This window comes from Bradyrhizobium sp. YR681, from assembly GCF_000282615.1.
GTDB lineage: Bacteria > Pseudomonadota > Alphaproteobacteria > Rhizobiales > Xanthobacteraceae > Bradyrhizobium.
This window is the reverse complement of sequence record NZ_AKIY01000019.1, coordinates 1-52,255: the sequence shown is the minus strand read 5'-3', so window position 1 is coordinate 52,255 and position 52,255 is coordinate 1. Positions and strand designations below refer to the sequence as shown.

General features: G+C 64.2%; 71 protein-coding genes and 1 tRNA gene (1 of these 72 cut by a window edge). 55 read left to right on the top strand and 17 right to left on the bottom strand.

Features of this window, described 5'->3' with window-relative positions; translation table 11 throughout:
* The 30 genes from PMI42_RS02990 to PMI42_RS02845 form a co-directional block, all read left to right on the top strand.
* A protein-coding gene (locus PMI42_RS02990) for a P27 family phage terminase small subunit (RefSeq protein WP_008130471.1) crosses the window boundary here: on the top strand, window positions 1–140 show its end. The gene continues 532 nt to the left of window position 1, outside the view; only the last 140 of its 672 coding nucleotides appear in the window; the start codon falls outside the window, past its left edge; it ends in the stop codon at window positions 138–140.
* 6 nt (window positions 141–146) lie between these two features.
* The gene (locus PMI42_RS02985; protein WP_008130470.1) at window positions 147–1,913 is read left to right on the top strand and encodes a terminase TerL endonuclease subunit; all 1,767 of its coding nucleotides are present in this window, start codon (window positions 147–149) and stop codon (window positions 1,911–1,913) included.
* Window positions 1,910–3,247 carry a phage portal protein gene (locus PMI42_RS02980; protein WP_008130468.1) on the top strand — a complete coding sequence of 446 codons (1,338 nt, stop codon included), beginning with the start codon at window positions 1,910–1,912 and terminating at the stop codon, window positions 3,245–3,247. Before PMI42_RS02985 ends, PMI42_RS02980 begins: the two co-directional genes overlap by 4 nt.
* Window positions 3,244–4,053: a head maturation protease, ClpP-related gene (locus PMI42_RS02975; RefSeq protein WP_008130467.1), complete on the top strand. Its 810-nt coding sequence runs from the start codon at window positions 3,244–3,246 to the stop codon at window positions 4,051–4,053. Before PMI42_RS02980 ends, PMI42_RS02975 begins: the two co-directional genes overlap by 4 nt.
* A 79-nt stretch (window positions 4,054–4,132) precedes the next feature.
* Window positions 4,133–5,380 carry a phage major capsid protein gene (locus PMI42_RS02970; protein WP_008130465.1) on the top strand — a complete coding sequence of 416 codons (1,248 nt, stop codon included), beginning with the start codon at window positions 4,133–4,135 and terminating at the stop codon, window positions 5,378–5,380.
* 91 nt (window positions 5,381–5,471) lie between these two features.
* A complete protein-coding gene (locus PMI42_RS02965; protein ID WP_008130464.1) occupies window positions 5,472–5,825 on the top strand; it encodes a hypothetical protein in 354 nt (117 codons plus the stop codon).
* Window positions 5,826–5,855: 30 nt separating this feature from the next.
* Window positions 5,856–6,575, top strand: a complete 720-nt coding sequence (locus PMI42_RS02960) for a head-tail connector protein (RefSeq protein WP_008130462.1) — start codon at window positions 5,856–5,858, stop codon at window positions 6,573–6,575.
* Between the two features lie 18 nt (window positions 6,576–6,593).
* Complete coding sequence (locus tag PMI42_RS02955) at window positions 6,594–6,962, top strand: hypothetical protein (RefSeq protein WP_008130460.1); 369 nt, start codon at window positions 6,594–6,596, stop codon at window positions 6,960–6,962.
* 14 nt (window positions 6,963–6,976) lie between these two features.
* On the top strand, window positions 6,977–8,458 hold the full coding sequence (locus tag PMI42_RS02950; RefSeq protein WP_008130458.1) for a hypothetical protein: 1,482 nt from the start codon (window positions 6,977–6,979) through the stop codon (window positions 8,456–8,458).
* A 9-nt stretch (window positions 8,459–8,467) separates the two neighbouring features.
* On the top strand, window positions 8,468–8,845 hold the full coding sequence (locus PMI42_RS02945; RefSeq protein WP_008130457.1) for a hypothetical protein: 378 nt from the start codon (window positions 8,468–8,470) through the stop codon (window positions 8,843–8,845).
* On the top strand, window positions 8,845–9,159 hold the full coding sequence (locus tag PMI42_RS02940) for a hypothetical protein (protein ID WP_008130454.1): 315 nt from the start codon (window positions 8,845–8,847) through the stop codon (window positions 9,157–9,159). The genes PMI42_RS02945 and PMI42_RS02940 overlap by 1 nt, the downstream gene beginning before the upstream one ends.
* On the top strand, window positions 9,156–9,614 hold the full coding sequence (locus PMI42_RS02935) for a hypothetical protein (protein ID WP_008130452.1): 459 nt from the start codon (window positions 9,156–9,158) through the stop codon (window positions 9,612–9,614). Before PMI42_RS02940 ends, PMI42_RS02935 begins: the two co-directional genes overlap by 4 nt.
* A 2-nt stretch (window positions 9,615–9,616) precedes the next feature.
* Window positions 9,617–10,078 carry a phage tail terminator-like protein gene (locus PMI42_RS02930; protein ID WP_008130450.1) on the top strand — a complete coding sequence of 154 codons (462 nt, stop codon included), beginning with the start codon at window positions 9,617–9,619 and terminating at the stop codon, window positions 10,076–10,078.
* A gap of 11 nt (window positions 10,079–10,089) precedes the next feature.
* Window positions 10,090–11,310 carry a phage tail tube protein gene (locus tag PMI42_RS02925; RefSeq protein WP_008130449.1) on the top strand — a complete coding sequence of 407 codons (1,221 nt, stop codon included), beginning with the start codon at window positions 10,090–10,092 and terminating at the stop codon, window positions 11,308–11,310.
* Window positions 11,311–11,351: 41 nt separating this feature from the next.
* Window positions 11,352–11,804 (top strand): hypothetical protein, encoded by a 453-nt coding sequence (locus tag PMI42_RS37770; protein ID WP_008130447.1) that lies wholly within the window; start codon window positions 11,352–11,354, stop codon window positions 11,802–11,804.
* On the top strand, window positions 11,801–12,166 hold the full coding sequence (locus tag PMI42_RS40735; RefSeq protein ID WP_502692632.1) for a phage tail assembly chaperone: 366 nt from the start codon (window positions 11,801–11,803) through the stop codon (window positions 12,164–12,166). The genes PMI42_RS37770 and PMI42_RS40735 overlap by 4 nt, the downstream gene beginning before the upstream one ends.
* Before the next feature lie 3 nt (window positions 12,167–12,169).
* On the top strand, window positions 12,170–14,380 hold the full coding sequence (locus tag PMI42_RS37380; protein ID WP_008130443.1) for a phage tail tape measure family protein: 2,211 nt from the start codon (window positions 12,170–12,172) through the stop codon (window positions 14,378–14,380).
* A complete protein-coding gene (locus PMI42_RS02905; protein ID WP_008130441.1) occupies window positions 14,380–14,739 on the top strand; it encodes a hypothetical protein in 360 nt (119 codons plus the stop codon). Before PMI42_RS37380 ends, PMI42_RS02905 begins: the two co-directional genes overlap by 1 nt.
* The gene (locus PMI42_RS02900) at window positions 14,736–15,239 is read left to right on the top strand and encodes a DUF1833 family protein (protein WP_008130440.1); all 504 of its coding nucleotides are present in this window, start codon (window positions 14,736–14,738) and stop codon (window positions 15,237–15,239) included. The genes PMI42_RS02905 and PMI42_RS02900 overlap by 4 nt, the downstream gene beginning before the upstream one ends.
* Window positions 15,236–15,649, top strand: coding sequence for an NlpC/P60 family protein (locus PMI42_RS02895; RefSeq protein WP_008130439.1), 414 nt, complete (start codon window positions 15,236–15,238; stop codon window positions 15,647–15,649). Before PMI42_RS02900 ends, PMI42_RS02895 begins: the two co-directional genes overlap by 4 nt.
* Window positions 15,640–19,395, top strand: coding sequence for a host specificity factor TipJ family phage tail protein (locus tag PMI42_RS02890; protein WP_008130438.1), 3,756 nt, complete (start codon window positions 15,640–15,642; stop codon window positions 19,393–19,395). The genes PMI42_RS02895 and PMI42_RS02890 overlap by 10 nt, the downstream gene beginning before the upstream one ends.
* Window positions 19,396–19,420: 25 nt before the next feature.
* Entirely contained in the window at window positions 19,421–20,902 is a 1,482-nt protein-coding gene (locus tag PMI42_RS37375) for a hypothetical protein (protein ID WP_008130437.1), read from the top strand.
* Between the two features lie 25 nt (window positions 20,903–20,927).
* Window positions 20,928–21,791: a hypothetical protein gene (locus tag PMI42_RS38400; protein ID WP_008130436.1), complete on the top strand. Its 864-nt coding sequence runs from the start codon at window positions 20,928–20,930 to the stop codon at window positions 21,789–21,791.
* A gap of 28 nt (window positions 21,792–21,819) precedes the next feature.
* Entirely contained in the window at window positions 21,820–22,383 is a 564-nt protein-coding gene (locus PMI42_RS02875) for a sterol desaturase family protein (RefSeq protein ID WP_008130435.1), read from the top strand.
* A gap of 9 nt (window positions 22,384–22,392) precedes the next feature.
* Complete coding sequence (locus PMI42_RS02870) at window positions 22,393–22,875, top strand: hypothetical protein (RefSeq protein WP_008130434.1); 483 nt, start codon at window positions 22,393–22,395, stop codon at window positions 22,873–22,875.
* 4 nt (window positions 22,876–22,879) lie between these two features.
* Window positions 22,880–23,374 carry a hypothetical protein gene (locus PMI42_RS02865; protein WP_008130433.1) on the top strand — a complete coding sequence of 165 codons (495 nt, stop codon included), beginning with the start codon at window positions 22,880–22,882 and terminating at the stop codon, window positions 23,372–23,374.
* Window positions 23,371–23,697: a hypothetical protein gene (locus tag PMI42_RS02860; protein WP_008130432.1), complete on the top strand. Its 327-nt coding sequence runs from the start codon at window positions 23,371–23,373 to the stop codon at window positions 23,695–23,697. The genes PMI42_RS02865 and PMI42_RS02860 overlap by 4 nt, the downstream gene beginning before the upstream one ends.
* Window positions 23,694–23,960 carry a hypothetical protein gene (locus PMI42_RS02855; protein WP_008130431.1) on the top strand — a complete coding sequence of 89 codons (267 nt, stop codon included), beginning with the start codon at window positions 23,694–23,696 and terminating at the stop codon, window positions 23,958–23,960. Before PMI42_RS02860 ends, PMI42_RS02855 begins: the two co-directional genes overlap by 4 nt.
* Window positions 23,961–24,002: 42 nt before the next feature.
* A complete protein-coding gene (locus PMI42_RS02850; protein WP_008130429.1) occupies window positions 24,003–24,287 on the top strand; it encodes an Acb2/Tad1 domain-containing protein in 285 nt (94 codons plus the stop codon).
* A 70-nt stretch (window positions 24,288–24,357) separates the two neighbouring features.
* Entirely contained in the window at window positions 24,358–24,999 is a 642-nt protein-coding gene (locus tag PMI42_RS02845; protein ID WP_157195702.1) for a hypothetical protein, read from the top strand.
* Between the two features lie 23 nt (window positions 25,000–25,022).
* Here PMI42_RS02845 and PMI42_RS02840 read toward each other — a convergent pair whose 3' ends face one another.
* The 3 genes from PMI42_RS02840 to PMI42_RS02830 are packed head-to-tail and all read right to left on the bottom strand — an operon-like array spanning window position 25,023 to window position 26,944.
* Complete coding sequence (locus tag PMI42_RS02840; protein WP_008130425.1) at window positions 25,023–25,304, bottom strand: hypothetical protein; 282 nt, start codon at window positions 25,302–25,304, stop codon at window positions 25,023–25,025.
* A 3-nt stretch (window positions 25,305–25,307) separates the two neighbouring features.
* A complete protein-coding gene (locus PMI42_RS02835; protein ID WP_008130423.1) occupies window positions 25,308–25,595 on the bottom strand; it encodes a hypothetical protein in 288 nt (95 codons plus the stop codon).
* On the bottom strand, window positions 25,592–26,944 hold the full coding sequence (locus PMI42_RS02830) for a site-specific integrase (protein WP_008130421.1): 1,353 nt from the start codon (window positions 26,942–26,944) through the stop codon (window positions 25,592–25,594). The genes PMI42_RS02835 and PMI42_RS02830 overlap by 4 nt, the downstream gene beginning before the upstream one ends.
* A 154-nt stretch (window positions 26,945–27,098) precedes the next feature.
* On the opposite strand from PMI42_RS02830, the gene PMI42_RS02825 reads away from it, so the two are divergent.
* Window positions 27,099–27,344: a hypothetical protein gene (locus tag PMI42_RS02825; protein ID WP_008130419.1), complete on the top strand. Its 246-nt coding sequence runs from the start codon at window positions 27,099–27,101 to the stop codon at window positions 27,342–27,344.
* 6 nt (window positions 27,345–27,350) lie between these two features.
* Window positions 27,351–27,512, top strand: a complete 162-nt coding sequence (locus PMI42_RS39930; RefSeq protein WP_008130416.1) for a hypothetical protein — start codon at window positions 27,351–27,353, stop codon at window positions 27,510–27,512.
* A gap of 133 nt (window positions 27,513–27,645) precedes the next feature.
* Here PMI42_RS39930 and PMI42_RS02820 read toward each other — a convergent pair whose 3' ends face one another.
* Together PMI42_RS02820 and PMI42_RS02815 are read right to left on the bottom strand one after the other, a co-directional pair.
* Entirely contained in the window at window positions 27,646–28,284 is a 639-nt protein-coding gene (locus PMI42_RS02820) for a glutathione S-transferase family protein (protein ID WP_008130414.1), read from the bottom strand.
* A 383-nt stretch (window positions 28,285–28,667) separates the two neighbouring features.
* Entirely contained in the window at window positions 28,668–29,120 is a 453-nt protein-coding gene (locus tag PMI42_RS02815) for a VOC family protein (RefSeq protein WP_008130408.1), read from the bottom strand.
* A gap of 264 nt (window positions 29,121–29,384) precedes the next feature.
* Between PMI42_RS02815 and PMI42_RS02810 the strand changes: the two genes are divergently transcribed.
* Complete coding sequence (locus PMI42_RS02810) at window positions 29,385–30,587, top strand: hypothetical protein (protein WP_157195700.1); 1,203 nt, start codon at window positions 29,385–29,387, stop codon at window positions 30,585–30,587.
* 605 nt (window positions 30,588–31,192) lie between these two features.
* Here the strand turns inward: PMI42_RS02810 and PMI42_RS40730 are convergent.
* Entirely contained in the window at window positions 31,193–31,528 is a 336-nt protein-coding gene (locus PMI42_RS40730; protein ID WP_008130405.1) for a helix-turn-helix domain-containing protein, read from the bottom strand.
* A 940-nt stretch (window positions 31,529–32,468) separates the two neighbouring features.
* Between PMI42_RS40730 and PMI42_RS40330 the strand changes: the two genes are divergently transcribed.
* Window positions 32,469–32,834 carry a hypothetical protein gene (locus tag PMI42_RS40330; protein WP_008130403.1) on the top strand — a complete coding sequence of 122 codons (366 nt, stop codon included), beginning with the start codon at window positions 32,469–32,471 and terminating at the stop codon, window positions 32,832–32,834.
* A 34-nt stretch (window positions 32,835–32,868) separates the two neighbouring features.
* Here the strand turns inward: PMI42_RS40330 and PMI42_RS02795 are convergent, their stop codons facing one another.
* A complete protein-coding gene (locus PMI42_RS02795) occupies window positions 32,869–33,564 on the bottom strand; it encodes a TetR/AcrR family transcriptional regulator (protein WP_202802800.1) in 696 nt (231 codons plus the stop codon).
* 18 nt (window positions 33,565–33,582) lie between these two features.
* Here PMI42_RS02795 and PMI42_RS02790 point away from each other — a divergent pair, with 18 nt between their 5' ends.
* Complete coding sequence (locus PMI42_RS02790; RefSeq protein WP_008130399.1) at window positions 33,583–34,467, top strand: SDR family oxidoreductase; 885 nt, start codon at window positions 33,583–33,585, stop codon at window positions 34,465–34,467.
* A 351-nt stretch (window positions 34,468–34,818) separates the two neighbouring features.
* On the opposite strand, the gene PMI42_RS02785 is transcribed toward PMI42_RS02790, so the two are convergent.
* A complete protein-coding gene (locus tag PMI42_RS02785; RefSeq protein WP_008130398.1) occupies window positions 34,819–35,004 on the bottom strand; it encodes a hypothetical protein in 186 nt (61 codons plus the stop codon).
* Window positions 35,005–35,127: 123 nt separating this feature from the next.
* On the opposite strand from PMI42_RS02785, the gene PMI42_RS02780 reads away from it, so the two are divergent.
* The 5 genes from PMI42_RS02780 (at window position 35,128) to PMI42_RS02760 (ending at window position 36,607) form a co-directional block, all read left to right on the top strand.
* On the top strand, window positions 35,128–35,343 hold the full coding sequence (locus PMI42_RS02780) for a hypothetical protein (protein WP_008130396.1): 216 nt from the start codon (window positions 35,128–35,130) through the stop codon (window positions 35,341–35,343).
* Between the two features lie 183 nt (window positions 35,344–35,526).
* Entirely contained in the window at window positions 35,527–35,763 is a 237-nt protein-coding gene (locus PMI42_RS02775) for a hypothetical protein (protein ID WP_008130395.1), read from the top strand.
* A gap of 95 nt (window positions 35,764–35,858) precedes the next feature.
* Window positions 35,859–36,059, top strand: a complete 201-nt coding sequence (locus tag PMI42_RS02770) for a hypothetical protein (RefSeq protein ID WP_008130393.1) — start codon at window positions 35,859–35,861, stop codon at window positions 36,057–36,059.
* Window positions 36,059–36,337: a hypothetical protein gene (locus PMI42_RS02765; protein ID WP_008130392.1), complete on the top strand. Its 279-nt coding sequence runs from the start codon at window positions 36,059–36,061 to the stop codon at window positions 36,335–36,337. The genes PMI42_RS02770 and PMI42_RS02765 overlap by 1 nt, the downstream gene beginning before the upstream one ends.
* Window positions 36,338–36,349: 12 nt before the next feature.
* Window positions 36,350–36,607 carry a hypothetical protein gene (locus PMI42_RS02760; protein ID WP_008130391.1) on the top strand — a complete coding sequence of 86 codons (258 nt, stop codon included), beginning with the start codon at window positions 36,350–36,352 and terminating at the stop codon, window positions 36,605–36,607.
* 26 nt (window positions 36,608–36,633) lie between these two features.
* Here the strand turns inward: PMI42_RS02760 and PMI42_RS02755 are convergent, their stop codons facing one another.
* The 3 genes from PMI42_RS02755 to PMI42_RS02750 all read right to left on the bottom strand — a co-directional run bounded on the left by PMI42_RS02755 (window position 36,634) and on the right by PMI42_RS02750 (window position 37,832).
* Window positions 36,634–37,128, bottom strand: a complete 495-nt coding sequence (locus PMI42_RS02755) for a hypothetical protein (protein ID WP_008130390.1) — start codon at window positions 37,126–37,128, stop codon at window positions 36,634–36,636.
* A gap of 142 nt (window positions 37,129–37,270) precedes the next feature.
* Complete coding sequence (locus PMI42_RS39925) at window positions 37,271–37,447, bottom strand: hypothetical protein (protein ID WP_008130389.1); 177 nt, start codon at window positions 37,445–37,447, stop codon at window positions 37,271–37,273.
* Between the two features lie 82 nt (window positions 37,448–37,529).
* Window positions 37,530–37,832: a hypothetical protein gene (locus PMI42_RS02750; RefSeq protein WP_008130385.1), complete on the bottom strand. Its 303-nt coding sequence runs from the start codon at window positions 37,830–37,832 to the stop codon at window positions 37,530–37,532.
* Between the two features lie 396 nt (window positions 37,833–38,228).
* Here PMI42_RS02750 and PMI42_RS02745 point away from each other — a divergent pair, with 396 nt between their 5' ends.
* From PMI42_RS02745 to PMI42_RS02740, 3 genes are all read left to right on the top strand, one after another.
* Entirely contained in the window at window positions 38,229–38,525 is a 297-nt protein-coding gene (locus tag PMI42_RS02745; protein ID WP_007591377.1) for an HU family DNA-binding protein, read from the top strand.
* A 533-nt stretch (window positions 38,526–39,058) separates the two neighbouring features.
* A complete protein-coding gene (locus PMI42_RS39920) occupies window positions 39,059–39,196 on the top strand; it encodes a hypothetical protein (RefSeq protein ID WP_008130370.1) in 138 nt (45 codons plus the stop codon).
* An 859-nt stretch (window positions 39,197–40,055) separates the two neighbouring features.
* A complete protein-coding gene (locus PMI42_RS02740; RefSeq protein ID WP_008130365.1) occupies window positions 40,056–40,253 on the top strand; it encodes a hypothetical protein in 198 nt (65 codons plus the stop codon).
* Here the strand turns inward: PMI42_RS02740 and PMI42_RS40615 are convergent.
* Window positions 40,250–40,375: a hypothetical protein gene (locus PMI42_RS40615; protein WP_008130363.1), complete on the bottom strand. Its 126-nt coding sequence runs from the start codon at window positions 40,373–40,375 to the stop codon at window positions 40,250–40,252. The two genes, PMI42_RS02740 and PMI42_RS40615, sit on opposite strands and share 4 nt — an antisense overlap.
* A gap of 352 nt (window positions 40,376–40,727) precedes the next feature.
* On the opposite strand from PMI42_RS40615, the gene PMI42_RS02735 reads away from it, so the two are divergent.
* The gene (locus tag PMI42_RS02735; protein WP_008130361.1) at window positions 40,728–41,015 is read left to right on the top strand and encodes a hypothetical protein; all 288 of its coding nucleotides are present in this window, start codon (window positions 40,728–40,730) and stop codon (window positions 41,013–41,015) included.
* 84 nt (window positions 41,016–41,099) lie between these two features.
* On the opposite strand, the gene PMI42_RS39915 is transcribed toward PMI42_RS02735, so the two are convergent.
* Entirely contained in the window at window positions 41,100–41,264 is a 165-nt protein-coding gene (locus PMI42_RS39915; RefSeq protein WP_008130359.1) for a hypothetical protein, read from the bottom strand.
* A gap of 298 nt (window positions 41,265–41,562) precedes the next feature.
* Between PMI42_RS39915 and PMI42_RS02730 the strand changes: the two genes are divergently transcribed.
* From PMI42_RS02730 to PMI42_RS02715, 4 genes are all read left to right on the top strand, one after another.
* Window positions 41,563–42,324: an SIR2 family NAD-dependent protein deacylase gene (locus tag PMI42_RS02730; protein WP_035964313.1), complete on the top strand. Its 762-nt coding sequence runs from the start codon at window positions 41,563–41,565 to the stop codon at window positions 42,322–42,324.
* 199 nt (window positions 42,325–42,523) lie between these two features.
* The gene (locus PMI42_RS02725; protein WP_035964311.1) at window positions 42,524–43,183 is read left to right on the top strand and encodes a cold-shock protein; all 660 of its coding nucleotides are present in this window, start codon (window positions 42,524–42,526) and stop codon (window positions 43,181–43,183) included.
* Window positions 43,184–43,362: 179 nt separating this feature from the next.
* Window positions 43,363–43,848 (top strand): DUF192 domain-containing protein, encoded by a 486-nt coding sequence (locus tag PMI42_RS02720; protein ID WP_008130354.1) that lies wholly within the window; start codon window positions 43,363–43,365, stop codon window positions 43,846–43,848.
* A 109-nt stretch (window positions 43,849–43,957) separates the two neighbouring features.
* Window positions 43,958–44,034: transfer RNA gene (locus PMI42_RS02715), tRNA-Pro, on the top strand.
* A 130-nt stretch (window positions 44,035–44,164) separates the two neighbouring features.
* Here the strand turns inward: PMI42_RS02715 and PMI42_RS02710 are convergent.
* Window positions 44,165–44,386 carry a hypothetical protein gene (locus tag PMI42_RS02710; RefSeq protein ID WP_008130352.1) on the bottom strand — a complete coding sequence of 74 codons (222 nt, stop codon included), beginning with the start codon at window positions 44,384–44,386 and terminating at the stop codon, window positions 44,165–44,167.
* A gap of 273 nt (window positions 44,387–44,659) precedes the next feature.
* Between PMI42_RS02710 and PMI42_RS40325 the strand changes: the two genes are divergently transcribed.
* Entirely contained in the window at window positions 44,660–45,052 is a 393-nt protein-coding gene (locus tag PMI42_RS40325) for a hypothetical protein (protein ID WP_008130351.1), read from the top strand.
* 327 nt (window positions 45,053–45,379) lie between these two features.
* Here the strand turns inward: PMI42_RS40325 and PMI42_RS40610 are convergent, their stop codons facing one another.
* Window positions 45,380–45,511, bottom strand: coding sequence for a hypothetical protein (locus PMI42_RS40610; protein WP_283805792.1), 132 nt, complete (start codon window positions 45,509–45,511; stop codon window positions 45,380–45,382).
* Between the two features lie 334 nt (window positions 45,512–45,845).
* On the opposite strand from PMI42_RS40610, the gene PMI42_RS02700 reads away from it, so the two are divergent.
* Entirely contained in the window at window positions 45,846–46,040 is a 195-nt protein-coding gene (locus tag PMI42_RS02700) for a hypothetical protein (protein WP_008130350.1), read from the top strand.
* Window positions 46,041–46,064: 24 nt separating this feature from the next.
* Here PMI42_RS02700 and PMI42_RS02695 read toward each other — a convergent pair whose 3' ends face one another.
* A complete protein-coding gene (locus PMI42_RS02695; protein WP_008130349.1) occupies window positions 46,065–47,237 on the bottom strand; it encodes an OpgC domain-containing protein in 1,173 nt (390 codons plus the stop codon).
* Between the two features lie 262 nt (window positions 47,238–47,499).
* Here PMI42_RS02695 and PMI42_RS02690 point away from each other — a divergent pair, with 262 nt between their 5' ends.
* The 3 genes from PMI42_RS02690 (at window position 47,500) to PMI42_RS02680 (ending at window position 49,168) form a co-directional block, all read left to right on the top strand.
* Window positions 47,500–47,805: an ETC complex I subunit gene (locus PMI42_RS02690; protein ID WP_008130348.1), complete on the top strand. Its 306-nt coding sequence runs from the start codon at window positions 47,500–47,502 to the stop codon at window positions 47,803–47,805.
* A 317-nt stretch (window positions 47,806–48,122) separates the two neighbouring features.
* Window positions 48,123–48,620, top strand: a complete 498-nt coding sequence (locus tag PMI42_RS02685) for an Lrp/AsnC family transcriptional regulator (RefSeq protein WP_008130347.1) — start codon at window positions 48,123–48,125, stop codon at window positions 48,618–48,620.
* 248 nt (window positions 48,621–48,868) lie between these two features.
* On the top strand, window positions 48,869–49,168 hold the full coding sequence (locus PMI42_RS02680; RefSeq protein WP_008130346.1) for a DUF3551 domain-containing protein: 300 nt from the start codon (window positions 48,869–48,871) through the stop codon (window positions 49,166–49,168).
* Between the two features lie 100 nt (window positions 49,169–49,268).
* Here the strand turns inward: PMI42_RS02680 and PMI42_RS02675 are convergent, their stop codons facing one another.
* The gene (locus PMI42_RS02675) at window positions 49,269–50,297 is read right to left on the bottom strand and encodes an AraC family transcriptional regulator (protein ID WP_008130345.1); all 1,029 of its coding nucleotides are present in this window, start codon (window positions 50,295–50,297) and stop codon (window positions 49,269–49,271) included.
* A gap of 109 nt (window positions 50,298–50,406) precedes the next feature.
* Here PMI42_RS02675 and PMI42_RS02670 point away from each other — a divergent pair, with 109 nt between their 5' ends.
* Window positions 50,407–51,579, top strand: coding sequence for an isovaleryl-CoA dehydrogenase (locus tag PMI42_RS02670; RefSeq protein ID WP_035964310.1), 1,173 nt, complete (start codon window positions 50,407–50,409; stop codon window positions 51,577–51,579).
* A gap of 24 nt (window positions 51,580–51,603) precedes the next feature.
* The coding region (locus tag PMI42_RS02665; RefSeq protein ID WP_008130343.1) for a carboxyl transferase domain-containing protein at window positions 51,604–52,255 on the top strand (652 nt) is incomplete at its 3' end.

Sequence of the window (52,255 nt, the reverse complement as noted above, 5' to 3'; positions counted from 1 at the left end):
CGCCGGCGGGTTCTGCGGAAGACGATGCCAGCGAGAGTGCGCCGGCCGCGGAGCCGATCCCGGCGCCGATCGTGGAAGGGTCTGCGATCGGCTCACTCTCGGCGTTCGACTCGGTCCCGCCAGGCACAAAGCCCAACTGACGATGCATGCAGGACTGGAAACCGCAGACGGAAGCGTCCGCGCTGGCGATCGCGGCGGTCGCGGGACCGCATCTCTATCCGGAGCCGGATTGGCTGACGCATGCGGTCGAGGAGCTGGGCTATTCGTGGGCTCGGATAGCATGGCAGCGCGCCGCCGCGGTGCCGGGCTCCTGGTTCGATGCGACCAAGGCGCAGGCCGTGGTCGACCGCTGGCCGACCTGGTTCAAGCTGACGGTCGGCCGCTTCGCAGGCCTGCCGTTCCGGCTGTCGCCGTGGCAGGAGATCATCGTCCGGCTGCTGATCGGCTGGAAAGCACCGACCGAGATCCTCGATCCGGAGACGCTGCGGCCGACGCAGGTCCATGTCCGGCTGTTCTGCGAGCTGCGGCTGTGGGTGCCGCGCAAGAACGGCAAGAGCGAGTTTCTGGCGGCCCTGGCGCTGCTGTTCTGGGCGATCGAGGGTCAGCGCCGCGGCGCTGGCTTCTGCTTTGCGCACGACGAGAGTCAGGCGCGCGAAGTGTTCGACAAGATGGGGGACATGATCGGCTACGCGCCGTCCGTCTTCCGCTCGCCGACCACGGGCGAGCCGATCAAGGTCTTTGCCAAGCAGCTCTGGAATGCGGAGCTGCGCTCGGCGTTCCGGCTGATGCCGGGCAAGGCCAAGGGCAAGCACGGGCGCGCGCCCTTCGTCACAGTCGGGGACGAGATGCACGAATGGGTGTCGACCGAGCTGGCCGACACGCTGCGCCAGGGCGAGGGCGCCTCGCTCCAGCCGATCCGGCTCTATGCCTCGACGGCGGGCCTCAAGTCGCAAAAGACCGGCTTCAAGCTGTGGGAGGAGTCGCAGAAGATCCTCGACGGCCGGATCGACGATCCGACCACGCTGGTCGTGATCTTCGCCGCGGCCGAGGATGCGGACTGGCGCGATCCGAAGGCGCACGCTGCGGCCAATCCGTCGCTCGGCCTGTCGCCGACCAAGGCGTTTCTGGAGCGCGAGATCTCGAAAGCCGTGACGCCGGCGACCGAAGCCGCGTTTCGGCGCTACCACCTGAACCAATGGGTCGAGGATTTCGCGCGCTGGATCTCGGTCCGGAAATGGGACGCGGCATCGGCCGACCCGAACGGTTGGAAAACCTATCTCGACACGCTGAAGGGTCGCGAGTGCATCCTCAGTTTCGACTCGACCAAGTCGTTCGACCTGGCGTCGCTGTGTTTGCGCTTTCCGCCGGTCGAGAAGGGCGAGCGGACCAAGTTCGTCTGGCGCTTCTGGCTGCCGACCGACACGATCGAGGCGCGCACCAAGGCCGAGCGGACGCCGTTCGATCAATGGGCAAATTCCGGCGCGATCACGCCTATTCCTGGCGGGGTTTTCGAGCTGGATTATGCGATCGATGCGGCGCTCAAGGCCTGCGCCGACTTCCGTGTCACCAAGATCGGCTGGGACGCATGGAACGCGCTCGAATTCTACAATCGGATGGTGAAGGCCGGCCAGCCGGAGGATCTGTTCGTCGAGATGCGTTTCGGCACCAAGTCGCTTGGACAGGGCACCAAGGAATTCGAGCGCAAGGTGTTCGGCGGCGAGATGGATCACGGCGGCCATCCCGTCGCGCGCTGGATGATCGGGCACTGCAACGTGCGCTTTGACGAAAACATGAACTACGTGCCGGCGAAAAAGCGGTCCGAGGACTCGATCGACGGCATCGTCGCCGCGGTCATGACCGAAGCGATCGCGATGGCGCCGGCGGCACCTGTGGCAGGGCTGGTTTTGCTATGAGCTGGATTTCCGACATTCTCGGCACCACTGCGCCGGCAATTCGCGTGCCCGACGATTTCGAGCCGCCGAAAAATGCGACGCAGATGGTGCCGCTGACCAGTCTCGTGCACGGGTCGCAAGCGTGGGCCGATATGTTCGGGCCGTCGATCGGCGGCGGGTTGCCGGCGCTGACGGAGTATTCCGCGGCGACGGTGACGGCGATCTATGCCTGCTGGTCGCTGATTGCCGGGGCGATCCAGACTCTGCCGGTCCACATGATGAACGTCGAAATCCCGACCGGCGAGCGGTCGCGCATCTTCGACGATCCGCTGCTGTGGGTGCTCAATGAGGAGATGTCGGAGCGCTGGCCTGCGCCGATCGGCTGGGAATATCTGGTCAAATCGATCATGGCCGAGGGTGACGGCATTGCGATCATCCGCCGTGACCGGATGTTCAAGCCGGTCGGGCTTGAGCCGGTGCATCCGATGCGCGTCGTCAACGGCATCGTGCCGGAGACCGGCCGCATGGTCTACCGGATCGCGCCGGAGTATCTCGCCAACGGCCAGGTCATCGGCCAGACGCGCGACTTCGACCAGGACGACATCATCCACATTCCCGGCTTTGGCTTCGACGGGCTGCGCGGCATGACGCCGCTGCGCTACTCGCTGCGCAATGCCGGCGGCGTCGCGATCGCTGCGCAGGAATATGCGGCGCGGTTTTTCACCAACGGTGCGCGGCCCGACTACGCGCTGTCGACGGACCAGCAGCTCGCCGAGCCCAGGATCAGGGAGTTGCAGGGCCTGATCGACGAGCGCCATCGCTCGGTCGAGAACGCGCATCGGCCGATGCTGCTGCACTCCGGCCTCAAGATGAGCAGCCTGCAAATCTCGGCAAGCGACATGCAACTGCTCGGCCAGCGGCAATTCCAGATCGAGGAGATCGCGCGGGCCTACGGCGTGCCGCCGTTCATGATCGGCCACAACGAAAAGACCACGTCCTGGGGCTCGGGCGTCGAGGCGATGTCGATCGGCTTCGTGCGTTACACGCTGCGGCCGTACCTCAACAAAATCGAGCGCGAGCTTGACCGCAAGCTGTTCCGGACGCGCTCGCGCGTCACGATGTTCGATACCTCCGACCTCGAGCAGGCCGACACCAAGACGCTTTACGAGTCGCTGCGGGTTGGCGTCGGTCGTGCCGGCGAGCCTCGCATTCTCACGCCGAACGAGGCGCGCGCAAAACTGCGGATGCCGCGCAAGCCCGATGCCGACTCCGACAAGCTTGGCGTCAATGCCGGCGCGGCAGCGCCTGCGGCCAAGGACTCGAGCCAACCCGAACCAAAGGACGCAGCAGCATGAAAGACCGTCGCCTGTTCAATCTGTTTGCGGCCAACGCCAAGCGCGGCAGCTTCCGCGCCGATGCCGCCAGCAACACGATCGAGCTCTATGACCTGATCGTGTCGAGTGAGATCGAGGCGGAATGGTTCGGCGGCGTCTCGCTCCAGGGTTTTGCCAAGACGCTGCGCGGCATGTCCGGAACGGTGCATCTGCGCATCAACTCGCCGGGCGGCGACGTGTTTGCCGGCGTCGGCATCGCGCAGATCATGCGTGAATATGACGGCGAGATCGTCGCCCATGTCGATGGCTATGCCGCCTCGGCGGCTTCGGTCGTGGCAATCGCCGCCGACAAGGTGGTGATGGCGCCGGCGTCAATGATGATGATTCACAAGGCCTGGACGTGGGGCATCGGCAATGCTGATGACCTGATCGCGACTGCCGAGCTGCTCGAAAAGATCGACGGGCAACTCGCCGACACCTATGCCGCGCGCGGCAGCAAGGATGCCAAGGCGTTCATGCAGCTGATGGCCGCAGAAACCTGGCTGACCCCGCAGGAGGCGATCGACTGCGGTCTCGCCGACGAGATGGCCAGCGACAAGGACAAGAGCGCCGCCAATGCGCGGGCGCGTTGGGACGTCTCTGCGTTCGAGCACGCGCCGGCGCAGATGGCGGCCGACCCGTCGCCCGACAAGATCCGTGCCGCGGTCGAGGCTGCGCTCGCCGAGCGCGACCGGCAGGATCGCGAGAAGGCTGCGACTATCGCGGCCGCCGAACATGAGCGGGGGCAGCGCCAGCGTCGCGCCCATCTGCTCGCAAGGACTGCATAAGCGCGCCGCGCCGAGCAGGACAAGCGCCGCGGCCATCCTGGCCGAGGCGGTCTCTAGCCATGCCAGAAGGGGTTTCAGAATGGCTTCACTTCAAGAGTTGAGAGCGCAGGGCGCGGCCATCGTGGTCGCGATGCAGGCGATGGCGGACAAACCCGCCGACAAATGGAATGCTGCCGTCGACACGCCCGAATGGGACAGGCTCGACGCGCAGCTGGTCGAGATCCAGGCCAATATCAAGCGCCAGGAGCGCGTGATTCAGGCCGCCGCCGACAATTTGCAGCGCGACCTGGTCGTCGACGCATCGCTTCGCGTCGGTCAAGACCAGAAGTCGGAGGCCTCGACCCTGTTCGCCAAATGGGTTCGCAGCCCGGAACAGTTGTCGGCGGAGGACTGGACCAAGATCCGCGCGACGATGTCGACCACGACCGGCAGTCAGGGCGGCTACACCGTCCAGACCGAAGTCCAGAAAACGGTTCTGGATGCGCTCAAGGCGTTCGGCGGCATGCGCGCCGTCGCGAACGTCATTCAGACGTCGCAGGGCAACCCGATCAGCTATCCGACCTCGGATGGCACCTCCGAGACCGGCGAAATCGTGGCACAGAACGCGTCGGCGACGGCCGCCGATCCGACGTTCGGCACGGTCCCGCTCAACGTCTACAAGTTCTCGTCGAAGATCATCGCGGTCCCGTTCGAGTTGTTGCAGGACAGCGAGGTCGACGTCGAGGCCTTCGTGATCAAGCGGGCGAGCACCCGTCTTGGCCGCATCACCAACACCAAGTTCACGGTGGGTGCGGGTGATGGTTCGAATGAGCCCAACGGCATCGTCACTGCGGCCACGACCGGCGTCACCGCCGCCAACGGCACCAGCCAGGTCACGGCGATCATCTACGACAGCCTGATCGACATGCAGCATTCGGTTGACCCCGCCTATCGCGAGAGCGGCGAGTGCAAGTGGATGATGCACGACTCCAGCGTCAAAGTGATCCGCAAGATCAAGGACGGCCAGTCGCGTCCGATCTTCGTGCCGGGCTGGGATTTCGCGGTCCCGACCGGCGGCAAGGCTGGCAAGATCCCGGATTCGCTGCTCGGCGATCCGATCCAGGTCAACCAGGACATGGCCGTGATGGCCGCAAGCGCCAAGTCGATCGCTTACGGCAAGCTCAATGAGTACACGATCCGCGACGTGATGGACGTGACCATGTTCCGCTTCACGGACTCTGTCTACACCAGCAAGGGGCAGGTCGGCTTCCTCGCCTGGCTGCGCTCCGGCGGCAATCTGATCGACATCGGCGGCGCGGTGAAGCTGTTCGTCAACGCGGCGTCCTGATCGCCTTCAGGCCGCTACGGGGGAGAAGGGCCGGGAGCGTTTCCCGGCCCTTTTTATGTAAGGCCCATTTTCCCCGAACGAGGTTGAGACCATGAAAGTCGTGATGCTTGCCTACCACACGCCCGCGGGCGGCGCCGAGCTGCGGCCCGGCGACATCCATGAATTCGACGACGACGAAGGCCGTCGCCAGATCAAGATCGGCGGCGCACGGCTGCCGACCAAAGAGGATGAGTCTCGGATCGAGGCGGCCGCGCGCGACAAGGCGAAAGCCGACTGGCGCGCCGAGCTCGATGCCAGCACCGTCGACGAGCTGAAGGCCGGCGCCGAGCGCAACGGCATCGATCTTAAGGGTGCGACCAAGAAAGCCGAGATCATCGCGACGATCGTTGCGGCGATCGACGCGCGCGAGGCCGAGGCGGCTGCCGCGCAGGCTGCTCAGAAGTAACAGCGACCGGCCGCCGTCGAGGATATCGTCATGTTTCGCAATAACGACATCAGCGACGGCGGCCGCCCGGTTCTGATCACGCCGCCGGACTACAACACGACGCCGATCGTCTCGCTGGCCGAATGCAAGAGCGCCCTCGGCATCAGCACCTCCAGCCAGGACGCGCTGATCACGATGGCTCTGGATGCGGCGATTTCCTCGCTCGATCCCGCTTCCGGCGGATGGCTTGGCCGCGCGCTCGGCGTGCAGACATGGGAGCTACAGCTGCGTAGCTTCGGCGATCGCCGCGCGACGGTGCGGCCGCATTACAACCCGCTGGCGATCCCGCTGCCTTATCCGCCGCTAGTCGCGATCGCGAGCGTCAAATATTTCGACGTCAATGGCGTCGACACCACGCTGACCGAGGGCATCGGCTTTCGTGTGCTCGGCGCCGGCGAGCCGCTCGGCCGCCAGGCCATCGCGCCGGTCTATAACGGCGTGTGGCCGGTCGCGCGCTGCGATGATGCCTCGGTCCGCATCCGCTATTCCTGCGGCTATGACGGGCAGAGCAACCGCGTGACGCCGTCGCAGCTGTCGACCGCGATCTGCCTGTCGGTGCGCGCCCTGATGCCGGTCCTGGCCCGCGACGGCATGCTCGCCGAGGACCGCGTCGACGGCATCGGCACGCGCAAATATCAGAACAATCCGGAATTCGCCCGGATCACCGAGGCGGCCGTGTCGAGCCTGCTCGTCAACCTCGCCAAATTCTAACCGAAGGGACATCCATCCATGAAAGCGATCCGCTTCGCGCTCGCGCTCGCCTGCGCGCTCCCTGCCGGCCAGGCGCTCGCGGCCTCGACCTGCAACGTCAAGGAGTACAACGCCGTTGGGTATTCCTGGGACCATATCGCGCTGCAAGTCGCACAGGAGCCCGCGCTGACCGATCAGTCGCCGGTCGACTTCACGTCGGGGGAAGCCAAGTCGGCGGCGTTCAATGCCTCGACGTCGCTGATCGAGATCATCTGCAACGCGCAGGCCGCTTACCTGATCGGAGCCAATCCGACCGCGACCGCGAATAATTCGTGGGTGCCGGCCGGCGTGTCCAAGTTCATCGGCGTGAAGCCCTCCGACAAAATCTCTTTCATCACCAAGCCCTGATGGTGCGATCTGCAATGGCCTTCCGGAAGGTTCTTTCGTATCTCGTCGTCGCGCTGGCTTTGCTGGCGCCCGTCAGCGGGGTTGGCGCATTCGGGTTGGGGCATCTCGGCGCCAGGGGCGGCATGGCGTCCCTCGGCGTTCCCGGCGCGGCTGTCGGTCCGCGGGTCCGTATCGTTCCCGATACCTCTGGCAGTTTCTACGTCATGGCCCGCAGCGCGCGCGGCACTGGATTTGCCTATCATTTCATCCGGAATTCGGGAGGCAATACTGCGACGGATCAGGGCGGGTCCTGGCCGAACTGGCGCTATGCCGGCTGTGCCGAGTTTGCGAGCGTCTTGAGCGATCCAAAGGGGACCGTGCTGCGCACGTTCTCCAACGACACCGGCGCTCAAGATTATGCCTTCGTGCTGCCGACCTCGGCAGCCAAGTTTTCGGGCTCGTATCACGGGGTTGGGTCCGGCGGCTCGCTGACATCTGAGACGCTGACCATCGACGGGCAGTCCTTTGACCCCACGTCGAGCGTTGCGACCGGCGGCCAGGTTGTTCTGACGCATAGCGTCTCGATCACGGATGGCACTAGCACCATCACCGTGACGGGGTTCACCGTAACGATCAGCGCTTCCGGGATTTTCTTCAATCCCGGAACCGTGTCGTCGTCGGCTGTGATCTCGATCGCCTTTATCGGCATGGGAATTGCGACCGGGACGTTCGACGAGGGGACGTTCACGCTCACAAGCGGCGACACGGAATATAAGGTTCCGGTTTCTGTCGGGGCCTCGGGCTATGGCCGGACGTTTCTGCAGAAGGCCAATATGGTCAGCCTGCGGAGGACGTCCGATGGTGCGACAGTTAGGTTTACGACCAATGCTCCAACGGTCGCCGGGTATCGCAGGACGAGCGTGGTGCGCGATGGCGGCCTTAATCGATCGAAATTCTATTTCGACTTCGGCAATTCGGGCGGTGCGCTCGGCTCGATCTCGGGCGTGGCGTGGTCACAGACTTACGAGGCAGGTTCGGCCGGTGCGACGACCTTCGCCTCGAACCTGATCACGAACGGCGCTTTTGCCGCTAACATCAGCGGTTGGACAGTCACCCACACAGGCACCAGCACGGCCTGGAATGCGGCTGGCGTGCTTCGACAGACCCGCGGTGCGGCAGGCACGGATGCGCGCGCCATTCAGGCTGTGACGACCGTTGTTGGCGCGCCCTATTTGCTCTCGGCGGAGGACACCTATACGCCAAATGTGGTCGGCACCTATCTGAATCCTGGGTCGTTGGGGTTGACCAGTAACGTCAATGGGTCGACCTCGACGCCAGCGCCGGCCTATGCGCCCGTGCCGTTCGACCAGAACGGGTATTCGGCGCATGTGGTGCTCCCGACCCTCACGACGTCTTACGCTATGCTGCTGATGAGCGCCGATACGGCATCCGGCAATGACACCACCAGCGACACCAGCGACTGGGACAACGTGTCCTTGTTTGCGCTCGCTCCGTAAGGCCGCAGCATGACTCCCGACGAAGCCCTCGAAAGCCTCCGCAGCCAGCTCGCCGAGCATGGCGCGACCGTCGCCGTGCGGCGCTATGCGGGCAAGGGGCCGTCGCGCGCGGTTACGGCCGAGGCGGACGCGCTGGCGCGGGTGGTCGGCTACCAGCCGAAGGACATCGCGGGCGCCATCCAGCAGGGCGACCGCAAGGTCATCCTGCTTAACGATCCGGCCGCGGCGGTCTCTGTCGGTAAGGTGGCCCTGGAGACGATGCTGCCGCTGACCAATCTCGACAGGATCGTGCTGCGCGGCGCCGAGGTCGAGATCATCGGCGTCGACGACGATACCCGCCGCGTCGCGGGTGTCCTGGTTGCGCTCGAGCTACAGGTCCGCGGCTGATGGGGCAGGTGTTTGACGAGGAGGATTATCGCCGTCGGCTCGAGGCATTGGAGACGTCCGACATTACGGTCGGCCAGGAGGCCGGGCTGATCTCGGAGGGTGTTGCCACCTACGGCAGCGGCAGCGGGGCGGCAAGGGCGCTGAATGCGCGCAAGGATATCCTCCTCGCCAAGCAGGAGGCGCTGCGCCAGGCACGGAAAGAAATGATCCGGGCCATCATTCGGGCCGAGCAGGACCAGGCGTTCAACGGCGTGTTGCCGGCCGAGGTCGAGCAGATCGTTACCGGGAAGTCGGACGAGATCGTCAAGGTATGAAGATCGTTTTTCGTTACCTCGCGATGCAAGACGTCGTTGATTTCGCGCTTGCCACGCTCAAGGCGCGTTCGCCCGTCGGCTCCGGCGCCGACAGGCATCCAGGCCTCTATCGCGACAGTCATACCGTGTTTCTCAACGGCCAGCTGACGAGCGGCGGGGACGTGAGTGCATTCAAGGTGGGGGATCAGATCAATATCTCCAACCCGGTGCCGTGGGCGCGAAAGATCGAGTTGGTGCGCGTGCCCGGTCACGTCTATGAGGAGACCGCGCAGATCGTGCAGGGCCGCTTCGGCAATCGCGCTGCGGTGAAATTCACGTTCATGCCGGTCCGCTTCGGCGGCGTCGCGGCCTATGCGGCGTTCTCGCGCCGGGTCCGGCCGGGCCGCAAGCTTTCGGAAAAGGCGCGGCGCGACTGGCTGGTGCGCCAGCCCGCGCTCGAAATCAAGGCTCGCTAGACATGGCCGATTTTGCAGGCGCCGTAGCCGCGATGCGCGCGCGCTTCACGACCAATTTTACCGCGGCGCCGGCCTCGTTCCAGAACGAGGACCCGCCGCAACAGCCCTGGCCGCCGAATAGCCCGGCATCGCCTTGGGTCTATTTCGAGGTGGTCGAGACCCGCAACGGCCTGCGCGGCGTCGGCTTGCCCGGCAATCAGGCGTGGCTCTCGGTCGGCTATATCTACGTCAATGTGTTCGTGCCGCGTGGCTATGGCTTTGCCGATCATCTCGCGCTCGCCGGCCAGGCTGTCGAGGTGTTCCGGTCGCAGACGTTCTATAATTCCGAACCGGGCTGCTGCGTGCGCTGCTGGGGCGAGAACGGCGAGGGGCCGACCATCCAGGGCGGCGACAGTGCGGCCGATGACGGCAACTGGTTCGGCGTGACCGTCGCCATTCCCTTCCAATTCTTCTACCTCAAATAGGAGCTGCGCCCATGTATCAGACGCAATCGAACGGTTCGGTCGCTTACAAGAAACAGTCCGGCCTCGGTGTGGCGGCGAGCGGCGCTGGCGCCAGCCAGCTGCGGCTGGCCGGCGGCGCCGGCATCAAGCTGTCCAAGGCGGCGGTGTCCTCGAACGAGGTCCGCAGCGACGGCATGTCCACCCGTGGCCGTCACGGCACGCAGGCGATCGCGGCGACCTATAGCGCCGAGGTGTCGCTCGGCTCGATCGACCCCATCATCGAGGCGATCATGCGTTCGACTTGGGACTCGTCGTCCTTCAGCAAGACGCAAGCGGATTTCACCAGCTTGACCACGGCCGCCGATGGCATCGTCCTGGCCTCTGGCTCGCCGATCACGATGGGGTTCAAAACGGCTGACATCATCCGGGCGACCGGACTGCCGGATGCGGCCAACAACAGCAAGAACCTGCGCATTGCCTCGCTGTCGTCGACCAAGATCACAACCGCAGAGGCGCTGATCGTGAACGCCGTGGCGGACACTTCCTGCACGCTGACCCGGCCCGGCAAGCGCCTGGTCAATCCGTCGACGCTGTCCAAGGCCTATTTCACCCTCGAGGAGTACGAAAGCGATATCGACCAGTCGACGATGGTGCAGGATTTCGTCTGGGGCGGTCTCAAGTTCTCGATGGCGGCGAACGGCCTGTTGATGGCCGAGGCATCCGGTACGGGCACCGGCCAGATCAGCGCGCTTGCGTCCGGCGCGTCGCCATCGTTCACGTCGCCGACCGCGCCTTCCGATGTGCCGTTCTCGGTCGTGGATGCGACGATCCGGTTCGGCGGCGTCGACCTCGTAGAGCTGACCTCGTTCGATCTCAGCATGAACATCCAGCCGAACGCGCCCGCGACGTTCGGCTCCGGTGCGCAGAAATATTCGCCGGACGTCTTTACCGGCCCGTTGCTGGTCTCGATGAACCTGACGGCGTTGCGCAAGGACCTGACCCGGCTCTCGGACTTCATCGCCGAGACGCAGTATTCGCTGCACATCCTTGCCGTCGACAACACGGCCGAGCCGAAGGATTTCCTGTCGATCGTGGTGCCGAATTTTACACTCGGCAGCGTCGATCCGTCGGCATTCTCCAAGCAGGGCGGCCCGCGGACGCAGACGATTCAGATCCCGGCCGCCCTGGTCGGCGTGGACACGGCGACAGGCGGCAACAACTCGATGATTTCGTTCCAGACCACGGCGCCCTAACGGGCGTCGCAAGTTTCTTTTCAACGGGGAGGCAACCCATCATGACCGACATTCTCGACCTGTCCGGCCTGGCGCCGGCGGACACTTTCGACCTCAAGATACTCGCGCCAGGCACAGGCAAGCCGACCGGCTGGGTCATTACCCTGGCCGGTCCGGCACATCCGCAGACCGTCGCGGTCAACAATGAATCCGGGCGGGAATCGATCGAAAGGGAAAAGGCGATCGAGTTCGCACAGGTCAACGGCCGCAAGTGGAAGGTTGAGGAGGAGACCGCCGACGAGCGCAGGCGCAGGAACGTGACCAAGGTCTGCCGGCGCATCGTGTCGTGGTCGCCGAATCCGACGTTCAGGTTCGTGCAGTCCGATCCGATCGCGTTCTCGCTCGATGCCGCCGTCAACCTGTTCCTGCGGCCGGACATGGGCGCGTTCTTTGTCCAGGTCACCGACTACCTGACGAGCGAGCGGGCTTTTACGCAGCCCTCAGGGCAGACCTGAGGGCGCACGCGGAGAAGGCTTTCGAGCTGGCTTCGCCGGCCGAGGGCGGCACCTACCGGCAGCTGCTGGAGGGCCTGGAGCGGCGCACGCGCAATCCGCAGCGCCTGGCGCGGGTCCAGCGTGCGCTGGTCACCCCGCCGCTGCCGCCGTCGCTGGCCTATCTCTGGCGCATCTTCGGCCGGATGCGCCGGCGCAAGGGCGGCGGCTTCGGTCCGCAGCCGCTCGAATATGCCGACATCGAGGCATTCCAGCGCCTTTCCGGCATGCGCTTTGCGCCGTGGGAAGTCGATATCCTCGAGGAGATCGATGACCTCGCTTTGGTCGACTACACCGCCCGCCAGATCAATTTGGATGAGGACTGAGCCTTGAGCCAGGTCGTTACCGAGCTTGTGATCGACGCCGACACCTCCGGCGCCGACCAGTTCACGCGCGCGATGGATGGGGCTGCGAACGCCGCGCAGCGCGGCGTCGAGCAGACGTCGGGGCTCAATATCAACCTGATCGCGCTTGGCGCGGGCGCGCTCGGCGCGGCCGCGGCCGCCAAGCAGATCCTCGACCAGGTTGCCGAAGCGAACAAGGCGCTGGCCGACATGGCGGGTGTCGCCGATCGTGTCGGGCTGTCACTGAGGGACTTTCAGGGCGTCAAGCTCGAGGGCGCGATCAAGGGGCTGGCGGACGGCCAGATCAATGCGGGGCTGGAGAAATCGGCCGAGCTGCTCAATGATGCCGGCCGCAACGCGAATTCGCTCTCGAAGGTGTTCGACGAGAACGGCGTCAGCCTCCGTAATTCGAACGGCCAACTGATCTCGCAGAACCAGCTGTTGCAGGTCGCGGCCGATCTGGTGTCCCGCGCGCGCAATCCGCAGGATGCCATCGCGCTCGCGCAAATGCTGGGCTTCACCAAGGAATGGGTGCCGCTGTTGCAAGAGGGGTCGGCGGCGATGCGGGACCTCGGCGACCGCGCGCAGGACGCGGGCGCGCTGATCGATGACGAGACCATCCATCGCGCGCAGGAATTCGATGCCAAGTGGCGGCAAAACTCGGCCGAATTTTCCGCCTATATGAAGTCGGCCCTGTACGGCCTGATGCCGCTGGTCGACGACCTGATCGAGGGCGCCAGCAAATTCGTCAAGTCGATCGACCGCGCCAAGATCATCCAGGCCAGCGACGAGAGCTTCAAGAAGTTCAATGAGGCGACCGGAATTCCGGAAAGCGGCGTCATCTCGATCGATGCGGAGAAACTGGTCGAGGCGGGTCGCGAGTTTCAGCGGCAGCCGGTGTTTTCGACCGAGACATGGGTCAATTTTGGCAAGTCGGTCTATGACGGTTTCAAGTTCCGAAGCGCGGAAGAGGCCGCAAGGGATATCCCCGGCTTTGCCGCCAGCCTGATCACCGAGCCGAGCTATCCGACCGCGGCGCAGATGGATGCGGCGTTCGACAAATGGAGTCCTCCTGACCCTGGCTCGCGCGCGCGACCCTTGCCCGGCCTGACGGCTGCGGACTACGGACAGGACAGCCCGTCGAGGGTGCCTTCGCGCGAGCAGTCGGCCGATGCTGTCGATCGTGCCATTGCTTCGTTGACGCGCCATACGGCCGTGCAGGAGGCCGATGCGAAGGCCGTGGGGCTCGGCGCTGCCGCCCTGGCCGGATACCGCGCCGAAGCGGCCGAGTCCGCTGCTGTGCTCGCCAATGGCGGCAAGGAAACCGCCGCGCAGGCGAAGGCCTTCGCGGACCTGCGCGAGCGCGCTATGGCTGCCGCGGATGCGCTGGCGCGCGCCAAGGTCGAGGGCCGCATCGATTTCGGCGCCAAGACCATGTTCCTGTCGCAGGAAGATGTCGCGATTGCGAACCAGCTCAAGGACATCTACGGCAACGATGTTCCGAAGGCGCTGAACTCGACTTTCGCCGCGGCGATGCGCACGCAGGACGCGATGCGGCAGCTGTCGAGCAGTATTGAGAACAGTCTCGTGTCCGGTTTGACCGACATTGCGTCCGGTGCCAAGACGGCTGGTCAGGGCTTCCAGGACATGGCGAATTCGATCGTGCGCGCGATCGAGCAGATGATCATCAAGCTGCTGATCGTCGAGCCGTTGATGCGCAGCGTGCAGGGCTTCGCCGGCGGCATCTTCGGCGGCGGGGGAGGGCTGCCCGGCACGGAGGGGAGCCCCTATTTCGGGCCGGTCGCGCCGAGCGCCAACGGCAACGTGTTTTCGTCCGGCGCGATCGTGCCGTTCGCGATGGGCGGCATTCCCGATGTGGTGTCTTCGCCGACCATTGCGCCGATGGCGATGTTCGGTGAGGCTGGCGACGAGGCCATCATGCCGCTGCGTCGCGGCGCGGACGGACGGCTCGGCGTGTCCGGAGGCGGCTCTGCGCCGATGCAGGTCAATGTCACGCTGGTGGAAAACCCGAACGCGCAGGGCGGGGTTACGCAGCGCCAGAACGACAATGGCGGCCTCGACATCGAGATCGCGGTCGCGCAGATCGCGGCCAAGAGTGCGGCGACACCGGGCGGCGCGGTCAATCGCGTGATGACCGACCAGCTCGGCGCCCGCCAGACCGTGGCGAGGCGCTGATGCCGGAGGTTTGGCCCAACACGCTGCCGCAGCAGCTTCAGCTGTCCGGCGCCAGTCTCGGCTACGGCAATGCCCTGGTCGAGTATGCGCCGGATCTCGGCCCGTCGCTGTCGCGGCGTGGCAGCAGCGCGGTGATGAAGCCTTTGGCCGGCAGCATGATCCTGTCCGACGCGCAGGTCACGATCTGGGAGGCGTTCTTCAACTCGACGATCATGAGCGGCTCGCTGCCCTTCACGTTTCCCGATCCGCGGACGGGGGCCGACCTCCTGGTGAAGTTCACCAAGGGAGGGCCGCCATCATTGGCCCCGCTCGGCGGCGACAACTACCGCCTCAACCTTGCGCTGGTGATCCTGCCATGAGAATCCTCTCGCTCAATTTCCGCAAGGCGCTGTTCGCGCAGGAGTCATCGGAGGTCCCGGTCTTTCTGCTGACCATCAGCCACCCGGATCTCGACGATCCCATTCTGCTGACGACCGACCCGACGCAGCGCGTCTCGGTCGATCCGCTGGTCTATGGCACGGTCAGCCGCGGCCAGACGTTCCTCTATGCCGGCGTCGACGTCACCTTGCCGGACGAGCAGGACCGGGCGCCGCCGTCCTCCAAGCTGATTGTGTCCAACGTCACGCGCGAGCTGATCCCGCTGGCGCGCTCGATCTCGACGCCGGCCGCGGTCACGATCGAGGCTGTGCTCGCTTCCGACCCTGACACGGTCGAGATGACCTTTCCGGCGCTCGACATGACCAACCTCGTCTATGACGCCATGACGCTGTCGTTCGATCTGACGGCCGATGCGCTCGCGACTGAGCCGTTCCCGTCCGGCACGTTCTCGCCGGCCTCATTCCCTGGTCTGTTCTATTGAGCGAATTCGACGCTTTCGTCGGCATTCCCTATGCCGATCGCGGCCGCGCGCGCGATGGCTGCGATTGCTACGGGCTGCTGCGCCTGGTGATGGCCGAGCTGCGCGGCGTCGACCTGCCGGCGTTCTCGGGCGCCTATGTCACCACGGCCGATCGTGCCGCTCTGGCCGGGCTGATCGCGGGCGAGATCGCGCCATGGCAGCCGGTGGCGCTCGGCGAGGAGCGTGCCTTCGACGGCGTGCTGCTGCGCCATGGCCGGGCGCTGTCGCATATCGGCTTGGTCGTCATGCCCGGCCGCATGCTGCATGTCAGCGAGGGCGGGGCGAGCTGCATCGAGTCCTACCGCGCGCCACCCTGGTCGCATCGCCTGGCCGGCATCTTTCGTTACCGGAGCCTGCTGCCGTGCAGCTAGCCCTTCGTGCCCTGGACGGCGAGATCCTGAGGCCCGGCGCAACCGTGCGCGTCATCGGCCGGGCGCATCCGCTCGCGGGCGAAAGACTCGAGCAGGATCTGCCGGCCGGGCTGTCGGTCGCCGAGATCCTCGCGAACGTCGCGGGCGACCGCTATGCCGGCGGCTTCATCGTGCATCTGGACGGCCATCCGATCGCGCCGGAGAATTTCCGCAAGGTCCGCGTCAAGGCCGGCGTCACGCTGACATTCATGCCGCGATTGCAGAACGGCGGGGCGATCTGGAAAACCGTCCTCACGGCCGTGGTTGCGATCACGGCGTTGATCGTGGCGCCCTACCTGGCGCCGGGCCTGGTGACGGCGTTCACGGCGATCGGCATCTCGGTCTCGGTCGCAACCGCAACGGCGATCGCCGCGGCCGGCGTCATGCTGGCCGGTGGGCTGGCGCTCAATGCGCTGTTTCCGACCAGGTCGCCGCAGCTCAGTTCAGACAGTGCCTCGTCGACCGGGCTCAACTCGATCCAGGGCGCGCAGAATACGGGCGACCCGTTCGGCCCGGTGCCGGTCGTGCTCGGCCGCCATCGCCAGTCGCCGCGCCTGGGCGCCAAGCAGTACACGGAAATCGTCGGCGACGATCAATATCTGCGGGTGCTGTTCTGCCTCGGCTATGGGCCGCTCCTGATCGAGGACATGCGCCTCGGCGAGACGCCGCTGTCGACCTATGCCGACGTCGAGACCGAGATCCGCCAGGGCTTTCCCGGCGACCCGCCGATCACGCTCTATCCGGGCGAGGTCGACGAGGTTCCGCTGACGATCACGCTGGACAACACGCATACGTCATGGGGCAATTCCGGGGGCGCCGGCGACTGGTATTCGCAGACCTCGGCGGACGATGCGGACGAGATCGCGCTCGACTTCACCGCGCCGCAGGGGATGTATCAGGTCAATAAATCGACCGGCGATCTGGAAAACACGACCGTTTCGATCCAGGTGCAGTATCGAAAGGTCGGCGACGTTGCCTTCATCTCCGGCGGCGACCTGCTGTTCTCGCGCGCGACCAAACCGTCGCGCAAGGGCTGGCGCATGGCCGTCGCGCGCGGGCAGTACGAGGTGCAGTCGCGCAGGGTCGGCGGCACCAACTCGACGCCTGAAAACGTCGTCGATACCGTGCAATGGACGGCGCTGCGCTCGATCAAGCACGCGCCGCCGATCGCGTTCGCGAAGCCGCTGGCGCTGGTCGCGCTGCGAATACGCGCGACCGACCAGCTGTCCGGCGCCATTTCCAGCTTCAATTGCGTCACGACCTCGCTGGTCAGTGCCTATACGGGCTCCGGCTCGATCTGGGCGGCGGACACGGCGTCCGCCTGGCCGCCGGATCTGTTCCGGCATGTGCTGCAAGGCCCGGCCAACGCGCGGCCGCGCGCTGATGCTCAGATCGATATCGCGGGCTTGCAGGACTGGTACACCTACTGCGTCGCCAAGGGCTTCAAGTTCAACCAGGTGCTCACGGCGGTCGGCTCCGTCTATGACAAGCTCGCCGACATCGCATCCGCCGGCCGTGCCGTCGTCACTTTCGTGAACGGCAAATGGGGCGTGGCGTGGGACCGCCCGTCCGACCCGATCGTGCAGCATTTCACGCCGCGCAACTCCTGGGGCTTCCAGGGTCAGCGGCCCTATGCGCAGCAGCCGCACGGCTGGCGCGTGACCTTCATCAACGAGGACAACGGGTTCACGCAGGACGAGCGCATCGTCTATGACGATGGCTACGACTCGAGCAATGCCACGCTGTTCGAAGGCCTTGAATTTCCCGGTGTCACCGACCCTGACCTGATCTGGAAGCACGGCCGGTTTCACATCGCGCAGTCGCGGCTGCGGCCCGAAAAGCTCTCGCTCTCCGTAGGCTGGGAACATCTGGTCGCAACCCGCGGCGATCGCGTCCGCGTTACGCACGACGCCATGCTGATCGGTCTGGCCTCGGCGCGCGTCAAGGCGATCTCCGGCCAGATGGTGACGCTCGACGAGGTCGTGACGGTCGAGGCCGGCAAGACCTACGGCATCACCTTCCGCGTGGTCGACGCGACGCGCTCGATCGAGCGCGCGGTCGATCCCTCGACCGTTGCCGGCGACTATACGCAGCTGGAGCTGGTCGGCGATCTTTCGCTGGTCGCGGTCGGCGATCTTTGCGCCTTCGGTGAGACCGGGCAGGAAACCTCGGACTATCGCATCCAAGGTATCAGCCATCAAAAGAACCTGGTCGCGACCCTGACGCTGGTCGATGACGCGCCTGGCGTGTCGCTCGCCGACAGCGGCGCCATTCCGGCCTATAATCCGAACGTCACCATTCCGGCCGATCCCTACACGCTGCCGCCGCGGGACCTTCGCTATGTCGAGGTGATCGACGGGCAGGGGGCGACCGCGCGGGCGGTCGTGCGGCTGACCTGGCAGGTGCCGCGGTTCGGCATCATTGCCTCGTTCGAGGTGCAGCAGCGCGACGACAACGCCGCCGGCGCCTTCGTCACAGTCGACAGCGTCGCGCCGCCGCACACGGATACGCAGCTGCCGCTGCCCGCGGCGGGCGTCTGGTCCTATCGCGTGCGCTGCCTGTTTACCAACGGCACGGCCTCGACCTGGTCGCTGCTCGAGCACGTGACACTGGCGGGGCTGTCGCGGGCGCCAAGCCCGATCGCCAATCTGCGTCAGACCTTCATCAACGGCCGAAGCTTCCTGTCGTGGGACAATCCGGTCGACCCGCGCAATGTGCCGATCGAGGTCCGCAAGGGTCAGAGCTTTGCCTCGGCGCAGATCGTCGAGGATGCCGCCGTCGCACCATGGCAGACGGTCGGCGATGATACCTATTGGGTGTCGGCCTATGCCGTCTCGCCGTTCGGGACCAGGGTCTACGCTTCGCCCGACCAGTCGATCGCCATCACGGGCTCTGTCGCGATCGAGAACCTTGTGGTCGGCCACGACGAGCGCGCCGAGGGCTGGCTCGGCACGTTTACGGGTGCGATCGGCAAGGACCAGGACAACAACTTCCTGCGCACCGCGGGCGATGACGATTTTCTGGGCCGCGCCGATTTCCTCGGCACCGGGAATTTTCTGGATGGTGACGGCGTGCCGCAGGGCGGCGGCATCTACTGGTCTCCGACGATCGTCGACACCGGCGGCCTCAATTATTGCCGGGTGTCGAACGACTGGACTGCGACCGGCGTGCCGGCCGACGACGATTTCCTCGGCAATGCGGATTTCCTCGGCAACCTTGATTTCCTCAAGGCGTCGTTGTCGCAGTTTGTCCGGGTGCGTCCGGTCATCCGCATCGCGCTGGCCGGCGGCGTGCCGAGCTGGGGCACGACGCAGGTCTGGTCGCCGGATGTGTATTACGGCTGGCAGTTTCAGCTCGGCATTCAATTCGAGATCCTCGATCCCGCGGCCAACGCGATCGCCTATCTCTTGTCCTGGACCTGGTCGATCGACGTGCCGGACCGCTTCGACAGCTATCTGCATCTGACGGTGCCGGTCGGCGGCTTGCCGCTGACCTTCCGCCCGTCGGGCGCGGTGACGGACATTCCGTTCCACGGCGGCCCGAACGATGAGGCGTTGCCCCATCTGACGCCGTCGATCCGCAATCCCAATGCCGGCGACCAGGTCGTCTGGCAAAGCCTGACGCTCGCGGGCGTCACGCTCAAGGTCGTGAATGCCGGCGTCGATGTCGGCGGCTCCGAAGTGAACCTGCTGGTTCGCGGCTACTAACCACCACAACCCCATGAGGTCCATCATGCGCTACCGTCTTGGTAGTGCGTCGGCGTGTCTTGCCGGCGTGCTGATCGCTGCTCTCCTGTTGCTGCCGGCGCCGCAAGGTCGCGCCGCGCAGAGCTCGCTGTCGCTGCCGACCACGGGCGTGTTCAACGGCCTGACCGAGCAGAACAACATCAACGCCGCGCTCAACGCGCTCAACACCTGCAACTCCGGCAACGTGGCGCCGACCAACGCGCTTGGCGGCGCTCCGGTCGAAGGGCAGTGCTGGCTCGACACCACCTCGTCGACACTCAAGATCCTCAAGCGCTACACGGGTTCGGGTTGGGCCGTCGAGGGTGTGCTCGACGTCGCCAACGGCCTGTGGTCGCCGCCGGTCGGCGGCGGCACCGCAAGTGTCGCCTCGGCGTCGACGACCAACCTCTGCACATCGCCGCAGTCCGTGCAGACCGTGACCGGCACCACCACCATCACCTCGTTCGGCTCGTCCTGCGTCGCAGGTCAGCGCAAGACGCTGGTCTTCTCCGGCGCGCTGACGCTGACCTACAATGCGACCAGCATGATCCTGCCGGGCGCCGGCAGCATCATTGTTGCCGCAGGCGACGTCGCCGAGGCGATCTATCTCGGCTCCGGCAATTGGCGCGTGGTGTCCTACGTGCCGCTGGTCGGCACTGTGGTGAATTCGGTTGCCGGCCGTACCGGTGTGCTGACGCTCAGTCATGGCCTGACCAATTCCTCGAACGATTTGCAGATCGACGTCGCCAGCATCGCCAACCACATCGGCGGACTGACGCTGTCGACGGCGGTGGCCTCGTCGACGGTGACGATCGCGGTGGGGGCTGCGACCGACAGCGGCAATGTCGACCTGATGAAGCTGACGTCGGCGCTTAACAAGCATACCGGGTCATGGGCGGTCGGGCATAACAGTGGCGGTCTCGACACTGGCACGATCGCAGTCTCGAGCTGGTATCACGTCTATCTGATCAAGCGCCCGGATACCGGCGTCGTCGACGCCTGCATCACGGCGACGTTCGGGACCGGATGCGCCGCCGGTGTCGGCAACATCCCGGCCGCCTACACGGAAAAGCGCTGGCTCGGCGGCATCAAGACCGACGCCTCCAACAACTGGACGCGGTTTTACCAGATCGGCGATGAATTCATCTGGGACGTTCCGGCCCCGGACGTCAACCTCACGGCGACGACGCCGAACGCAAACTATGCGCTCAGCGTGCCGCCCGGTGTCAGCGTCATGGCGCATGTGGAGATGAATTTCCGGTCGTCGTCGACGGGGGCATTCGTCGTGGTGCACTCGCCGCTCGGCAATAGCCAGACGCCGGGCACGCCGTCCGGCAACGTCACGGCCAGCGTGATCGTCGCCAACATCGACAGCTATTCGGTCGTCAACGTGCTGACGGACACCTCGCGGCAGATCCATGCGACCGGCAACGGCGTCGGCTCCAACAATTTCGTGCTGACCACGACCGGCTGGCGCGTGTTCCGCTGAATCATCACAATCACAGGAGGCGAATATGGCGAAAGCGACCAATGCCGCGATGATCGCGGACTGCACCGAGCGGTGGGCAAATGTTCGCGTCGATGCCAAATGGCAGGCGTCGATCGACGAGACTGCGGCGCGGCTGTGCGCGCCGGTCAACAGGGCGCGGTTCAAGGCGGTGGAGAAGGCCGAGGGCGTACCGTGGTACATCGTCGGCATCATCAAGGAGCGCGAGGCCGGCGCCGACCCCGGCTTCAAGCGGTCGATCGCGCAGGGCGATGCCTGGTCGGCGCCGTCGCGCAACGTGCCGAAGGGCAGGGGCCCGTTCACCAGCTGGGAGGCGGCCGCCCATGATGCCCTGGTCGATTGCGCACCGTTCGCGGGGCGCTGGCGGGACTGGTCGATCGGCGGCGCCCTAACGATCCTGATGAAATACAACGGCGTCGGCTATTTCGTGCGCAACATGCCGTCGCCCTATCTCTGGTCCAAGACCAATCAGTACATCAAGGGCAAGTTCGTCCGCGATGGCGTGCTCGATCCCGACTTCGTGGATCAGCAGATTGGCTGCGCTGCGCTGCTGATCGCGATGCAGAAGCTGGATTCCAGCATCGTGTTTGCGCCGGCCGGGGCGCCGGCGCGCGCCACGGAGAAGCCGCCGGCGTCGATCGTGCTCGATGCCACCAAGGGCGCGCGCAAGACGCGTGCGGGTGCCGCGACGGTCGGCGTCGGCAGCGGTGCCGCCGAGGCCGGCAAGACGACGTCCGGAACGCAAGCCTCGTCGACGCCGGTGGTGCCGTCCATCGCGACCTACAGCGTCATCGGCGTGGCCGTCGCCATCGCCATCGCCGCGACCGTCCTGATCAGCCGCAAGACGCGCGCGATCGAGGCGATCTGGTAGCGGCCCCTCAACTCACGAAAGCATCACAATGCCAAATCCTCACGCCGGCTTGCCGCGCGCGTTCGATCTGTCGCGTCTCGGCTATTTCGCTGACTTCGTCCTGGTGCCGCCCGCAGCGCTGTTGTTGCTTGCGGGCGCGCTGTGGCGCGGTCTTCCCTGGCCTGTGCTGCTGGCGGCGCTCGCCGCCGGAATGTTCGCCTGGACCCTGGCGGAATACTGGATTCATCGCAGCGTCTTCCATGGGGCGAACCGCTTCGCCGCGATGCACGATCTGCACCACGCGCTGCCCAAGGACATGATCGGCGTCGCCAGCTGGGGGAGTCTTGCGAGTTTCGCCCTGATCTGCTGCGGCCTGGCCGTCGTGGTCGGCTGGGATCTGGCGTCCGTGCTGACCGCGGGGCTGATGCTCGGCTATCTGTTTTACTGCGTCATCCATGTTTGCATGCACCACAACGGCGCCCGCGGCTTTGGCCGCTATGGCGCGCTGATGCTGCGGCTGCATCGCGGCCACCATCGCGGCGGCCGCGGCAATTACGGCGTGTCGTCGCCGCTCTGGGACATCGTGTTCCGCACCTATCATCCCGTCAATTAGGAGGCTACCGTGACGCTGTTTACTGCTGTCCTGTTCGCGCTCGTCGTTCTGGCGCTGGTCTATGCGTTGTGGTTGCGGCCCTGGCTGAAGTGCCAGGCATGGGCGAGCGGCTTCTTTGCCTGGATCGAGCCGATCGAGCTGCGGCTCTACAAGAAATCCGAAACCATCCTCGTCGGGCGACTGCTCGAATTCGGCGGGCTGTTCGTGACCGTCTATGACAGTGCGGCCACCTTCGTGACGTCGCTGGACCTGACGCCGCTCACGACGCGCGCGCTCGACGCGCTGGCGATCCCGCCCGATATGCGTGGCCTGGCCGTGACGGCCTTCCTCGCGTTTCTCGGTCGCGTCATTACCTGGCTGCGGGCGCAGACCACCAAGCCGCTCGAGCTGGTTGCAGCGTCGGATGCCAATCTGAGCGTGGCGGCCTCGGCGGCAGTCGCGCAGGCCGATGCCGCCAAGGACCAGGCCGTCCGCCTGGTGTCGGGGAGCTAGCGCCATGGGATGGTTTGCAAGGTTTCTCGGCAGCACCGCGTTGAGCGGTCTCAACATGCTGTTCGGCACGGTCGGCAAGACCGTGACCGATATCCATGCCGACAACACCACGCGGCAGAAAAACGAAAACGATGCCGGGAACCAGCTTGCCGGCGGCTACGTCCAGGGTGCGACCAGTGCCGGCGCACAGCGCGCCGACGTGCAGAAGTCGCAGGGGGCATGGGGACCGTTCGGGCTTGCCGGTTTCGTCATCGCGATGGCGTTCGCATTTCATGTCGTGATGGTGGTCGCCGACTCCAGCGCCTGGCTGCTGGTGCCGACCATGAAATGGTACGTGCTGCCCTGGCTGGACTGGCAGCCGCACGTTGTCGGTTCCTGGCACATCGCGACGCTGCCGGGGCGTTTCGAGGACACCGAGCACGAGATCCTCAAGGCGCTGTTCTATGTCGGGCCGCCCTCGGCCGCGGTCGCGGTGCTGGCAAAGGCGTTCAGCCGATGACGGGCGATCTCCACCGCCCGGAATATCCTCAGATCACCCGCGCCCAATGGGCGGTGCTCAGTGCGTGGACCGACCAGCGCTGCGAGAACATGATGGAGGCGGCCGACTTCGTCGCGGATCTGTCTCCGGAGGCCAAGGACTTTCTCAAGGGCGCCGACGGCGACAAGATTAAGCAGCTGAACGAGCAGCTTGCGTTCTATTCCGCGTCGAGAACGATCTGGCGCTTTCTCTGGATCGGCGGGGGTGTGGTGCTCGGCATCGTCGTCGGCGTCTCGCAACTGGTGAAGGCGTTCGGCGATCATTTCACGGTCAAGTTCAAATGATCGGGCGGGCTATCCTGGCCGCTGCTCTGTGTGCGGCCGCGCCTTCGCGTGCGGCCGATGTCGATCCCTATGCCTGCTTTGGCTGGGCGCGGTATGCGGCCATGAGCGAGGGGTTCCGCTGCTCGGATCTGCCGGCGTTCTGCGCCGGCGCCCGCGCGCTGCTCGCCGAGGCTGGGGGCAGCAGGGCCGTCGCCGAGCAGCTCGCGCGCGGGCGCGGGTACAGCCGCATGTCGGTCATGCTGGCGAAGCGGTTCTGTCGCTGAGATCCGCGCCGGGCGGTTTCCCGGCCAACAAGTGAGGCAACTATGAGCAATGTCAGCAGCGCCTCTGACGGGCGCGTGATCAACAACACGATGCGTCACCAGTATCGTGTCCTGTCGGATGCGGAGAAAGCGCAGATGCTCGCGATCAAGGACAAGGGCGGGGAGTTTCTCGCGCTGATCAATGATCTGCGAACGCCGTTGCAGCCGCTGCCCTCGGTCGAGGGCTCGGCACCGATGGCGATCGGCTGCTTCGATCGCGAATTGAACATCGCGGCCGAGCGCGTCGAGGAGGCCGTCATGTGGGCGGTCAAGCACATTACCGCCTGAGAATTCGTCCGCGTTCGCCTCCCGGACGGATAGCCGTCCGGCCCCTGGATGTCTCCCTGGAGCCGGCCGGTTGGCCCGGCGCGCTGATCCGGCGCGCCGGGCCTCTTTGTTCCGGGGTGTCCTGATGAATGCCTGCGACTGCGGGTTGCACATTTGGGGGTTGATCGACTATGATTCTTCCCGGCGGGGACGAATGATGCATTCTCACGACGAGATGGAAAAGATCTGCCTCGACCTGGCGAGGGACGCCGATCCGGATTCGGCGTCGGCTTTGCGCGTGGTCGCACAAAACTATCGGGTCTCGTCGCCTCCGGCGCCGCAGGATCAGTCGTTTGAGTTTCGCTTCAAGATCATGCTGATCTTCGTCGGCGTGTTTTATGTGCTCTTCTGGACGCCGCTTTTCTTGCTGCTGCGTGACTCGCCGTTGCGTGTGAACGTTCCCAAGGGCGCGATCGTGGAGCAGCTCGGCAGCTGGGACCCCTCGGCGGACGGACGCTACAGTACCCGAACCTACAAGTTCGCGCGTTCCAAGACCTACCTTGCAGACCCTGCGCCGCTGCTGGTGTTTGAAAACGACGTGCAGTTGCCAGCCGGCAATTACGAGTTCGAGGCGCTCGTTCCGGAGAACGTCTGGCGGTATGTCACACTGACCACGAGCGACGGCAGCGATCCCCGGTTCAACGGGCGGCGCTATTACGTCGTGCTGCCCTGAATCTTGCTGGCGCGGGCTTCTCGTCAGCGAATAACCCGATACGCCTTCACCCGCTTTCGCCGAGGCTCCGGCGCCGGCGGTGGCTTGCCGGCATTGAGCGCGCGCACCATGCCGATGCGGGCGATCATGGTGTCGCCGCCGCGCTCGGCGACCAGCAGCAGGGCCTCGGTTGCCGCCTGCCATTCCGGCCTTTGCTGCGTCGCCTTCGGCAGGGCGGCAATGTAATTGCCGGCATCAAGCAGGGTCAGCAGCGCGCGGCCATCGGGCAGCGCGATCGGCGCGTCGAACGCAGCGGACCAGCCCATGCTTCAGCCGCCCGTGCCCATCGTGGGGGCGTCGAAATCGGGCCGCACGTCGGCGCTGTGCTGGCCGCATGCGGTGCAGGCGAGCCGGGACTCGATGTCGGACAGGCGGACATCGTCCGGCCATCTGTCGACGTCCTGCGCGCTCAGCCTGACCATGCGGCGGCAGAGCGGATTGGTGCAGTAGATCAGCAGGCGGCGGGTGCCGCCCATGCCTGCGCGCATCTCGCCGAGCGTGATTTTCTGGCCGCGGCTTGCGGTGTCCATCGCGCGGGTCCGCCGGCGCACGGTCATGCGGTTGCCGTCCGGGCTGCGACCATGTGCAGCGGTGCCGGCAGCTGCATTCCCGGCGCCAGCGCGATCCGCTCGATATATTTCAGCTTGAGGTCCAGGCCGTGGCCGTCGCCGTATTTCGGCTTTTTGGTGTCGTGGCCCATCAGCTCGTCCTTGAGCTCGTCCGCTGCCTCGGTCTCGCGCAGCCGGTCCTTGAAGCCGTGCCGCAGCGAATAGAGCGTGTGCCGGTCGCTTTCCTTGAGCCCGTGCTCGTCCAGGAACTTGTTCGCTGTCTTCGAAAACACATCGCCATTGTCGCGGTAGCGCGGGAAGCCGTCGGGGAATTGCCGCATCGCTTCCAGCGAGACGCCGACCAGCGGAATGTCGCGGTAGGAAAACTCGGTCTTGAGCACGCGTTCGTCGGGGCGCACCTGGATGTGCGGAATGGGGTGGTCGAGCCGGATATGGGCGGCGCGCAGGTTGATCACCTCGGACGGCCTGGCGCCGGTGTTGACCATCACCAGCAGCGCCGCGCGCTCCTCCTCGTTCATGGTCGCCAGCGCACCTGGCGCGAGCAGGCGGTTGACAATCCACCAGGCCGAGAACGGCGGCCGCGGCCGCGACCCTTCGCCCTCGAGCCGCAGCCCGGCAAAGATCGGTTCCAGCGGCAGCCTGTGCCGGCGTGCGACGGATGTCAGCATGCCGGTGATGTGGGTGAGGTTGCGGTTGGCGGTCTCGGCGACGACCTGGCCGTCGACGACGCGGTCGGCCCAATGATCCATGAAGGTCAGCGCGTCGTCGCGGCTGAGGCGGTCGATGGCCTTGTCGCCGACAATGTCGACCAGCTGCGCGATGGCGCGGACCTTGCCGTTGCGCCACTTCTTGCGCTGGCCTTTCGAGAACCGCGCCAGCAGGGTTTTCCGGACCACCTCGAATTCGGCGACGAGGCCGGACAACAGGATCTGCGGCAGCGGCACGCCGCCGACCGCGGCCGCGACGGTCGCGGGGTCGTGGCGGCGGTCGCCGATCTCCAGCACGGCCAGGCGGCGGTGGATGTCGTCGATGGATTCCCGGACCACGTCCTCGATCGGCTTGTAGGACAGCTCCAGGGCGCGCGCCCGCTCGCGGGCATCGTCGAGCGCCAGGACAGCGTCGCGCGATCCCTGGCCGGCCCTGGCGTTCCATGAGGCCTCCAGATCGATCTCGATCTGGCGGGCCTTGCGGGCGGCCTTCACGCCGGCTCGATCGTCCTTGATCTTGATCCCGGTCGAGATCCGGATGTTGACGCGCGGCTCGACGGCTTCGAATTCCGGCGGCCGCCGGCGCACGTAAATCCAGACCCCGCCGCGCCGTCCCAGCCGCTCCGGCATTTCCGTCTTGCTCCACAGTCTGCTACACAGAAACTGCCACAGGCCGGGGGTAAAAAGCGAACGAAATCTGAGATGTGCAATTTTTTCAACAGCTTGGCCTTCCAGCGGCACGCGCCGCTAGGGAGCGCCACCGGGCCGGGCTAGAACCGGTCGCATGCGTGCTCCTTTTCTCATCCTGATCCCGCTCTTGGCGACCTCCGCGACCGCGGCCGAGAGCCTGCGCCTTCCGGCCGCCGGGGCGCCCCAGGCGGGCAAGACGCTGCCGTTGAAGGGCACGGCCGGGGCCGCGAGGGCGGGCTCCTGCGCTGCCTATGGCCGCGGCTTCCATATGGTCGAGGCGACCGGCACCTGCGTGAAGATCGGCGGCTCGGTCAGCATCGAGACCACGGTCCGGCGGTAAGCCGACATGCCGCCCGACCTGATGCGGCCCGACATCATCGTTCCCTTCGTGATGTATTGCGCGCTGCTGTGGTGGGTCGGGCGCGGCCTGAGCTGGACGGCAAAGCTCGCCACCGCGGCGGTGACGCTGGTGCTGATCATCTGCGTGCTGCTGGTCGAGCGCGGCTGACGCTAGGGCCAAACCAAAAAAGTAAAAAACAACCCCATGCACAGTAGCCGTCAAGTGTGACAGCGACGATGAACGCCGGCGCGGAAACGGCGATTCATCGCGGCATCGTCGAGCTTTAAGCCGCGCCGGAGCGTCACGACATCGGCGGTGCGACGAATTGTGCAAATCCACTCCGCTTGCCGAGCTCGGCGAGCCAGCGGGTCAGGTGCGGCTGTGCTGGCCGGGTGATGCCCTCGACGCCGAGCCAGCGCCGCGCATAGGATCCGACAGCGATGTCGGCGAGCGTGAACTGGTCGCCGTCCATGAAGCGGCGCGAGCTCAGCAGGCGGTCGGCGATGGCCCAGACCTCGGCGGCGGCGTCGGCATCCTTCTGCACCTGGATCATGTCGCGCTCGGCGGGCGCCGTGCGCACGATGCCCCAGAACACCGGCCGGTCCACCGGCTGCACCATCGACAACGTCCAGTCGAGCCAGCGGTCGACGCTCGCGCGCAATTTCGGCGCCTCCGGATAGATCGGCGTGCCGCGCCCATGCGCGAGGCAGAGATAGCGCAGGATCGAATTGGACTCCCACAGCACGTAGTCGCCCTCGACCAGCGTCGGGATCCGCGCATTGGGGTTCATCGCGAGATAGTCGGCCTCGCGGGTCTTGCCGAACGCCATGCCGGCGTCGATGCGCTCGTAGGGCAGCTCGAGCTCGGTGAGGCACCACAGCACTTTCTGCACGTTGACCGAATTGGCGCGGCCCCAGATCGTGAGCTTGGTGTCCGGCATGAAGTCCTCCCGCGGCGCTTTTCGGTGTCGTAGCCCGGATCGAGCGCAGCGCAATCCGGGGTGCTTCGGCGGTAACGGTCCCGGATTACGCTGCGCTCCATCCGGGCTACAAGGCCTCGTCGCGCGGGTGATAGCGGAATTTGCTGACACGAGCGATGCGCATTACGGCGCGCCCCTCATGCAAAAAGCTCCGCAAGAGGCGGAGCTTTCATTGCAGGTTGAACCAGGCGCTCAGCGGCCGAAGAACAGCCACAGCAGAAGGATCACCGGGATCGGCACGCCCAGCATCCACAACAACAATCCTCGTCCCATTGCGTCCTCCTCCAATTGCATTGTCGAGGAGTGAACGCGCGCGGCGAGGGCTTTGTTCCTGCCCAAATGGCCTACCAATGGCCGGTATTCGGCATCGAGGCCCACGGCTCCGCCGGCGCCTTCGGCTCGCCCTTCTGCAAGAGCTCGATCGAGTGCAGATCGGGCGAGCGGACGAAGGCCATGTTGCCGTCGCGCGGCGGCCGGTTGATGGTGACGCCGGCCTTTTGCAGCTGCGCGCAGGTCGCGTAGATGTCGTCGACCTCATAGGCGAGATGGCCGAAGAAGCGGTCCTCGCCATAGGTCTCCTCATCCCAATTGTAGGTGAGCTCGACCAGCGGCGCGCCGCGCGTCTGCGGCTGCTTCTTCAGCGCCTCGAGATCGTCCGACGAGCACAGGAAGACCAGCGTGAAGCGCCCCTTGTCGTTCTCGATCCGCCGCACCTCCTTGAGCCCCAGCGCATCCTGGTAAAACTTCAGCGCGACATCGAGATTGCGCACGCGCAGCATGGTGTGGAGGTAACGCATGGGTGGGGCTCCCTTGAACGGTGGGGTTTTGGTTTGGGCCGGGACGGCGGGGGAGAGATAGCAGGAAAGTGGTGGAAGGGGCAGGGGCAACGCGACGAGGAGAAGCAGGCCGGCCAAGCATCGGCTCGCAACGCTTTGAGAGATTCAGCCTCGGACATTTCTATCTTGCGCCTCATTCATGCATCCCATAGGTTGTATTGCATTCATCATGAGCTGGCTTGCACGCGGATAATTAAGGCCGGCAAGTTTCATGGATTTTTTTGCATGCTGCGCCTGTTTTGTTTTGCATTTTTCGCTGCTGTTTCGCTTGGGCTGCCGACCCCTTCGCACGCTCAGGGACTCCAGGTCTTGTGGATCGATCCGGTGCAGGGACCGATATGTGCCGGTCCCCTGGGGCCGGGGCCCTGCCAAGCCGTGGCCCAATGGATTGCAACTCACGGCGGCCAATCAGTCGGCATTCCTCTGCCGAACTCTCAGCCGACGATATTGCCAGTGCCTCCCACCGGAGGAACGCTGCCAATCGCCGGGATACCGCCGCTCGATGCATCGGTCGCGTCCGGCGCAGTGTCCGGTGCTATCCAGTGCGCGCAAATGACGGCCCAGGACCGACAGCCCGACGTCGACAAATTCTTGGTTTGCACGAAAGGTGCGTTGGTCCTTAACCAGGACAGTGCCTTGCTGCTGAGCTGCGTCGAACAGGCGAACGGCAATACCGGAAATCTTGCCCAATGCGCGGGTAGAGGCATCATCGGCTCGAAGCTTTCGCCGAGTCAGATAAAAGCGGTGAACTGCGCTGCCGAGAACTCCGATGACGCTGACGGCTTCGCACGTTGTTTGGCCAACGGGATGTTGGCGGACCGATTGACCCCGCAGCAACGTCAACTCCTGGACTGCGCCATGAACAATGACGTGAAGAGCGCGGAGTTCGCGGGTTGCTCCGTTCGGGCCTTGTTTGGAAATCGTATGTCGCCGGAAGCTAGCGCCGCAGTTGATTGCGCGGTGCAGTCACAAGGGGATGTTCAGCAATTCGGGGCATGCGCTGCGAACAAATATCTGCGCCTGAACCTGAATCCTGAACAGCAGATCGCAGTGCAATGCGTTGTGTCGAGCGGCGGGCAGCCCTATGTCGCGGCCGGTTGCGCGGCGTCCCGGTTGACCGTCCGAGAGCTCACCAAATGCGTAGAGCGTGGCATCGGTGGCGATGGATGCTTTGGCGACAACAATGACCTTATCGGAAGAAAAGGCTTCGTGGTGCGCAACATAGCGGCTCTTGCCGGCGGACCAAATTCCATGATCAACGATCCGGGGCAGGTGCTCGGCGGACCCAACTCCGTCTTCAACAACCCGAAGCAGATCCTAGGCGGTCCGAATTCCGTCCCCAACCAGATCCTTCGTAACGTTCCGTCACCGCCACCGATCGCAGTTGGGAAGGTTGGCAATCATCGGGTCTGCATACCCTGGTGCTGAAGGAATTCAGGTTACGGTGGCAGAGTACTCGATTGTTCCTGCCGAGCATTGACCGAAGCTGCTGGCTGCGACTGAAGGCGCTAGCTGGCAAGTTTGTATTGTCACCTAAATTTAGAGTTTCGTGCCGTCCAGCACTGTCACCGTAATCCGCACAGCATCGGAAGCAGCCGTACCCTAAAGTGCCATCAATATGCCCGTGTCGAGGCGCCTCCTTCGGCATTTTCCAAGTGGCGATGGATGTTTCCCGAGAGCAGAAGTTGGCATGAAGCGATATTTCGACCAGCTCGGCTCCTGGCGTTAAAGCGATCGGCGTGCTTGCCCGACTTATCCGAACGAACGTGCGGTCGACCGAAGCCACCCCAGAGGCGTAGCAGAGTGGGATGAAAACCCATTACTTCTTTGCCGTCAGCCTATCGAAACGTACCTACCTTGCGGTGCAAGCATCAGTACCGATGGTGTCTGGGCAATCAGGGCTGCGGTCTTGATCGTTGTTGTCATCGCCATTGCGCTCTAACTTGATTTGCGGAAGGAGGCTAGGCGGATTCGAAGGCGATCTCGCGGCTTCTCGAGTGCTTGCGACGGCCGCCTTATTGAATCGCTCTAAGTTACTCTCGGTAATCCGCGTAGTTGAGCTTCAAACCCGTAATCTTTTCTGTGAGACCTTTCAGATCGTAACCGCTGTTCTTCCTGTTGCCTTTCGAATATCGAAGTATTCTCGTAACCAATCCCTTTTTCTCCAGGCTCGTCAGATTTCGCTGCACCGTGCGCGGGTCTTTGCCCATTCGTGTCGCGATGAGTGTCTTAGAAGGAAACGGAAGTCGTTCCTTGTCCCACCAATAGCAAATTAGGTGCAGAAGCACGTTCATCTCGTTCGGCGAAAGCGCAAGCCGATCCTGATTATAGAGCAACGTGTTCGGGACTATCGTAAATCCGCTCCGCATGACTTGGTCACCCCAACGGCTGACCGCCTTCGAATCGCGTGGATGACGGCGCGGCGGACGATTCCGTAGTGGGCGGCGAGTTCGAATTCGTCTGCCTTTTTTTGCCATTTGCTTCCCGAACTGTGTGGCAGGGATCTGCTCACCTAGACCGCTGGGGTTGGGGGGGTTGTAAGGGGGGGAGGGGAGAGCGGTCTTCCCTGCCCCCAATTACTTTGTAGTATGTATCCGTCCATTGGGGTCTTCTTTGGAAGACAACCATGTCACCCTATTGGTTGCCGAACCCAGGACATGCACGTCTCCTTAAAATGCTTCGTGAACTGACGTTTTGATAGTAGATTTCTCGCAAGTTCCGGAACGAAATTTCTAGCAAAAACCCAAACCGAAGGAGGGTAAGATGGCGCTCTACGCGACTATCGCCATCCTCCACGTTGGCCTGGTCATCGCCTATGGGGCGTTGGCCTGGACCCACGTGGCCGGGTGACGAAGGACCACGAAGCACCCTCCGCGATCCCCGTCGCGGAGGGTGCTTTGGCGTCGGCAGGTAAGCAGAAGCCCTCCAAAGAGGGCTCGCCCAGCGCCGAGGGTGGGGAGGAGACGCCGAACCTCTACAAACTACCAGACGTTGGTGATGCGGCATGGCCCGTCTTGCTCGTGTCGTCATCCCCGGTCATCCGCACCATGTCACCCAGCGCGGCAACGGCCGGGCGCGTACGTTCTTCGAGGGCGGCGACTATGCGCTCTATCGCGACCTGCTCGTGGCGAATTGCAAAGCCGCAGGCGTTGCGGTGTGGGCTTGGTGTCTGATGCCGAACCACGTCCATCTCGTTCTAGTGCCGTCCAATCCCGACGGTCTGCGCCGCGCTGGCGCGCGTGCATCGAAGCTATGCCGGAACCATTCAGGCGCGACGCAAGCGCACCGGCCAATTCTGGCAGGGGCGGTTTGGCGCCGTCGCCATGGACGAAGCCTTATCTTGCGGCGGCGCTACGCTACGTCTCGCTCAACCCCGTGCGCGCGCGTCTGGTGAAGCGGGCACGGGATTGGCGGTGGTCGAGCACGCGGGCGCATCTGCACGGCAGGGACGACGGCTTCACCGCGCTGGCGCCCGTCCGGGACCGCTTCCCGCACTTTGCCGATCTGCTGACGACCGAGCCGGAGGCGGATCTGTTCGACGCTTTGCGTACGGCGGAGAGCATCGGCAGGCCGCTCGGCGACGACCGCTTTCTCGCCCGCATCGAACGCCAGACCAAGCGGGTTCTGAGACCGGGCAAGCGCGGGCCCAAGCCGTCCGTGCCGGAAGAAGAATGAGCTTCGGCCGGTATTAATGCACGGTCACCGCAATCTACCGCAATCTGGATGATCTCCGTTCGCTGGAACGTTGAGGTGCCGCAGGGGATGGTTCCGATGGCCATGCCAGCATCGCAAGGTCTATCATTCTGCGAAGCTCTCCGGACGCGGCGCCGGCTTGCGGCAAGTTCATCATGGCCTGCAACACGCCGAGGAAGTGCCATGACAGACCGGCGATGTCGGAATTGGGGGCCAATTCTCCGCTGGCGACCGCATCGCGCAGGATTTTGCTGAGGATGGCGCGCTGGCCCGAGACACCCTCCCGCGCGACCGCCTGGCTCGCGGGTGGCAGATCGGCCATTTCCATGCAGGATCGCGCGAGCATGCAGCCGGGCGGGCGCGCCGACTTGCCCTCTCTGGGCAGGAATTCGTGAAAGAGAGCTTCGAGTTGCTGGCGCTTCGTACCGGCTTGAACCGCGCCCATCCGCTTCAGCACGCGCTTGGTGTAGGTCGAAAGAACCTCCTGGAATAAGCCGTCCTTGTCCCGAAACCGCTTGTACATGCTCGAGCGCGACAGACCCATCGCCGTCGTGAGTTGATCGATCGACGATGCCGCGTAGCCGTGGCGCCAGAAGATCTCCATCGCGGAATGGATCACGGTGTCGTCATCGAATTGGGGCTTTCCGCTCATCGCATTCCCGCTTGACTTCATGGAACGATCGTTCCAAATATCTTGAACTGATCGTTCCAAGATACACGGAGATCCTCGATGTTCAAGTCCTCACGGCCCAACAACAGCCGCCCCCGGATCGCCGTCGCCGGCGCGACTGGCCGCGTTGGATCCGCGCTTCTTACGAGCCTGGTCTCCGTACCTCTCGATCTGGTGGCGTTGACCCGAAATCCGAACGCCCAACGCGTGCCCTCCGGTGTTTCTCTCGCGATGGTCGATTTCGATGTGCCGTCCAGTCTCGGGGACGCCTTGCGCGGTGCCGATCGGCTTTTTCTGGCCCATGGCACGTCGCCGCGTCAGGTTGCCAACGAGATTGCGCTGATCGACGCGGCCGTCGCCGAAGGCGTCGGCCAGATCGTGAAATTGTCCGCGATGGGCCCGCCCTCACGGTTGCACCCGATGGACTGGCACATGCAAATCGAGGCGCATCTTGCGACCCTCGACATCGGCTACACGGTCTTGCGGCCATCGGCTTTCGTCGACATCCTGGCGCGGGCCGGCGCTCAAATTGCCGAGGACGCCTGGGGTGGCGCGGCGGGCGATGGAGTGGTGAACCTGATCGACACCCGCGATGTCGCCGATGCCGCGCGCGTTGCTCTTCTGGACGATGCGCACCCGACTGCCCAGCGCGCCTATCACCTGACCGGGTCACGCGCGGTGAGCATGGCTGAGATCGCCGAAGAAGTCTCGAAACTGCTTGGTCGGACGGTCACATATCAGCAGCGGAGCGCCGCGGAGCAACGCGAAAAACTGCTCGCCTCGGGACTGAATGAATTTGTTGCTGACCTGTTGCTCGGACTGGATCGCCTCTTTCACGAGTCGGCGCTCGCTGAAACGACGTCAACGGTCGAGACATTGACGGGCCACGCACCGCGATCGGTCGCAGGCTGGCTGAGCGAAAACATCTCGAAGTTTCGGAAGTAGACCACGGAGCAAGGCGCCAGTTGAGGCACAAGCCACGCATTTCATGTTGCGGGCCCAAGCCGCCCGCACCGGAAGACGAGTGAGCTGCTGCCAAGATCTGGTGCACTGTCACCGTAATCCAGGCAGATTCGCATGACGCGCTGGCTTCGAAGGCTGGGAAAGATTGCGCGGGGTTGCAGGGGATGGCTAGCGCGTCCTGTTGCCAACGCAAGGCGCGGGGGCGCGCATGCGCAATCCTCTGTCCGCACGAGGACATGACACGACATGGCTTGGACATCGAAGAGGGGGCGCGGTGCGCGCGCGACAGTTACGTCGCGTGACTAGTTCACTTGGCTTGTTCGCTTGACTAGTTCACTTGGCGTAGCCCTGCGAACGGAGCCATGCGATCTTGCGATCGCCGTTGATCCAGTCGTCGGCATCCGCCTTGCTGGTGAATCCGGTGATCTCGCGCTGTTCGTGATCGGGGTAGTCCGCCAGGATCTTCCAGTTGTTGTCTGAGAGGCGGACGGTTTTGAAGGTCACTTTTGCTTTGGCCATGCCGCACTATGCAGGGAATTCTCGCAAAAGAGAACCCACCGCCGGCGAGAAAGCCGGGCACATGGCTCCAGCGCCAAGGGCAGGCCGGAAGGAACAGCGGGGCCCGCGCGGCGTTCGTCTGATATGACCGAACCCGAACCACTCCCGCTCATCATGGAAAGCTCGCTTCAGATCGCCTGGGATTACCTGGAGCGATCAGGCGAGATCACCGATCCGCAGCAGACGGCCGAAATCCTGTTGGGAAGCATCAAGACCCAGATCCTGAAGGGCGAAAGCCGGACCCTGATGCTCTCGAACAGGGCCATCGCAGCCGTCGAGCAGCACCGCAAGGCTGCCTGAGATCGCACGCCTCACCGCCAAGGTACGCGGCAGGCCTGCGGTATCTGATGCAGGGCTCGCGCGCGATCGGTGATTGGGCAAACATCAAAGACGTCTCGACGATGATCGCGGTGCCGACCGCGACCCATCGCAGACCAGGCCGTACAGGCGGCGCTCCAAATAAAGGCCTCCGGCGCCCCCTCAATGGGAACCCTGGTTCCCTTTGCGGCGTTGACGGTCATGGATACGATTGAAAAGATCATGCAGGCGTACGGGATGATGGTGAACCTGACGCAGGATCAGACCACTGATGCGCGCCAGCGCCTCAAGGTCTTTCTCGCCGGAAAACCCGAAGACACGCCGAAGCTCACGATCGAGGGCTTGAAGTTCTTGCGCGGAGAGCGCGTATCACGAACACGGCGCGCTCGATCCCCCGTGTAAAATCCGTCGCGGCCTCGGCGACGTCCCGAGCCTGCCGACCGACATGGTCACTCCCGGCAGGTTGAACCCCGCCGGAGGTGGGGCGACTAAACGCCATGGCCGCTGTCTTTGCAGAACTGCTGTTCGATCTCGTCGGAAGCCTCGCCGGTCACTGGCTGAAGCGGGCTGCATTGGCGGTCTGCGCGTGGCTCGAGCCGAAGATTCGCGGCCGTGCTGCGCGCTTTCTCGTGGGCGGCCTGCTCGGGCTCGCGGCCTATATCCTCATTCCTGTCTTCGCCGGGCTGCTGGGATTGTGATGCGCTCCGTGAAAACGAACCTCATCATCGCATTGGCCATCGGCGCGCTGGTCTCCTCGGTGCTCCTCGCCATCGAGCCGCTGACCGACTTCGCTTATCTTTCGCTGGAGTGGCCCGGCATCAGCGCGGCGTATTTGTTCTGGGGAGCCGTGGGAGGATCCAGCTTCGCGGGAATCGCCATTTGCTGGGTCGTGAACGCGCTCACCTACGGACTTTGTGCCTTCGCCATTCTTGTCGCGATCAGCGCTCTCAAGCTGCAGGCCGGGCCGAAGACCTGAGATCGGGGCCGCATGAAACGCTGGCTTCAAAATTTGGGCAAGATTGCGCGGATCGCCGCGATTTGCGGGACCGTCGCGTGGCTCGTGCTCTTGACGCGTTCTCCTCAGGCGCCGGACGCCGCACATCCCCAGCGTTACGCGCACCGTCACGACGTCAGGTATGTGAGCGAGGGGACAGAACTGACGCTCCGAATCCTGCTCGGCGCGTCGTTCACGTTGGTGCTGGTGGCGTTTGGATGCCACCTTGCGATCAAGGACATGCGCGAGTGAATATCCCCGGGAATTGCGGCGGCGCGCTAGCGTTTTGATCCTTCCTTGCTGCGCCTGGTTTCCTCGGCCTCGTCGACGAGATTCAGGGCGTTGCCGTCGTAGCTCAGCTTCAGCCCGCGACCGACGATCCAGATCCATCCCGCACGGGCGTCTCCGGTCGGCTGGGCGTTGAACTGGTCGGAGATCGATTTGACGGCAACGTCCTGCGGCCCCGGATTGCTTAACTCCGCATGGACGCGCCAGATCGGGTGTTTTGCATCCGCCTCGTCGCTGTCGATCGTGACCCTGGCGCCATCGACCGCGCATTCGAGCGTGTAGGATTCGCGAAGCTGGCGGCAACGGTAGCGGCGTTGCGTGATGACCTTGTTCGTCTCCTCGAATGTCATTCCGGGTGAAAAGCCGAGGATGTCGGACTTCTTCACGGCCGCCAGCGACGCGGGCTTCAGGAAGCCTGGCTGGATCGCCACGAGGGCGGCGATTGCAACGACGATCAGGCCTGCGACAACAATGGCAATCTTCATCCGCCCCTCGCGAGAAACACATCCGACCATACAACAGCCGGAGCATCCTGCCAGTCGGGGCATGGGCACGATCGCGAGCGGAAGAATTTTGAACACGAAAAAGCCGCCCCCGACACGTCAGGGGCGGCTTTCGAAAAGTCGGTTAGTGACCGGTGCCGGGCTTCGTCGTCTTCGGCGGCTTGCCGTCTTCGACGCGGCCTTCGTTCCTGAGGTCACGACCCTCCTGAGCCTTCCTCTGGCTCTCGGGGGACTTGCCGTGCTCGTTCAGCTCTTCCTTGATATAGCCGGCGGCTTCCTTGGCTTTACCTTCAACGCTCATTGCAGTCTCCTCATCTGGAGATCAGTCAAGTCGCCTCAGAGCCGACTGTTCCTAATCCTGCGAGGAAACGCCGCGTCTGCAGTTACGCCGCGATCCGCTGCTCGACCGGGGCCGTCAGATATTTGAGCGCCCTGGCATGATCGAGATCGGGAACCGCGATGGCGGTGTGGCTGTAGATCGTGGTGGTCCGCGATGTCGCGATCCTGTCCAGGATCTCCTTGCCCTTGATGACATGGAGGCCCATGCCTTCCTCGGCAGGGAAGATCGCCAGCACCACGTCATAAGCCGCAATCACGGCCTTGAGCGCTTCGGCCTTGTCTTCGGCGACATCGACGAAAATGCGAACATCAGCCGCGAGTTCACGCAGCTCGTCAAAATCCAGCACTGTGGGGGTACTCCAACGCAACGATACTTGATGTGGAGCTTGGATGTGTTGGGTTACTGAAGTGTCAACGAGGCGCGCCGGGCCACAGGTTTCACGGCGAGGTGACTCAAACCTTCCGCCATGTTGACTCCGCCAAGGCGCCCGTCGTCGAACTGCGCTTCATCCCGGCTGGCTGACGATCGCCGTCGGCCGATTGCCCGCCCGGGACGCGTGAGGCCCCAAAAGAGGCGGAACTCACGTAGAACCACCGCTTGCGTTTTCGGCCTCGATGGGTTCTAAGCCCCGTGACTTCCTGACCGCCGGCATGAACACAAAGCGCGCTGCGCGGCTTTGTCGCGTGCCCGGCAGAGTGCCCCGTGCAGCTCACGCGCACCCAATTCAAAAGGACTTTCGACCATGGCGAAGATGACCAAGACCCAGCTGATCGATGCGATTGCCGAGGGCACCCAGCTCTCGAAGAACGACGTGAAGTCGGTCATCGAGTACATGGCCACGGTGGGCTATAAGGAGCTCAACGAGTCCGGCGAGTTCGTTATTCCCGGTTTTGTGAAGATGTCGGTCGTGAACAAGCCGGCGACCGAAGCCCGCATGGGCGTCAATCCCTTCACCAAGGAGCCGATGCAGTTTGCTGCAAAGCCGGCGAGCAAGTCGGTCAAGGCCTCGCCGCTGAAGGTGGCCAAGGACTCCGTCTGATACGGCCGTGACGCGCTGCCTGCGTGCCGTCGAGGCATGGGGGCAGGGGCGTCCGCAAGAAAGCGAAAACCCCGCCTGGGGGAAGCGGGGCTTTCTGATGGGGTGAAGCCTGGGGGAAGCTTCATTGATGAGACGCGCCAGCCTGCAAGAGGTTCACTCTTCGAAGAGAAGATCATGCGCGGCGATCGCGATCTCCCTCCCACCGACGGCGCCATTCATCGCGCGCCCTGCATGCATCGCGTACCCTGATTGAAAAAAGCCCCGCGCTTGCGCACGGGGCTTTCCAAACTGACGGCAATGGGATTTCAGCGCCTGGCCGTCAGCCGTCTCCAACGCGGGATGGCACGAACTTAAGGTTGAAAATCCAAAAAGCAACAGCGCCGCGGTGACGGACTATGTTCGTCCGGCGACGCTGCCATGTGACCGGGCGCTGAAACCCCAAAAGGTTCGAGGCGATTTGCGCAGGATATCGCGCGCGAGGGCTGGACTTTTCGTTCTCATTTTGTTCTTATGGGCCGCCTTGGAGGTGACTCATGACGAACGAAAAACAGCGCGAAGTGATCCGGCTCTGGAACCAGCTCAGGAAGGTCGAAGGCCCGGCCGCAGAAGAACTCCGCATCCAGATCCTCGAATGCTTTTCCGAAAAGGGAAAGGAGAGGCGGGCGGCTTGAGGAAGCGCCGGCGGACCTCCGCCGGCAGACATCCAGAGCGCGCGGCGATCGGAAAGCGCGATCCTCACGTCCGCGCGCGATGCGAACCTTGCCGCCAGACCGCATCGTGGTTGCGGCCGTGCCGACACTCTTGCCACCGAAGATCGCTGCCGCCGACGAGGTGACGACGCGCTTTCATCGATCGTTAGCACTCGTTCCGCGCCGATGTCTTCGACTCCGATTCGTTCTTCGGGAACGAAATGGAGTTGGATGCAGAACAAGTCATGCCTGCTCGCATGTCGACACAGTGCCTGTGTCAGAACGAGGCAGCGTGAGCTCAGGCACAGTCCCGTTCTCATTCCCCGCATAGGCAATAGGCGAGGGGGAGAGCAAACATGGATGCGTGCTGGTTTGTCGAGATGGTCGTCGAGCTCGCAAGACTGTTCTGGTACGACAGGCATCCAAGGCGGCACGCGAGTTTGCGCAAGGGCAGGCCGTCAGTACCGCAGGTGTCGCCGCCGCGATGACATCGTCGAGCCGGCGTGCGCGCTGGTGCCGGCGTCACCCACACCTCTTATGTCACCCACACCTCTTGTTAAGAGTTGCTCCGCGCCGGTTTTGTCGGGTTCGATTCGTTCTTTGAGAACGAAGCGGAGTCGAAGCTGGAACAAAGCCGGTCGACGAATGGCGCGGCCTCGCCATCTCGCTTCTCGCGGCAGTGCTCGTCACGAGAGGGCGCGCGAGCTGCTAACGAAAGCTTTCGCGGAAGCCGATAACCCTATTCGGTTAGGTTAAAAGCCCAATCGCGTTGCGCTCGTCGCGGGTTGGGATAGGTGTTGGGCAAAGACAACAACGACTTTGCCAAGAAGCAGCTTTTGCCATGACACCTTTTTCAGAACCGTCGTTTTACCAGGGCGACCGCCACACCTACCGACGCGTTGCCATCGTCGGCTCGCTGTTCTGCCTCGCTTTCGTGGTGATCAGCTTCTCGCTGCGGCCACAGCTCGAGGACACGCGCGTCGCGGTCAAGGCCGACCGGCTGGTGCGCACCGCGGGTCAGCCGCCGCACGCAAATTAGCGTTCGTCGCTGGAGATCCCATCGTCGGTCGCGGCGCGCGGGCCCGCGGCGCCGCGGGTCGCGAGCGCCACGAAGCCGGCATAGCCGGACAGATTGAGCAACACTTCGAGCCACGCGGGCATGTCGGGCCTCAACTGACCTCGTTCGGATCAAGCCGGGCTCAACGTGGGCGCGAAAAACTTGTTCCCGATCCCCGGCACCCGCCCGGACAGAGCCCGCCTGGAGCGCGAAAATGAAAACCCCGCCAGCATCGCGGAGATGCTGACGGGGCTTTCGTGCTGTCGCCTCTACCGGATAGCGGAGACGCCGCACTCACAAGCCCAATACCGGCTGCGCGATTTCGTTCCGTCTGCCGGGACATTTTTTTTGACGGCCTTCGGTTCCGCACCGCGTGCAACGATCGCAGGCGGTGCGCGTTGCCCTGGCGACTTGTCTTGCCGCGTTGTTCTGGCGAGATGTGAAGGAGGAGAGAGCATGAAGATGACATTGGCAGTTCTGGCCACCGTCGCCGCCGTTGGCGTGTCCGCGGTCGCAGCGCCTGCGCCTGCCGAGGCGCGTGGTCGCGGCATCGGTCCGGGCCTCGCATTCGGTCTGGCCGCCGGCGCGATCACCGCAGGCGCGGTCGCCGCGTCGCACCCCTACGGCTATTACGGTCCGGGCTACGGCTATTACGGCGGCCCCGCCTATTATGCGCCTGGCCCGTATGCCTATTACGGCGATGGACCGTACTATCGGCACCGCCACTATTACCGTCACTGGTAACGGCCCCCACGCGAAAAGCCCGGAGCGATGCTCCGGGCTTTTTTCTTTCGCGTGTCTCTCGCGTCCTGAGGCGCAGACGATCCGCTAAGGCCAGAGCGAGGGCCGCTCGACCTTGCGGGCATTCTCCAGCGTCGACACGAAATACTCGTCGCGTTCTCGCTTGAACTTTTCCTGGGTGGCGCGGAAGGCGGCGACACGGGCGGCGATCTCGTCGCGTTCGCGAATCTTGCGTTGTTCGTCTTCGGTCATGTCCATCCCCTCTGTTCACACTTGGACTGTGCTACTCGACTGTGTTGACGAGTGTGCTCAGGCGCTGCCGCCGCATCGGGCCCTGAGTCGCATTCAACACATGCATTGGCGCTTCTGATTGGGGCGTCAATGGGGAGGAGGCATTGCAGGATTGTGATAAGCGAAGGGCGGAAAAATTGCCGACCGCGCTTTGCTTCGCAACCTCTTTGCGCTTTGCTTGACGGTGGATAAGAGCGTCAACGATCTTGTCGCTTGCGCATGTTGCAGCTAGCGCAACAGCAAACCCGGGAGTCCGCGTTTGTTTGCATCGGATCTTCGCAGCGGCGTTGAGCGTCTCGGCGACATGATCGCCGAAGCCAGGACCATCGTGCCGTTCACCGGCGCCGGCATCTCGACCGAATGCGGCATCCCCGATTTCCGCTCGCCGGGCGGAATTTGGACGCGCTATCGCCCGATCGAGTTCGGCGAGTTTGTCGCAAGCCAGGAGGCGCGCGACGAATCCTGGCGCCGCCGTTTCGCGATGCAGGAGATCTTTGCGGCGGCAAGGCCCGGCCGCGGCCATCGCGCACTGGCCTCGCTCTACCGCGCCGGCAAGGTTCCCGGAATCATCACCCAGAACATCGACAATCTGCACCAGGCCTCCGGGTTCGCCGCCGAGCACGTAATTGAACTTCATGGAAATACAACTTTTGCGAAGTGCATCGGATGTGGGCAGATCTATCAGCTCGACTGGGTGAAGGCGCGCTTCGACGCCGAAGGTGCCGCGCCCGACTGCACCGCGTGCGACGAGCCCGTGAAAACCGCAACCATCTCCTTCGGCCAGATGATGCCGGAGGATGAAATGCAGCGTGCAGCCGAGCTATCGCGACATTGCGACCTCTTCATCGCGATCGGTTCCTCGCTCGTGGTCTGGCCGGCGGCGGGCTTTCCGATGATGGCGAAGAACGCCGGTGCACGTTTGGTGATCATCAACCGCGAGCCGACCGAGCAGGACGACATCGCCGACCTCGTCATCCGCCACGACATCGGCGAAACGCTCGGGCCCTTCGTCGGCAATTGAGGCGTTAATTTGATTCGCGGCTGTGCAAGCTGTTCATAGGTTCCGGCGAATCTCTTTTTTGTCTATGCGTCGCAACCGGGAGTGTTATCTTTTGAGTCGAAAGATTCGCGTCGCGTCGAGTTGAGAACATTCTCTTAAGACGCGTGATTCGAGCGCCGCCAATGTGGCGGGTTGCATGGCATGTGTGGGGTCCGGGGTTATGGGGTCGTCGGACGGATTTGAGTCCAAGAAGCTTGGAGTTCCCGGACAGGGCACTTCGCCGGGGCGCCTGACGCCGGGCGAGCATGGCAGCGCTGGCCGTGACAGCGCGCTCAGCCCTTTCACCGGGCTGGGCGAGGCCAGTGCCAATCTCGTTGAGGTCCATGGCGTCATCAAATGGTTCGACGCGTCCAAGGGCTACGGCTTCATCGTTCCCGACAATGGCTGGCCCGACGTGCTCCTGCACGTTACCGTGCTTAGGCGCGACGGTTTTCAGACCGCCTATGAAGGCGCCCGCATCGTCGTCGAGTGCATCCAGCGCGCCAAGGGCTACCAGGCCTTCCGCGTCGTCTCGATGGACGAGTCGACCGCGATCCATCCGGCCCAGATGCTGCCGCCGCGCACCCACGTCACGGTCACCCCGACCAGCGGACTGGAGCGGGCCCAGGTCAAATGGTTCAACCGGCTGCGTGGCTTCGGCTTCCTGACCTGCGGCGAGGGCACGCCCGACATCTTCGTGCACATGGAGACGCTGCGTCGCTTCGGCATGACCGAACTGCGGCCCGGCCAGTACGTTCTGGTCCGTTTCGGGCCCGGCTCCAAGGGCATGATGGCGGCCGAGATCCATCCCGAGACGGGATCCCCGGTATCGTCCCACTAGCCTGTTGTCTCGACGCGTTGTCTTCACGCGAGCCGGCATCCGCTTCGCTCGAAAACGCTTCGGCCTTCCCGGTCCCACAATCGTGACAACAGGCGCGCAGGCCCGGCCGGCGCGCCTCTGGCTTTTGCCATGGTCGTTGCGTAAGGACTGGCCCAGTTCCACACCCCGAGTACCGTCCCATGAAGTTTGATCGAAAGGCCGTCTGGTCCGTTGCAACGGGCTGGCTCGCCACCATCCTCGTCATTGCCGGGCTTGCGGTCGCCGCTGCGCCGTCCGGCGCGGCCAGCGTGCAGCCGCTCAAGATCGTCACCGGGAACGGTGTGCGGGTGTTCTCGGTGGAAATGGCGACGAGCGAGCAGGAGAAGCAGACCGGGCTGATGTACCGCAAGGAACTGGCCGACGGCAAAGGCATGCTGTTCGATTTCAAGCCCGAGCAGGAGGTGTCGATGTGGATGAAGAACACCTATGTCTCGCTCGACATGATCTTCATCCGCGCCGACGGCAGCATCCTGCGGATTGCGGAAAAGACCGAGCCGCTCTCGACCAGCATCATCTCGTCCGGGGGACCGGCGCGGGCGGTTCTGGAGGTGGTGGCGGGAACGGCGCAGAAATACGGCATCCGTCCCGGCGACCGCGTTGAGCATCCGTTGTTCGCGGGCAAATAGGCGGTCCGGCCGGGGGGCATTGCCGGCCTGACGGCCGGAAAGGCGTGGCGGCGGCTGAAGGCTTGCTGGCGCTTTGGGAAGCGTGTATCGACGGGGCTCGCCGGACATTCGGGGTATAGCGCAGCCTGGTAGCGCGGCAGTTTTGGGTACTGCAGGTCGTTGGTTCGAATCCAGCTGCCCCGACCAGTCCCGGACTCGAATCCCCTGCAGTTCCCTCGAGATTTCGCCCCCGGATTGCCTTCCGTCGCCGGCGTCGACCGGGCTGTCAGCGCATATCGGGACGTCGCAGCCGCGGTGGCGGCTGCGCACTCGCGCCTCAGAACAGCAGCCAATCCACAAGCCGCCAGGCGATCCAGGCGAGCGCGCCGATCCAGCCCAGCATGACTACTCCCGCGACGCCAAGTCCGCAGAGTGCGAACAGCGAGCTACCGCTCTCCGGCGCCTCGGAAAGTTTCTCGGTCGTATCGATCTGGCTCACGGCATCCCCTTGCCTTCCGGCCTGCTGTTCATTGGTCTCTGCCCGGTCGTAAAAATTCATCGGCCGCGCTCCAGCTCACACGGACGTGAGACGATCCGGCTGCCCGTGTAGGCGGGTGTTCGCCGATCGCGAACACGCGTGGATGCGCCGTGCAGGGGTGGGAAAAAGCGGCAACTCGCTGCGCGGCGATTGGTTGCTGCCGGCGGGCCCGGAAATGTGCCGCAATCGAATTTTTCGTGCCGCCGGCGCCTGCCCGGCGCAGTTTCCGCGTTGAAGGACGGGATAGGGCGCGGGTTGGAGCCACGCCCGCGGATTCTCTCGAGCGAGGTTTTCATGTCGATCAGTGCGATTGCATCAACCAGTGCGGCGGTAACGACATCCCCGTCGACCGCGACGGCGTCATCCTCCGCGGCATCCTCGACGTCGGCTGCATCCTCGACATCCGCGACGTCGTCGACATCGGCAACGTCCTCATCGCAATCGGCGGATGGAAGCTCGGGATCGAGCGGTGGCGGTTCGGCCAAGACGATCGTCAGCGAGGTCTCCATCACCATCGACGGGATCACCACCACGACGATCACCTATTCGGACGGCACGACCGATGTCGAGACGTCGGCGGCGAGCGGGCAAGGCAGCCAAGGCAACCAGGCGGGGCAGACCTACAACGCGCAGGGCTCGCTCGGTGGCAATGCGCAGAGCACGTCGAGCGCCAGCGCCGGCATCTGAGCCGGCCCGATCGCCGGGGCGCGCACGCGGTCCATGGCGTCCTGAAGCACTGGTGCGGCCCGGGCACGGCACTCTCCAAATCCCTGGCGGTCATTCCCTGCACGACGCCACTTCTGCGCGATTTTTCAAGGCATTGAGGCGGATTCGAAGAGCTAGAATTAGCCGGATTTCGTCGAACCTTTGGCTTGTCGCCGTAGACATAAGGGTGTTGGGGATTTCAGCGCCCAATATCTAACGGACGCCGCCAAGCGATGATATTGCGCTTGCGCGGCGTTGCGCTTTTCAGAGCTCACTCTTTTCGGGCGTCGTCGTCTTCAGATCGGCCGATCAGCTCGAGGCGTGCCAGCCGGACGGAAACGGCACGAACGGCCAGACCATCTGGTTGTCGTTGGCGGGCTTCGGCGGCCCCTCGACCGGCGTCCTGATCAACGGGGCAGGCGGCGTCGATCGCACCGCCAAGCGCAGACATGCACACTGCAAATTCATTATGGTTGCCCCAGCCAGTAAGTCTTTTGAAAATTCGATATCAGTTCAAAATTGCAACGCGTCCAAAACGGCGCGCTCTTTCTCAAATGGTGCACGCATTCTAGAAAACTCGGCGCCGGCTTTCAACCGGTCTTACCACCTGCATGCGACAGGTAAGGTTGACCGGTTAGGTTAAGGGTGAGCGGTTGTTGCGGCCACCTCCGCAATCGTTATCAGATCGGTGCCAGCTCGCGACGGACTGCCTCAAATCCGTGCTCACACAAGATCACAGTTCGTTGCCGCGCGCGTATCCTGTGAGTCCTGCGTCATGTCTTTCGATCGCAACTTCAAAACCGTCAATCCGCAAGCGAGCTGGACCGAGATCTGGCACCTCTGGACCGTGATCGTGCCGCGCCGCTCGATCAACGGGCAGCTCGTTTACGGCAAGGTCTGGCGCCGGCACGACGGCCGCGACTGGATCTACAAGAAGTTCACCGAGTTCGACGGCGAAGCGGCTGCCTGAGGCGCCGCATCGCCATCGTCAGGCTCAGGCGGCCTTCGCGGTCGCCGCCGGCTTGGCCGGCGGCGGCTTCAACGGCTTGTCCTGCTTCTTCGACCACGAGATGTAATAGGCCACCGTCGTCATGATCGCGATGCCGGCGACGCTGACGAAGATCTGCGCGAACAGCGAGCCCGAGCTCATCGACAGTTCGAAATGGCCGACGAAGGACAGGAACACGCCGACGCAGAATACGGCGAGGGACTGCTGGCCGCACACGATCACGGGATCGAACACCTTCCACTCCAGGCCAGGCCAATCCTTCGGCACAAAGCGGATCACGAGGACCACGATCACCACGAAGTGGATGAAGCGGTAGGGCGCCAGGTTGGTCTTGTCGTTGGGGTTGAAGGCCGAGAACAACCATTCCGGGAACATGGCGCCGAAGCCGGGGAAGCGGCCGGCCATGGTCATGACCAGCGCAAACAGCAGATAGCCGAGGCACAGATACAGCGTGACCGGCGCGTTGATCAGCGTCATCGAGCGCCGCGCACCGCCCATGGCGCACCAGGCGCCGAACACGAACAGCACCTGCCAGGCATACGGGTTGAAGTACCATTGGCCGGCCGGATAGGCGTTCAGGTTCAGGCCGTAATGACGCGCGGCCAGCCACAGCACGATCGACAGCACCATCGTCAGATCGGGCTTGCGCAGCATGAACCACAGCACCGGCGGAAACAGGCCCATCAACACAATGTAGAGCGGCAGCACGTCGAGATTGAGCGGCTTGAAGCGCAGGAACAGGCCCTGGCGCAGCGTCTCGGTGGCGTTGTCGACGAGGCCGGCGACGTTGAACTCGTTGATCATCTCGGAATCGCCGAAGCGCAGCGCGAGATAGGAGATCGAGGCGATGTAGATCACGAACAGGATGATGTGGGCGACGTAGAGCTGCCAGACCCGCTTGGTCAGCCTTGTGGCGCCGACGATGAAGCCGCGGTCCAGCATCATCCGCGCATAGACGAACGAGGCGGTGTAGCCGGAGATGAAGACGAACAAATCGGCGGCGTCGGAAAAGCCGTAATTGCGGGTCGTGATCCAGTTCACGACGTTGTCGGGAATGTGGTCGAGGAAGATCGCCCAGTTCGCGACGCCGCGAAACAGGTCGAGCCTGAGGTCACGGCCCTTTTCGGGGAGCGTGGCGTTGATGTTCAGGAAGGCCATGCGACGGGAGCTTTCGGAGGGGACGGATAGTCTGAAATCGGCGAGGCGGCGCCGCGGCCGGGCGGGACCCCGGCGCGGACAGCGGGTACGCAATTGTCACGGTGCAGCATAATGACTATACCGTCGTGAAGGTTACCGGGGGGCCGGAATCACCGATCAGTTCCCGACCGGTGTCTCTATACTATCCCTGAGGTTTCCACCAACTGCCACCCTGACGCATCGAAATCGAACGAAAAGACGCAAAACGAGGCCCGGACCGTCCATGACCGCACGCATTTTCAAGCCCGCCAAGAACGCGATGCAATCCGGCCGGTCCAAGACCCGGGAATGGCAGCTCGATTACGAGCCGGAGCAGCCCCGTTCGGTCGAGCCGCTGATGGGCTGGACCTCGTCCGGCGACATGAAGCAGCAGATCACGCTGCGCTTCCACAGCAAGGAAGAGGCCGTCGCCTATTGCGAGCGCAAGGGTATCGCCTACCAGGTCATCGAGCCCCAGGATTCGATCCGCCGCCCGGTCGCGTATGCCGACAATTTCTCGTTCCGGCGCGGCGAGCCCTGGACGCATTGAGGGCCATTCTCTCATCGGAGATGCCGTCATGCCCGGGCTTGTCCCGGGCATTTGCGTTTGGGCGCGGCGGTGGTGACGGAGGAGCGTGGCCTGCATGGTTCGAGACGCCCGCTTTGCGGGATCCTCACCATGAGGTCTGCTATCTTGCCGCGAACGTGACCTCATCCTGAGGGCCCGCCGCAGGCGGGCGTCTCGAAGGATGGGCTGCGGGCGAGAAGTCCGCTGCGTTTTCTGATCCGCGGGAAGCCCAAGGTGGTTGGCACCACTTCCGCCGCATGCTTCGCTGCCTCGTATGACGATCATGGCGAGGTGGGGGGATGGCCGGGCGTGACCAGCTCGACGGCGTCGATCTGAAGATACTTTCCGAGCTGCAAGCGGACGGGCGGATCCGCAACAACGAACTGGCGCTGCGCGTCGGCGTGTCCGCGCCCAACTGCCTGCGGCGGCTGAAATCGCTGTTCAGCCGCGGCGTGATCCGGGCGGTGCGCGCCGTCATCGACGAGCGGCGGCTCGGCTATGAGGTCGTGTCGTTCGTCTCGATCCAGCTCGGCAGCCAGGCCCAGCCGGTGCTGGAGGCGTTCGAGAGCTCGATCGCAGCGATCCCGCGCATCCAGCAGTGCTGGCGCATTTCGGGCGACACCGACTATCTGCTGAAATGCGTCGCGCCGAGCGTCGAGAGCATGCGCCAGCAATTGCTGCATTTCGCTGCGATGCCCGACGTGAAGAACGTCCGCAGCTTTCCGGTGCTGGGCGTGGCCAAGGACGTGCCGCTGCCGTTGCAGGAGATCGCGGCCGCGTCAGTGTCGGCCGGCTAGGGGCTGCCGGGGCAGATCTCGATCATCGAAATTCCGAAGCGTCGGGCCTCTGCACCCAATGAGCGGATTCGGATAATGTCATAAAAGCTTAGTAACTCACCTAACTGTGACATGTGATTTGCGAAGCCCTGCAATGCGCGGGACCGTGATTGTCGCTCCCTGCGCGCCGCCTAGATGCAAGGTGTGAACCTCGGTCTGCGTCGCACGCCGGGGATGCTTTTGTGGGACCCTAAGCAGGAAAAGACATCATGACATCGACCTCGAAGACGATCGCGGCATCGGCTGCGACACTGTTTGCGTCTGCGTTTCTGGTTCTGTCGGCACCGGCTGCGAAGGCCGACGATTACTGCATCACCAACGGCGCCCAGGCCGCGCACGGCTGCGGCTATCCGACCATGGAAGCCTGCCGTCAGGCAGCCGGCGGCATCGGCGGCTCGTGTTCGCAGGCCGGCGGCGCGAAGACCAGCAACGACGCGCTCGCCTTCCAGCCGAAGCAGACGCAGTCGCGCGGCAAGCTTCGTTCGGGCGGCCAGACCAACTCGAACTGAAGCAAGGACCAACGTTCCTGATCGACCGGTTTGAGACAATGCGGCCTCCGAGAGCAATCTCGGGGGCCGTGAATTTATGACGATGAGGTGACGGCGCGCCTCAGCGATAGCGGCTGCGAAATTCCCGGGGGGAGGCGCCGGTCCAGGTGCGGAAGGCGCGGGAAAAGCTCTTCTCATTGCGGAAGCCGGCGAGCTCCGCGATGCGCTTGACCGGGGTGCGGCCGCGCATCAGCTCCTGTTTTGCCAGCTCGAACTTTGCCTCTTCCTTGAGGTCGCGCAGCGAGGTGGCTTCCTCGCGCAGGCGCCGGTGCATGGTGCGGGTCGAGAGCGCCAGCTCGCTTGCGACATCCTCGGCGCCGAGACTGCGTCCGCGCGCATCGCGCAACACGCGGCGGACGCGCTCGACCAGCAGCCGGTCGCGCCGATAGGGCAGCACGGTCAGCCTCAGCGCGCCCTTCAGCATGTTGTCGAGATCGACCGCGCTGCGGGTCAGCGGCAGCGACAAATAATGCTTGTCGAAGACGATGCAGGCGCGGTCCGCATCGAAGCGGACGTTCCGGCAGAAGATGGTCGGATAGACCGAGACATGGCCCGGCTCGGCATGGGGAAATTCGGCTGCGCGGAGCGCGATCCTGGAGTCCACCGCCCAGCAGGAGAAGCCGAGCGCGTAGCGGAGCAGGGTGACCAGGCAGAACTCGCGGAAAGACCCGAGGTCGCGCCGCTCCCGGATCGACACGATTGCGGTCTCTTCACCGATGGTGAGGTCGAGCAGCACGTCCTCGGTGAGCAGGCGGTGATGCCGGCACCAGCGCTTGAGCGCCACCTCGAGCGTCGGCGCCGTGATCGAGGCGCGGCACAGCATGCCGTAGGTGCCCCATGGCAGGCGGCGCGAGAACCAGCCGAGCGCCTCGTCGTCGAGCTCGCGCATGGCATGGCCCGCCAGCGCCTCGAACTGGGCGGCGGTGACCCGCCCGTCCGGAGAATTGACAAGGTCTGGCGTTACCTGACCCCGGCTCAGGGCCTCGGCCGGATCCCGGCCGCAGCTCTCATATGCGGCAATCACGCCGCGGACAAAGGCGGCGGGCGTCACGGCGCGGCGGGGGAGCGCGGTTGCGGTCTGGAAAGGCATCGGGTTCCTCGCGGAAATCCTCGCCAAGTTTGGCGGAAAATGCAACCTTTTCGACCGCAGAAGGGCCCTGATGCCGCTAGGTTCGGTGTCAAATTACGGAGGAATCGCCTTGAACATCCCGAGCATCGATTTCGATCTGGGCGAAGACATCAGCATGCTGCGCGATACCGTGCGTGCCTTCGTCGAGGCGGAGATCACCCCGCGCGCCGCGGAGATCGAGAAAGCGAACCTGTTCCCGGCCGACATCTGGAAGCGCCTCGGCGACCTCGGCCTGCTCGGCATGACCGCGCCGGAGCAATATGGCGGCTCCAACATGGGTTATCTCGCCCACATCGTCGCCATGGAGGAGGTTTCGCGCGGCTCGGCCGCCGTCGGCCTGTCCTACGGCGCGCACTCCAACCTCTGCGTCAACCAGATCCGCCGCAACGGCAACGACGCGCAGCGGCAGCGCTATCTGCCCAAGCTGATCTCGGGCGACTATGTCGGCGCGCTCGCGATGTCCGAGCCGGGCGCCGGCTCCGACGTGGTCTCGATGAAGCTGCGCGCCGACAAGCACGGCGACCGCTACGTGCTCAACGGCTCGAAGATGTGGATCACCAATGGCGGCGATGCCGACGTGCTGGTGGTCTACGCCAAGACCGATCCGGAAGCCGGCCCACGCGGCATGACCGCCTTCCTGATCGAGAAGGGTTTCAAGGGCTTCACCCACGGCCAGCACCTCGACAAGCTCGGCATGCGCGGCTCCAACACCTATCCCTTGTTCTTCGACGAATGCGAGGTGCCCGAGGAGAACGTGCTCGGCAAGGTGGGCGAGGGCGTCAAGGTGCTGATGTCCGGCCTCGACTACGAGCGCACGGTGCTCTCGGGCGGCCCGCTCGGGATCATGGCGGCCTGCATGGACGCCGTGGTGCCCTACATGCATGAGCGCAAGCAGTTCGGCCAGCCGATCGGCGATTTCCAGCTGATGCAGGGCAAGCTCGCCGACATGTACGCGACCTGGCAGGCCACGCGCGCCTATGTCTATGCCGTGGGAAAAGCCTGCGACCGCGGCGACCATGCGCGCAGCTTGCGCAAGGATGCCGCGGCTGCGATCCTCTATTCCGCGGAGAAGGCGACGTGGATGGCCGGTGAGGCGATCCAGGCGCTCGGTGGCGTCGGCTATACGTCCGAATTTCCGGTCGGGCGTCTGTGGCGCGATGCAAAGCTGTACGAGATCGGCGCCGGCACCTCGGAGGTCCGACGCATGCTGATCGGACGCGAATTGATGGCCGAGACGGCTTAGAACCTTCATCCCATTGGAAACAACATGCCGCTCCATTCCAGCATCGATCCTTCTTCGTCGGATTTTGCGCGCAACGCCGAATCCATGCGCGGTCTCGTCGCAGATCTGCGTGAAAAGCTCGCCCAGGTCGCCGGCGGCGGCGGCGAGGTCTCGCGCAACCGCCACACCGCGCGCGGCAAGATGCTGGCGCGCGAGCGCGTCGACCTCCTGGTCGATCCCGGCACCTCGTTCCTGGAGCTGTCACCGCTTGCGGCCTACGGCCTCTATGGCGGCGACGTGCATTCGGCGAGCGTCGTTACCGGCGTGGGGCGCATCGCGGGGCGCGAATGCGTGATCGTCGCCAACGACGCCACCATCAAGGGCGGCACCTATTACCCCATGACCGTGAAGAAGCATCTGCGCGCGCAGGACGTGGCGCGGCAGAACAATCTGCCTTGCGTCTACATGGTGGATTCCGGCGGCGCCTTCCTGCCGCTCCAGGACGAGATCTTTCCGGACGAGCGGCATTTCGGCCGCATCTTCTACAACCAGGCGCAGATGTCATCGCAGGGCATCCCGCAGATCGCGGTCGTGATGGGCTCCTGCACCGCCGGCGGCGCCTATGTGCCGGCCATGTCGGACGAGAGCATCATCGTGCGCAACCAGGGCACCATCTTCCTCGGCGGCCCGCCGCTGG

Excerpts from the sequence above, each read along its gene's own strand:
- PMI42_RS02965 (WP_008130464.1), top strand. The coding sequence starts at position 5,472 with ATGAAAGTCGTGATGCTTGCCTACCACACGCCCGCGGGCGGCGCCGAG.
- PMI42_RS02860 (WP_008130432.1), top strand. The coding sequence starts at position 23,371 with ATGACGGGCGATCTCCACCGCCCGGAATATCCTCAGATCACCCGCGCC.
- PMI42_RS02900 (WP_008130440.1), top strand. The coding sequence starts at position 14,736 with ATGAGAATCCTCTCGCTCAATTTCCGCAAGGCGCTGTTCGCGCAGGAG.
- PMI42_RS02810 (WP_157195700.1), top strand. The coding sequence starts at position 29,385 with ATGCTGCGCCTGTTTTGTTTTGCATTTTTCGCTGCTGTTTCGCTTGGG.
- PMI42_RS02675 (WP_008130345.1), bottom strand. The coding sequence starts at position 50,297 with ATGCCTTTCCAGACCGCAACCGCGCTCCCCCGCCGCGCCGTGACGCCC.
- PMI42_RS39925 (WP_008130389.1), bottom strand. The coding sequence starts at position 37,447 with ATGAGCGTTGAAGGTAAAGCCAAGGAAGCCGCCGGCTATATCAAGGAA.
- PMI42_RS02955 (WP_008130460.1), top strand. The coding sequence starts at position 6,594 with ATGAAAGCGATCCGCTTCGCGCTCGCGCTCGCCTGCGCGCTCCCTGCC.
- PMI42_RS37375 (WP_008130437.1), top strand. The coding sequence starts at position 19,421 with ATGCGCTACCGTCTTGGTAGTGCGTCGGCGTGTCTTGCCGGCGTGCTG.
- PMI42_RS02950 (WP_008130458.1), top strand. The coding sequence starts at position 6,977 with ATGGCCTTCCGGAAGGTTCTTTCGTATCTCGTCGTCGCGCTGGCTTTG.
- PMI42_RS02850 (WP_008130429.1), top strand. The coding sequence starts at position 24,003 with ATGAGCAATGTCAGCAGCGCCTCTGACGGGCGCGTGATCAACAACACG.
- PMI42_RS02775 (WP_008130395.1), top strand. The coding sequence starts at position 35,527 with ATGGGAACCCTGGTTCCCTTTGCGGCGTTGACGGTCATGGATACGATT.
- PMI42_RS02685 (WP_008130347.1), top strand. The coding sequence starts at position 48,123 with ATGGCCGGGCGTGACCAGCTCGACGGCGTCGATCTGAAGATACTTTCC.
- PMI42_RS02905 (WP_008130441.1), top strand. The coding sequence starts at position 14,380 with ATGCCGGAGGTTTGGCCCAACACGCTGCCGCAGCAGCTTCAGCTGTCC.
- PMI42_RS40325 (WP_008130351.1), top strand. The coding sequence starts at position 44,660 with ATGTCGATCAGTGCGATTGCATCAACCAGTGCGGCGGTAACGACATCC.
- PMI42_RS02925 (WP_008130449.1), top strand. The coding sequence starts at position 10,090 with ATGTATCAGACGCAATCGAACGGTTCGGTCGCTTACAAGAAACAGTCC.
- PMI42_RS02815 (WP_008130408.1), bottom strand. The coding sequence starts at position 29,120 with ATGCGTTACCTCCACACCATGCTGCGCGTGCGCAATCTCGATGTCGCG.
- PMI42_RS02985 (WP_008130470.1), top strand. The coding sequence starts at position 147 with ATGCAGGACTGGAAACCGCAGACGGAAGCGTCCGCGCTGGCGATCGCG.
- PMI42_RS37770 (WP_008130447.1), top strand. The coding sequence starts at position 11,352 with ATGACCGACATTCTCGACCTGTCCGGCCTGGCGCCGGCGGACACTTTC.
- PMI42_RS02725 (WP_035964311.1), top strand. The coding sequence starts at position 42,524 with ATGGGGTCGTCGGACGGATTTGAGTCCAAGAAGCTTGGAGTTCCCGGA.
- PMI42_RS02680 (WP_008130346.1), top strand. The coding sequence starts at position 48,869 with ATGACATCGACCTCGAAGACGATCGCGGCATCGGCTGCGACACTGTTT.
- PMI42_RS02840 (WP_008130425.1), bottom strand. The coding sequence starts at position 25,304 with ATGGGCTGGTCCGCTGCGTTCGACGCGCCGATCGCGCTGCCCGATGGC.
- PMI42_RS02780 (WP_008130396.1), top strand. The coding sequence starts at position 35,128 with ATGACCGAACCCGAACCACTCCCGCTCATCATGGAAAGCTCGCTTCAG.
- PMI42_RS02945 (WP_008130457.1), top strand. The coding sequence starts at position 8,468 with ATGACTCCCGACGAAGCCCTCGAAAGCCTCCGCAGCCAGCTCGCCGAG.
- PMI42_RS02770 (WP_008130393.1), top strand. The coding sequence starts at position 35,859 with ATGGCCGCTGTCTTTGCAGAACTGCTGTTCGATCTCGTCGGAAGCCTC.
- PMI42_RS02930 (WP_008130450.1), top strand. The coding sequence starts at position 9,617 with ATGGCCGATTTTGCAGGCGCCGTAGCCGCGATGCGCGCGCGCTTCACG.
- PMI42_RS02935 (WP_008130452.1), top strand. The coding sequence starts at position 9,156 with ATGAAGATCGTTTTTCGTTACCTCGCGATGCAAGACGTCGTTGATTTC.
- PMI42_RS02740 (WP_008130365.1), top strand. The coding sequence starts at position 40,056 with ATGACACCTTTTTCAGAACCGTCGTTTTACCAGGGCGACCGCCACACC.
- PMI42_RS38400 (WP_008130436.1), top strand. The coding sequence starts at position 20,928 with ATGGCGAAAGCGACCAATGCCGCGATGATCGCGGACTGCACCGAGCGG.
- PMI42_RS02865 (WP_008130433.1), top strand. The coding sequence starts at position 22,880 with ATGGGATGGTTTGCAAGGTTTCTCGGCAGCACCGCGTTGAGCGGTCTC.
- PMI42_RS02755 (WP_008130390.1), bottom strand. The coding sequence starts at position 37,128 with ATGAAGATTGCCATTGTTGTCGCAGGCCTGATCGTCGTTGCAATCGCC.
- PMI42_RS02690 (WP_008130348.1), top strand. The coding sequence starts at position 47,500 with ATGACCGCACGCATTTTCAAGCCCGCCAAGAACGCGATGCAATCCGGC.
- PMI42_RS02875 (WP_008130435.1), top strand. The coding sequence starts at position 21,820 with ATGCCAAATCCTCACGCCGGCTTGCCGCGCGCGTTCGATCTGTCGCGT.
- PMI42_RS02980 (WP_008130468.1), top strand. The coding sequence starts at position 1,910 with ATGAGCTGGATTTCCGACATTCTCGGCACCACTGCGCCGGCAATTCGC.
- PMI42_RS02960 (WP_008130462.1), top strand. The coding sequence starts at position 5,856 with ATGTTTCGCAATAACGACATCAGCGACGGCGGCCGCCCGGTTCTGATC.
- PMI42_RS39915 (WP_008130359.1), bottom strand. The coding sequence starts at position 41,264 with ATGACCGAAGACGAACAACGCAAGATTCGCGAACGCGACGAGATCGCC.
- PMI42_RS40615 (WP_008130363.1), bottom strand. The coding sequence starts at position 40,375 with ATGCCCGCGTGGCTCGAAGTGTTGCTCAATCTGTCCGGCTATGCCGGC.
- PMI42_RS02695 (WP_008130349.1), bottom strand. The coding sequence starts at position 47,237 with ATGGCCTTCCTGAACATCAACGCCACGCTCCCCGAAAAGGGCCGTGAC.
- PMI42_RS02835 (WP_008130423.1), bottom strand. The coding sequence starts at position 25,595 with ATGACCGTGCGCCGGCGGACCCGCGCGATGGACACCGCAAGCCGCGGC.
- PMI42_RS02710 (WP_008130352.1), bottom strand. The coding sequence starts at position 44,386 with ATGAATTTTTACGACCGGGCAGAGACCAATGAACAGCAGGCCGGAAGG.
- PMI42_RS02735 (WP_008130361.1), top strand. The coding sequence starts at position 40,728 with ATGAAGATGACATTGGCAGTTCTGGCCACCGTCGCCGCCGTTGGCGTG.
- PMI42_RS02970 (WP_008130465.1), top strand. The coding sequence starts at position 4,133 with ATGGCTTCACTTCAAGAGTTGAGAGCGCAGGGCGCGGCCATCGTGGTC.
- PMI42_RS02700 (WP_008130350.1), top strand. The coding sequence starts at position 45,846 with ATGTCTTTCGATCGCAACTTCAAAACCGTCAATCCGCAAGCGAGCTGG.
- PMI42_RS02940 (WP_008130454.1), top strand. The coding sequence starts at position 8,845 with ATGGGGCAGGTGTTTGACGAGGAGGATTATCGCCGTCGGCTCGAGGCA.
- PMI42_RS02720 (WP_008130354.1), top strand. The coding sequence starts at position 43,363 with ATGAAGTTTGATCGAAAGGCCGTCTGGTCCGTTGCAACGGGCTGGCTC.
- PMI42_RS02855 (WP_008130431.1), top strand. The coding sequence starts at position 23,694 with ATGATCGGGCGGGCTATCCTGGCCGCTGCTCTGTGTGCGGCCGCGCCT.
- PMI42_RS02830 (WP_008130421.1), bottom strand. The coding sequence starts at position 26,944 with ATGCCGGAGCGGCTGGGACGGCGCGGCGGGGTCTGGATTTACGTGCGC.
- PMI42_RS02785 (WP_008130398.1), bottom strand. The coding sequence starts at position 35,004 with ATGGCCAAAGCAAAAGTGACCTTCAAAACCGTCCGCCTCTCAGACAAC.
- PMI42_RS02825 (WP_008130419.1), top strand. The coding sequence starts at position 27,099 with ATGCGTGCTCCTTTTCTCATCCTGATCCCGCTCTTGGCGACCTCCGCG.
- PMI42_RS39920 (WP_008130370.1), top strand. The coding sequence starts at position 39,059 with ATGACGAACGAAAAACAGCGCGAAGTGATCCGGCTCTGGAACCAGCTC.
- PMI42_RS02760 (WP_008130391.1), top strand. The coding sequence starts at position 36,350 with ATGAAACGCTGGCTTCAAAATTTGGGCAAGATTGCGCGGATCGCCGCG.
- PMI42_RS02790 (WP_008130399.1), top strand. The coding sequence starts at position 33,583 with ATGTTCAAGTCCTCACGGCCCAACAACAGCCGCCCCCGGATCGCCGTC.
- PMI42_RS02820 (WP_008130414.1), bottom strand. The coding sequence starts at position 28,284 with ATGCCGGACACCAAGCTCACGATCTGGGGCCGCGCCAATTCGGTCAAC.
- PMI42_RS02765 (WP_008130392.1), top strand. The coding sequence starts at position 36,059 with ATGCGCTCCGTGAAAACGAACCTCATCATCGCATTGGCCATCGGCGCG.
- PMI42_RS39930 (WP_008130416.1), top strand. The coding sequence starts at position 27,351 with ATGCCGCCCGACCTGATGCGGCCCGACATCATCGTTCCCTTCGTGATG.
- PMI42_RS02975 (WP_008130467.1), top strand. The coding sequence starts at position 3,244 with ATGAAAGACCGTCGCCTGTTCAATCTGTTTGCGGCCAACGCCAAGCGC.
- PMI42_RS40730 (WP_008130405.1), bottom strand. The coding sequence starts at position 31,528 with ATGCGGAGCGGATTTACGATAGTCCCGAACACGTTGCTCTATAATCAG.
- PMI42_RS02745 (WP_007591377.1), top strand. The coding sequence starts at position 38,229 with ATGGCGAAGATGACCAAGACCCAGCTGATCGATGCGATTGCCGAGGGC.